Raw genomic sequence first — 57175 nt, 5'->3', positions numbered from 1 at the left:
GACCCGCAGGCGCAGACTGTTGTTCGAGCTCACCGCGTTCTCACCACGGGGGAAGGAGACGGTCCCGCTGAAGTACGCGGTCGCCCCCTCAGGGACGTCCACCGCGTAGTAGCGGGGCTTCTTCTGCCCGATGGTGTCGAGGTACTGCCCTGGCACTACCGCCGGTGCGTCCTGGTATCCGGCAGCGCCTTCGACGGGGGTGCCCGCCGCGGTGTAGTCGCGCAATGCCGCAGTGCTCACCCGGGGCAACACCCGCTCGAGCGCCTTGCCGTCGGCGGCGTCGGTATAGGTGCCGCCGGTGGTGTCGGCAATGCAGATGAGCTGGGCGCGCGAGGCATCATCGACCCCGAAACCGATGGTGTGCACGACGATCGAGGCGCCGTCGGCACTGAGTTCACGGGCTACTTCGCACGGGTCGGGCGGTGCACAGGTGTCGAGGCCGTCGGAGACCAGCACGATCGAGCGCGGGCCCTCGGTAGGCAGGGCGCCCGCGGCGGTGCGCAGTGCGGCGCCGATCGGGGTGAAACCGCTGGGGGTGATCCTGTCGACGGTTGATGTCAGCGCGGGTTTGTCGATGGTATCGGCCGGTACGAGCACCGAGACGTCACGGCATCCCGCGGGCTTTTCCGCGTCGGTGGATCCAGTGCCGGTGCCGTAAACCGACAGTCCGACTTTCGCCGTGGCGGGCGCGGTCGTCACGAAGCCGCGTACGGCTGTCCTCGCCGCGTCCATCTTGGTGCCGCCGCCCGGATCGGCCGCCAGCATCGAACCCGAGGCATCGAGCACCAGCATGGTCGGTGCGTACTGGGTCTGCGTCGGCGCGGCGAACGCGGGAACCGCGAGCGGGAGCAGGCCGATCGCTCCCGCCGTCGCCAGACCGATCACCTTCGCGAAACGCACGGCAGAGCTCCGTCCCGATCCGCCGGATCTCGACGCACCAGGGACCGACCATAGCCGGACAAACCGCGCATAAGGAACCTTACGGATGCGTGCTGGACGTCAGTCTGTCAGCGAAACCGCGTCGAATTTCTCCGGGTCGCCCTGCAAGACGACACGGAACGCGACCTCGCGGCGCGCCCAATACGCGGCGCAATCACGGATGGCGGAGTCGAACCAGGTGCGTTCGGTGGGTTCGGCGGCGAGCAGGTCGTCGGCGGTGCGGATCACCGCGACATAGCCCGGGGCGTCGCCCACGAAATCGTCGAGGTCGCGCAGGCATTCGTCGAAGGCGTCCTTGTTGGCGCCGAAGTAGTACGGGAACTGGAAGGCGGCGGCGAACTCGTCGAACAGCTCTGCCGTGGTGCGCATCTTGGTTCCCCGCAGTTCGCGCACGCGGTAGTCGGCGGGGGCGTCGTAGCGGACGCCGCTGAACTGGTTGGCGTCCACCGGCAGCGCACCGAGCACCGGGGGCGCGGTCGCAGCCGGTGCTTCGGGGGTGGGGCGAGCAAGGAACTGCGACAGCGTCATTCGCGGAGTCATCAGCGCATCCTCGTGAAGGTTTCGTAGTGGTCGCCGGTGTACCAGGCCGAACCGTCGCTGCCGGTGACGATGCGTTCGGCGTCGCGACCGCGATTGGGCTGCTTGGGATTCACATCCCACTCCTGGTATTTCACCGCTTTGCCCGCCGAATCCTTGGGCGGCAGTTTGGTTCCCCGGTTCATGAACTGCTCGCCGCCCTTGGTGCCCTGCGCGTTGGCCGAGCCGGGCCAACGCCCCGCGTCGATCTCGACGAGGGTGACATAGGCGCGGTCGGGCACACCCGCGGTCTTGGTGACCGGTGAGGCCGACGAATTCCCGGCGGGCGGGCCAGGTTTCGGCGCGGACGCGGTGGTGGTGATGCCGGCGACGGCACGCGTGGTCGACGTGACGGTGGTGTTGTCGCTACCGCGACCGCCGAACACGGTGAGGCCGATGGCCGCCAGGACGAGGACAAGTCCACCGAGCAGGCTGAGAGTCTTGCGTGAGAGTGTCATCGATACTGAACAGTAACGGGCGCGTGGTCGGACCAGCGCTGGTCGTAGGCGTCGGCCCGTTCGACGACGGCCTGCTTGGCGCGCCCGGTCAGCTCGCCGAGAGCCAGCTGGTAATCGATGCGCCAGCCGGAGTCGTTGTCGAAGGCGCGGCCGCGGTAGGACCACCAGCTGTAGGGGCCCGCGACGCCGGGATGCAGGGCGCGCACCACGTCGACGTAGCCCGCGGCGAGCAGGTCGGCGATCCAGGCGCGCTCCTCGGGCAGGAAGCCCGCCGACTTCTGGTTGCCCTTCCAGTTCTTCAGGTCGACCTCGGCGGGGGCGATGTTCCAGTCGCCGCTCACCACGAACTCGCCGGTGCGCGATTTCAGGTACGCGCCGAGCTCGGCCATGAACCGGTACTTCTCGTCTTGTTTGGGGGTGTTCTCCTCCCCCGAGTGCACGTAGACGCTCGCCACGGTGACGTCACCGAAGTCGGCTTCGATATAGCGGCCCGACGCCGCGAACTCGGTGCTGCCGAACCCGATGCGCACGGCATCGGGGGCGCGCCGCGACAGGATCCCCACGCCCGCGCGGCCCTTGGATTCGGGCTCGGCGTGGGAGAGGACCCAACCCGCGTCGAGCGCGGGGGCCAGCGCCGCCGCGGTCTGCGCATCGGTTGCCCTGGTCTCCTGCAGGCAGACGATGTCGGCTTCGGTCGCCGCCAACCAGGCTGTCATGCCCTTGGTCGAAGCGGCACGGACCCCGTTAACGTTCACAGTCGAGAGGATTATCGGCACCGTACGACCGTACAATGCAGGCAGGGATGCTCCCCCGGACACCGTCGTCCAGGAAGGGGTGATGACGATGACGTCACGCACCGCCAAGTCCACCGCCCGCCCCACGCCCGTCGCGGCGTTGCACATCGGGTCCGGCGACCCGGTCTTGTTGCTGCACGGATTCCTGCTGTCGCCACACTGCTGGGAGCAGGTCGCGCAGCGGATGTCGGCACATTGCGAGGTGTACGCGCCCGCGTTCGCCGGGCACTGGGGTGGCCCGAAGGTCGAAGGATGGGCGCTGGATGTGTACGCCCTGGCCGATCAGATCGAGGATCAGCTCGACGAGCTGGGCTGGCGCACCTGTCATATCGCGGGCAATTCGCTCGGCGGCTGGGTGGGACTCGAACTGGCCCGACGCGGCCGTGCTCGCACACTCACCACCATCGCCGCGGCGGGTGGCTGGGCATCGCCTTCGCTGAGCCAGGTCAGGATCGGCGTCAAGTTCGCGTCGATGATCCCCTTCATCGAGATCGGCAAACGCCTCGGCGGTGCGGCGATCAACAACGCGCTCGTGCAGCAGGTGGCCGCATTGCTGGTCGCCAAGCACACCGGCGCTGTCGCGCGCCGTGATCTCGCGACCCTGCTCACCGCCGTCCTGCATTGCGAGGCGATGATCCCGCTCATCCTCGGCAGCCTGCGCGCGCCGGGCATGGACGACCTGGGCGAGCTGAGCACCCCGGTGCGGATGCTGCTCGCCGAATACGACCGGATCATCCCCAACAGCGTGTACGCCACCCGCTACCTGCGCGAACTGCCCGAGTCGGCGGATCGGATCCTGATACACGGGGTGGGGCATGTGCCGATGCTGGAGGCGCCGGACCGGATCGCCACGCTGATCGCCGAGCACATCTACGCCAGCCGCGGGCACCTGCGCGCCGTGTGATGAGATCCCGGCCGCGACAACACTGTTCGCGGCCGGGGCCGGTTCACTTCCCGAGCAGTCCCTTGGCGATGTGGGTCACCTGGATCTCGTTGCTGCCCGCGTAGATCATCAGCGACTTCGCGTCACGGGCCAGCTGCTCGACCCGGTATTCGCTCATATAGCCGTTGCCGCCGAACAACTGCACCGCCTCCATCGCCACCTCGGTGGCGGCCTCGGAGCAGTACAACTTCATCGCCGAGGCCTCGGCCAGGCTCGGCGGCTTGCCCGCGCGAGCGCGCTCGAGCACGTTGAACACCATGTTCTGCACGTTGATTCGCGCCACTTCCATCTTGGCCAGCTTGAGCTGGATCAGCTGGAAGCGCCCGATCTCCTGCCCCCACAGCGTGCGGTTGCGCGCGTAATCGACACAGAGCCGGTGACATTCGTCGATCACGCCCAGCGCCATGAACCCGACGCCGATCCGCTCGGCGGTGAAACTGGCTCTGGCGCTTTCTCTTCCGTCGCCGCCCTGGTGTTCCTCGGTCTCGCCGAGCAACCGGTCCTTGCCGAGCCGGACATTGTCGAAGAACAACTCGCCGGTGGGTGAGGAGTGCAGGCCCATCTTCTTGAACGGCTTGCCCTGGGTGAGGCCTTCCATGCCCGTGTCGAGCACGAACGTGAGCACCTTGCGGTCGCGTTTGCCGGCGCCGTCACCCTCGTCGAGCTTGGCGTAGACGATCATCACGTCGGCGCACGGGCCGTTGGTGATGAAGGTCTTCTGGCCGTTGAGGATGTAGTCCTCGCCGTCGCGTTCCACGCGAGTCTTCATGCCGCCGAACGCATCCGAGCCGGAATCGGGTTCGGTGATCGCCCAGGACGCCACCTTGCGCAGGGTGACGATGTCGGCCAGCCAGCGCTGTTTCTGCGCGAGGGTGCCCCGCGACATGATGGTGGTGGCGCCCAGCCCGATGCTCACCCCGAGGGCGGACACCAGACCCATACAGACACCGGACAATTCGCTGATCAGCACCGCCATCATCGACTGCTGATCGACGAACGGGCTGCCCGCTTTCTTGCCACCTTCGCTCGGACCCGCCGCTTCCTTGGCGAGCATCTTCGCGACGGCGTCCTCACCCATAGCATCGATCCCGAACTGACTGAACAGCTTGCGCAGGAGGGGATACGGCAGCATCTCACCGCTGTCGAGGGCGTCGAGGTTCGGCCGGACCTCCTTGTCGATGAACGCCCGCACGGCGTCGCGGATCATCAGATCGGTCTCGGACCATTCGAACACTGTCGTCTCCTGACGCTCGCTCCGCCCAAAAACATACACGCGTGCTTGTTTTTGCGGAGCCGTTTCGGTGACCCCGGTCACCATCGGGCTGCGTAACAGCGGCGTAACGGATCGGAAAATTCGCGTCTACATCTATGCAGGACCGTCTGTGAGTCGCCGGTTACGTGCGGCAGCGGATGAAGGAGAGAGGGAAATGGCCGGAGCAGATACTGCCGCCAAAGAAACACTCGAGGACTACACGCTGCGTTTCGCCCCGCGGAGCTACCGCAAATGGAGCCCCGCCGTCGTCGGCATCTCCGCACTCGGCGGCATCGCCTACCTCGCCGATTTCGCGATCGGCGCGAATATCGGCATCGCCCACGGCACCGGAAACGCCCTGATCGGCATCGGTATCTTCGCCGTGGTCGTGATGCTCACCGGATTTCCGCTCGCCTATTACGCGGCGCGCTACAACATCGATCTCGACCTGATCACGCGCGGCAGCGGATTCGGCTACTACGGCTCCGTGATCACCAATATCGTGTTCGCGTCGTTCACTTTCATCTTCTTCGCGCTCGAAGGTTCGATCATGGCGCAGGGCCTGTTATTGGGCCTCGGAATTCCGTTGTGGCTCGGCTATCTCGCCTCCACGATCATCATCTTCCCGCTGGTCATCTACGGGATGAACACCCTGGCCAAACTCCAGGTGTGGACCACGCCCCTGTGGCTGCTGCTGATGGTGGCGCCGTTCGGCTTCCTGCTGGTGCGCCACCCCGATTCGGTGGGTTCGTTCTTCGCCTACGGCGGCGAGAACGGTGAGGGCGTGAGCGTTTCGGGCGCGCTGCTGGCCGCTGGTGTGTGCCTGTCGCTGATCGCCCAGATCGCCGAGCAGATCGACTACCTGCGCTTCATGCCGCCGCGCACGCCCGAGAACCGGGCCAAGTGGTGGGGCTGGATGCTGCTCGCCGGTCCCGGCTGGGTGCTGTTCGGTGCGGCCAAGCAGGTCGTCGGCCTGTTCCTCGCGGTGTACCTGATCGCGAACCTGCCCGCCGCGCAGGGCATCGCCAACCAGCCGGTGCACCAGTTCCTGGAGATCTACAAGGACATGGTGCCGGGGTGGCTGGCCATGACGCTGGCCGTGGTGCTGGTGGTCATCAGCCAGGTCAAGATCAACGTGACCAACGCCTACTCGGGCTCGCTGGCCTGGACCAACTCCTACACCCGCGTCACCAAGACCTACCCGGGCCGTCTGGTGTTCCTGGTGGTCAACCTCGGTGTGGCGCTGGTGCTGATGGAAGCGAACATGTTCGACTTCCTCAACAACATCCTCGGCTTCTACGCCAACTGCGGCATCGCCTGGATCGTCACCGTGGCCACCGATATCGCGGTGAACAAGTACCTGCTGAAGATCTCGCCGAAGGTGCCGGAGTTCCGGCGCGGCATGCTCTACGACTTCAACCCGGTGGGTCTGGTCGGCTTCGGGCTGTCGGCGGTGCTGTCGATCATGACCTTCTTCGGCCTGTTCGGTGAACTGCTGAAGCCGTATTCGCCGCTGGTCGCGGTGCTGGTCGCCTTCATCGCGACTCCGCTCACCGCGATCGCCACCAAGGGCAAGTACTACCTGCGACGCGCCGACGACGGCATCGAGGCGCCGATGTTCGACGAACACGGCAACCCGTCGGGCGACCTGCTCACCTGCCACGTCACCGGCATGGACTTCGAGCGCCCGGACATGATCGCCTCGGCGGTGCCGGGTCCCGAAGGCGAGATCCAGTACATCAGCTCGCTGGCGCTGTCCACGGACAAGGACGGCAAGCACCTGCTCCCCAGGCAGTAATTTTGGAGCGCTGGCGCGCTCGAGTTCGCGGCCCCTTGTGTCCCGGGTGCGGGGCTGGTTTCAGATCAATCTTCGGACAACCGGTAGCGGCAGGACGCGCAGCGCGAAGCCCAGTGGCACCCATGGCCAGCCGGGCACATAGGCGTTGGCCCGGCGCTTCTCGATCGCGGCGACCATGGCGTGCACGCCGGTTTCGGTGTCCACCATGAACTTCGGCTGATGCTTGACGCGATCGTTCATCTCCGAGCGGATGTAGCCGGGGTAGATCACCGAGACGTCCACGCCCGCAATCGCCTCCGCGCGAACCCCTTCGGCCAGCGCCGCGACGCCCGCTTTGGTCGCCGCGTAGGTGGTGAGCGTCTTGGGCATGCCGCGCAGGCCCGAGATCGAGGAGATCATCACCAGGTGGCCGCGGCCCTGCGCGCGGAAGATCTTCAGCGCCGCCTCGCTCTGGGCCAGGGCGGCAAGGAAATTCACCACCGCGGTCTCGCGATTGGCCTTGTGATGGCCGGTCCCCAACGGCGCGCCCTTACCCAGTCCCGCGTTGACGATCACACGGTCGACGGTGCCGAATTCCTCGGCGAACTCGTCGAAGGCGGTGAACACCGCCGCATCGTCGGTGACATCGAGTTGCTTCACCGAGACGACCCGTTCGGGATGGTCGGCGAGGATCTGCGTGCGCAGTTCGTCGAGACGCTCGGTCCGGCGAGCACACAGGCCGAGGTCGTACCCGAGCGCGGCGAACTGGCGCGCCATCTCGGCGCCGAGCCCGGAGCTGGCGCCGGTGATCAGGATGGTGCCCCGGCTCACGACAGCGCCGGGGTTCGTCGGGGGGTGATTCGCGATTCCATGTACCCACGCTAGCCACCACGCGGCACGGAGGTCGAGGATCGGCGACTACGTTCGCCTGGCCGATGCGCCACAGCACCGCGGTGACCCATTCCTTCGCGTGTGCGAGGGCTGCGATGCCGCGGTGCTGTCGGCGGAGTTCAGCGGGCTGCGACCAGTCTGGCGGCGTTGGCGGCGGCGTCGTCGCCCGCTTCGTTGGCGGCCAGCTCCGCGTGGACCCGGTCGTAGTAGCGGTTGATCTCGGCGTTGGTGGTCTCCTCGTTCCAGCCGAGCAGCGGTGCGATCAGGCGGGCGACTTCCGGCGCGGCGGCCAGGCCGCGATCGGGGACCTCGATCGAGATGCGGGTGCGGCGGGTCAGGATGTCGTCGAGGTGCAGGGCGCCCTCGTGGGTGACGGCGTAGACGATCTCGGCGGCGATGTAGTCCGAGGCGCCCGGAAGCGGGTGGCGCAGGGCGGGATCCGCGGCGATGAGGCCGAAGATGTCGGTGCTCAGAGAGCCGTAGCGGCCGAGCAGGTGTTGCACCACGTCGACGGGCAACCGCTGTGACACCGACAGGTCGGTCACCTCGGCGAGCATGTCGAAGTAGCCCGCCGCGCCGACGATGGGCAACTGCGCGGTCGCCGAGGCGGGGATCTCCCCGCCCAGGCGCGCGGCGGCGGCGTCGACGACATCGGCGGCCATCACCCGGTAGGTCGTGTACTTGCCGCCCGCGATCACGAACAGGCCCGGCGCGGGTTCGGCGACGGCGTGTTCGCGCGAGAGCTTGGCGGTCTCCTTCGTGGCGCCGGTCATCAGCGGGCGAAGGCCCGCGTAGGTGCCGACGATGTCGGCCCTGGTCAGCGGCTCCCGCAGCAGCGCGTTGACGTGGTCGAGGATGTACTGCACGTCGGCGGCGGTGGCCGTCGGGTGGTTCTTGTCCAGCGCCCATTCGGTGTCGGTGGTGCCGATGATCCAGTGTTCGGCCCACGGGATGACGAACAGGACCGACTTCTCGGTGCGCATGATCATGCCGGTGTGCAGGTTCAGCCGGTCGCGCGGCACGAGGATGTGCACGCCCTTCGACATCTGGACGTGGAACGGGAAGTCCACGCCGGTCATCTTGATCATGTCGTCGGTCCAGACGCCGGTCGCGCTGATCACGGTGCGGGCCCGAATGGTGTGTGTCAGACCGGTTTCCAGGTCTTCGACACGCGCGCCGACGATCTTCTCGCCGTCGCGTTCCAGCCCGATCACCTTGGTCCGGGTCAGCACCGTGGCGCCGTTCTCGGCGGCGGTCCTGGCGATCATCATCGTGTGGCGGGCGTCGTCGACCTGCGCGTCGTAGTAGCGGATGGCGCCGGTGAGCGCGTCGTCACGTAGCGCGGGCGCGAGTTCCAGTGCGCCGGAACGGGTCAGGTGCTTGTGCATCGGGACCGTGCGCGCGCCACCGAGGGTGTCGTAGAGGGCGATACCGGCGCCGATGTAGGCGCGCTCCCACACCCGGTGCTGGAGCGGGAACAGGAACGGCACCGGGTGCACCAGGTGCGGTGCGAGCGTATTCAGCAGTAGCCCACGTTCTTTGAGCGCCTCGCGCACCAACGCGAAATCCATCTGTTCCAGGTAGCGCAGGCCGCCGTGGATGAGCTTGGACGAACGACTCGAGGTGCCTGCGGCGAAATCGCGTGCCTCCACCAGGGTTACCGACAGGCCGCGCGAGGCGGCGTCGAGCGCGGCGCCGGCGCCGGTCACGCCACCGCCGATGACCAGGACATCGACCTCGGCGGTGTCGAGCGTGCCGACAGCCTGCTCACGGTAGGTGGGGTCCAGTTGCACAGACACGATGATCTCCTTCTCGAAAGTATCGGGGGTGACTCAGATTTCGGCCCAGTCGAGCGTGCGTTCGACCGCTTTGAGCCAGCGGCGGTAGCCGTGTTCGCGTTGCTCCGCGGACCAGGTGGGGTACCAGCGGACGTCTTCGGACCAGTTGTCGAGCAGTTCGCCGGTGCCGCTCCAGAAACCGACGGCCAGTCCGGCGGCGTAGGCGGCGCCGAGCGCGGTGGTCTCGGCGACGACCGGTCGCGAGACCGGGACGCCGAGCAGGTCGGCCTGGATCTGCATGGCCAGCTGGTTCACCGTGACGCCGCCGTCCACCCGCAGCGTCGCCAGTCGGACCCCGGCGTCGCGCTGCATGGCCTCGACCACGTCGCGGGTCTGGTAGGCGATGGATTCCAGGGTGGCCCTGGCCAAGTGGGCGTTGTTGCTGTAGCGCGACAGGCCGACGACCGCGCCGCGCGCATCGGGTCGCCAGTACGGCGCGAACAGACCGGAGAAGGCAGGCACGAAGTACACGCCGCCGGAATCGGCCACCTGCCCGGCGAGGTCTTCGATCTGCGCCGCGCCCGCGATGATTCCCATCTGGTCGCGCAACCACTGCACGGCCGACCCGGTGACCGCGATCGACCCCTCCAGCGCGTAGGCGGGCTTGTCGTCGACGAACTGATACGCGACCGTGGTGATCAAGCCGTGGTTCGAGCGCACGATCTCCGTGCCGGTGTTGAGCATCAGGAAATTGCCTGTGCCATAGGTGTTCTTGGCCTCGCCGGGCTGGAAACACACCTGCCCGACACCCGCGGCCTGCTGATCGCCGAGCACGCCCGCGATGGGCACCGAGCCTTTGAACGGGCCGTCGGGCTTCGTCGTCCCGAACAGTCGCGGATTCGCCGACGGCGCGATGGTGGGCAGCATGGCGCGCGGGATGCCGAAGATCGCGAGGAGGTCGTCGTCCCAGTCGAGGGTTTCGAGATCCATCAGCATGGTGCGCGAGGCATTGGTGGGGTCGGTGACGTGCACGCCGCCGGTGAGGTTCCAGATCAGCCAGCTGTCGAGGGTGCCGAACAGGGCGTCGCCACGCTCGGCATCGGCGCGCACGCCCGCGATGTTGTCCAGGATCCACTTCAGCTTGCCGCCGGAGAAGTACGGCGCGGGCGGCAGGCCGGTCTTCTCGCGGATCAGCGCGCTGTGCCCGGCGGCGTCGAGGTCGGCGATGATGCGGTCGGTGCGGGTGTCCTGCCAGACGATGGCGTTGCCGTAGGGGCGGCCGGTGTGGCGGTTCCAGACAACGGTGGTCTCACGCTGGTTGGTGACGCCGATGGCGGCGAGATCGTCGGCCGTGAGATCGGCGAGCGAGAGGGCGGTCTTGACGACGGTGCGGGTGCGTTCCCAGATCTCGTCCGGATTGTGTTCGACCCAGCCGGGGCGCGGCATGATCTGCGAGTGTTCGAGCTGGTGGCGGGCGACCACGGTGCCCCTGTGGTCGAAAACCATGAATCGCGTCGACGTCGTGCCCTGGTCGATCGCGCCCACGTACCGGTTCATTTTCTCGCCTTCCCGGACCTCGTCGTCGAGTCCGCCGTTCGGGCACCTGTGCCCGAAGCCCACGCTAGGAACGCGCGGACGCGGGCACCACCAGCAGCGTTCGACAATGCTGAACGGTGGTAGGTTCGGGCCCATGCCCGGCCCGATCCAGTCGATCGAACGCGCCGCCGCCGTGCTGCGGCTGCTGGCGCGCGGACCGGGGCCGCTGGGTGTCGGTGAGATCGCGTCCGCGCTCGACCTGGCCAAACCCACCGCGCACGGCATCCTGCGGACGCTGCTCGGGGTCGGATTCGTCGGCCAGGACGCGCTCACCGGCAAGTACCTGCTCGGCCCCGCGATCGGCGAACTCGGAACCGATCGGCTCGACGTGAACGAGTTGCGCTCGCGGGCGATCCATCGGGCCGACGCCCTCGCCTCGCGCTCCGGGGAATCGGTACGGATCGCGGTAGCGCGGGATACCGGGATCACGGTGATCCACCACGTCTTCCGGCCCGACAACAGCGAGCAGGCCCTGGCAGTCGGCGAGGTACTGCCCGCCCATGCGACCGCACTCGGCAAGGTCCTGCTCGCCTACGACGCCGCGGCGAAAGCCGGTGTGCTCCAAGCATTCACCCGGCGGACGATCACCGAACGCGACCGACTCGACCGCGCGATCACCGAGGTGCGACGGCGGGGCTGGGCAGACGAAGTCGAGGAGTACCGCTCGGGCGAAGCGGGGATCGCCGCGCCGATTCGAGCCAGAGGTGGCCTCGTCGTCGCTGCCATCGGCATCACCGGTCCGACGGATCGGCTGTGCGACAACCGTTTACAAACCCGACAGGCCGCGATCGAGCAGGTGCGCGCCGCCGCTCTCGCGGTGCACCGCGATCTGACGGCAGCGCAATGAACTGTGCCACCACGCTTTTCGCTGCGACAGCCCCCGTGAACAGGCGCGCCGCTACCGTGACACCCCGCACCGCCGACGAAAGCAGCTGCCGATGACGCAACGCTTCGTGCTCGCCATCGATCAGGGCACCACCTCGAGCCGGTGCATCGTCTTCGATCAGCACGCCCGGCTGGCCGGAATGGCGCAGCGGACCCACCGTCAGCATTATCCCAGGTCGGGCTGGGTGGAACAGGACGCGCTCGAGATCTGGCGCACGGTGGAGCGGATCGTGCCCGCGGCGCTGCGCGATGCCGGGATCACCGTCGAGCAGGTGGCCGCGATCGGGATCGCCAATCAGCGCGAGACCACCGTTGTCTGGGATCGGCACACCGGTCTGCCGGTTCGGCTGGCCATCGTCTGGCAGGACGTACGCACCGAAGAGCTGGTCGATCAGATGAGGGAATTGCCTGGAGCACACCGCATTACCGAGTTGAGCGGGCTTCCCCTTGCGACGTATTTCGCCGCACCTCGCCTGCGCTGGCTACTCGACAATGTCGACGGTCTGCGCGCCAGAGCCGAACGCGGCGACGTTCTCTTCGGGACCATGGAATCCTGGCTCATCTGGAATCTGACCGGCGGTGCCGAGCACGTCACCGACGTCACCAACGCCGGCCGCACCCTGTTGATGAATCTCGCCACCCGCCAGTGGGACGCGGAACTGCTGCGGTTCTTCGACATTCCGCCCGCCATGCTCCCCCGCATCGAACCGTCGACCGGCGATTTCGGCACCGCGAGTACCGTCGTCCCCGGCGTGCGGATCGGCGCCGCCCTCGGCGACCAGCACGCGGCCCTGTTCGGCCAGACCTGCTTCGCCCCGGGCGAAACCGAATGCACCTACGGCACCGGCGGCTTCCTCATGATGAACACCGGCACCGAACTGATCCGCTCCCGGCACGGCCTGCTCACCACCATCGGCTACCAGGTCGGCCCCGAACCGGTCTACGCCCTCGAAGGGCCGATCGCGGTCACCGGATCTCTCGTCCAGTGGCTGCGCGACATCGTCGGCCTGATCGCCACCGCACCCGAGATCGAAACTCTCGCAAGCACAGTCGACGACAACGGCGGCTGCTACCTGGTCCCCGCCTTCTCCGGCCTCTACGCCCCGCACTGGCGCAGCGACGCCCGAGGCCTGCTCATCGGCCTGACCTCCTACGTCACCAAGGGCCACCTGGCCCGCGCCGTCCTGGAGGCCACCGCCTGGCAGACCCGCGACGTGGTCGAAGCCATGAACGCCGACGCGGGTCTCCAGGCGAAGTCCCTGCGGGTAGCAGGCGGCATGGCCTCCAACAACCTGCTCATGCAGATCATCGCCGACGTCCTCGACACGCCGGTCATGCGCCCGCTGGTCACCGAAACCGTCTCCCTCGGCGCCGCCTACGCGGCGGGCCTGGCCGTCGGCTACTGGCCCGATCTCCAAGGCCTACGCCGCAATTGGAAGGTCGCCGCCCAATGGATACCCTCGCCGGACCGTCGAATACGCGAGGAAGAATACGAACGCTGGCAACGAGCCGTCCAACTCAGCGTCGGCTGGGCCCGGCCCGCCGACTGAACCGCCGAGGTAGAGACAACTCGCGCGTCAGCCGAAGAGTTCGTCGGTACGAGTGGCGGTGACCGCCTGCGTCAACCACGCGTCGAGCTGGTCGAGGTCGGTACACGCGGCGAGCTGCGCCCGCTGCGCGGCGGACAGCTCGAGCCCGCGGGCAGTCAGCACGGTGAGCACCGCGTGCGCAGCAGTCTCGGCGACCTTCGCGTCCACCTCCGCGAGCCCCTCCTCGCGCCCCTTCGCCATGTACTTGGTAGCGATGCGGCCGCGATATTGAGGCGTGCTCTCCATCAGTTCCTCCAAGCGTTGGCTCGGCATGTGGGGCACTGTATGCCGAGGTACGCAAGGGCCCCAATCAGTTACGGCGTGTTATGCGCCGACCGGCGTTGCAGGAAAACCGTGAGGGCGAACAGGAGGACACCGGCGACGGCCAGGAGCGCGCCGACCATGGCGGGGGCGGTGTAGCCGAGGCCCGCGGCGATGACGAGGCCGCCGAGCCAGGCGCCCGCGGCGTTGGCCATGTTCAAGGCGGCGTGATTGAGGGCGGCGGCGAGGGTTTGGGCGTCGGCGGCTACGTCCATGAGGCGGGTTTGGAGGCCGGGGGCCAGGGCCGCGCCCGAGGCGCCGACGAGGAAGGCGCCGATCGCGGCGGTGACGGGGTTGTGCGCCGCCAGGACGAACCCGGCCAGGATCACGACCATCGCGATCATGGCGACGAAGATCGAGCGGTCGACGCCGCGGTCGGCGAGGATGCCGCCGCCGATATTGCCCACGATCATGCCGAGACCGAACAGCGCCAGCACGATCGGCACCGCGCCGATGGGCATGCCCGCGACATCGGTCATGGTGGTGGCGATGTAGGTGTAGACCGCGAACATGCCGCCGAAGCCGATCGCGCCCACGGCCAGGGTGAGCAGCACCTGCGGGCGTCGCAGCGCCCCGAGTTCGGTTATCGGGTTGGTGATCTTCATGCTGGTCAGCGCGGGGACATAGCGCCACAGAGCGGCCACCGTGGCCACGCCGATCACGGCGACGACCACATAGGCGTCACGCCAGCCCAGGTGCTGACCGAGCCAGGTCGCGCCGGGCACCCCGATCACATTCGCCACGCTGAGCCCGAGCATCACCGCGGCCACGGCCTTGGCTCGCTGCCCCACGGGCGCGAGCGTGGCGGCGGCCAGCGAGGCGACGCCGAAGTACGCGCCGTGCGGCAGACCGGACACGAACCGCGCGAGCACGAGCGTGCCGAAGGTCGGCGCGAGCACGGTCCCGATATTGCCGAGCGTGAACGCGACCATCAACACGATCAGCAACTTCTTGCGCGCCACCCGCGCGCACAACGCGGCGATCAGCGGCGCACCCACCACGACCCCCAGCGCGTACGCCGACACCGCGTGCCCGGCCGACGGCTCGGAGATATCGAAGGCCCGCGCGATATCGGGCAGCAACCCCATGGTCACGAACTCGGTGGTCCCGATCCCGAATCCACCCAGCGCCAACGCGAGCATCGCCGGGACATGCCAGCTGGTGCGTGGCACGTCGAGACGATCGGGGGCTGCGATGGAAGAAGTCACGCTTCCATGCAACGGGCACGACTACCCATTAGCTACCCGAAACGAGCGTGAGTTACCCCACCGTGGGAACAACCGCCGGGTACGGACGCAAAAGCGCTCGCATCGGATTCGATGCGAGCGCTTTCTCACAGCCGTGCAGGTTCGCGGTTGCGAACCGGGGCTATCTCACTTCAGAGCGCGAGCCAGGTTGACGTCCAGCGCGCCGAGGAATTCCTCGGTGCTCAGGTAACCCTGGTCGCCGCCGACGAGCGCGGCGAGGTCCTTCGTCATCTGACCACCCTCGACGGTCTTGATGACCACGTCCTCGAGCGCCTGCGCGAAGCCGATCACCTCGGGGGTGTTGTCCAGCTTGCCGCGGTGTTCGAGGCCACGGGTCCAGGCGAAGATCGACGCGATCGGGTTGGTCGAGGTCGGCTTGCCCTGCTGGTGCTGACGGTAGTGCCGGGTGACCGTGCCGTGCGCGGCCTCGGCCTCACAGGTCTTGCCGTCCGGGGTGAGCAGCACCGAGGTCATCAGGCCGAGCGAGCCGAAGCCCTGGGCCACGGTGTCGGACTGCACGTCGCCGTCGTAGTTCTTGCAGGCCCAGACGTAGCCGCCCTCCCATTTCATGGAGGAGGCGACCATGTCGTCGATCAGGCGGTGCTCGTAGGTGAGGCCCGCCGCGTCGAACTCGGCCTTGAACTCGGCGTCGAAGACTTCCTGGAAGGTGTCTTTGAACATGCCGTCGTAAGCCTTGAGGATGGTGTTCTTCGTGGAGAGGTACACCGGGTAGTTCTGCTGCAGGCCGTAGTTGAACGAGGCCCGCGCGAAGTCCTCGATGGACTTCTTGAAGTTGTACATACCCATGACGACGCCGCCGTCCTCGGGCATCTTCACGACCTCGTGGATGATCGGCTCGCTGCCGTCTTCCGGGGTGAAGGTCAGCGTGACGGTGCCCGCCTCGTAGACCTTGAAGTCGGTGGCGCGGTACTGGTCGCCGAAGGCGTGACGGCCGATGATGATCGGCTTGGTCCAGCCGGGCACCAGCCGGGGCACGTTGGAGATGATGATCGGCGCGCGGAAGATGGTGCCACCCAGAATGTTACGGATGGTGCCGTTGGGCGAGCGCCACATCTTCTTGAGGCCGAACTCTTTCACCCGCGCTTCGTCGGGGGTGATGGTGGCGCATTTCACGCCGACGCCGTACTTCTTGATGGCATTGGCCGCGTCGACGGTGACCTGGTCGTCTGTCTTGTCGCGGTACTCGATGCCGAGGTCGTAGTACTCGAGATTCACGTCGAGATAGGGATGGATCAGCTTGTCCTTGATGAACTGCCAGATGATCCGGGTCATCTCGTCGCCGTCGAGTTCTACAACGGTGCCTTCAACCTTGATCTTGGACATGGATCTTCGTGTCCTCCTCGGTGGGTGCCCTTATTGCACGGCTAGGCGAACACGCTTGTGAGCGGACCCCAGCAGTTCCAACAGACAACGTATATGCCCCGCGTTGTCTGCGGGACGTGTGGTGCAAACAAGACGAGCGTACTGCTGTCCCCCACCTCACCGCGACGGGAGGCCCCACTGTGCGGGACAGCCCTCCCGGCCCGCCTGTCATCACCCGATCGGGCCTTGACCGGCTACTGAGTGGTAACAAGAGGCCCGCGCCGTAGCGCGGGCCTCGTCGAGAAGGTCAGACCGCGACGGGTATCGCGGCCGCGTGTTCGTCGCCTTCGATCAGGTTCTCCGGCTTGTCGCGGATCATCACCGCGATCACCACGGCGGCGGCGAGGAAGAAGCCGGCGCCGATATAGAACGCGACGTCGTAGCTGTAGATCGAGGCGCGTTCGATCAGGTGGTCGACGGTCGGGTTGTCGGTGACGTAGTTCTCGGCGGCCTGCACCGACAGGGTGGTCAGCAGGGCGGTGCCGACGGCGCCGCCGACCTGCTGGGCGGCGTTGAGCAGGGCGCTGGCGACACCGGAGTCCTCGGCGTCGACCTGATGCAGGGCCACGGCCTGCATCCCGACGAACAGCGGGCCCATCCCGAGCGCCATCAACAGCTGCGCGGGCAGCACGCTCAGCGCGTACCCGTCGCCGTAGCTCAGTTGTGCCAGCCACAGCAGTCCCACGACGCCGAGCAGCGCGCCGACCACCATGAGCGGACGCGGCCCGAACTTGGGCATCAGCGAACTGGTGATGCCCGCCGCGATCCCGATGCCCACGGGGAACGGCAGGAACGCGATCCCGGCCTTCAGCGGCGAATACCCCAGGGTGTTCTGGTAGTAGAAGCTCAGGAACAAGAACATGGCGAACATCGCGATCGGGATCAGCAGCGCGGCCAGCAAGGCGCCGCCGCGATTGATCTCACCCGGAATTCGCAGTGGCAGCAGCGGGTTCGCCGAGCGTGCCTCGATGAAGACGAACGCGATGAGCAAGGCGAAGCCGGCCCCGAGCAGGCCGAGGGTGCTGCCCGCCAGCCAACCGTGTTCGGCGGCGCGACTGAATCCGTAGACGATCGACACCAAGCCGAATGTCACGGTGACGGCGCCGGGCAGGTCGTAGCCGCCGGTTCTGGGCACCGGGATATCGCGCGCGATCACCGCCACCGCACCGGCTACCGCGATGAGCGCGATCGGCGTGTTCATCAGCAGCGTCCACCGCCACGACGCGAATTCGGTGAGCGCGCCGCCGACGATCAGCCCGAACGCGATGCCACCGGCGGTGATGCCGGCGAACACCGCGAACGCGCGGGCCCGTTCCTGCACGTCGGTGAAGATCACCGACAACAGCGACAAGGCCGCGGGGGCGAGCAGCGCGGCGAACGCACCCTGTAGACCTCGGCCGACGAACAACTGCGGACCGGTCTGCGCGAGCCCCGCCAGCGCCGACGCGGCGGCGAAGCCGACCAGGCCGACCAGGAAGATCCGGCGCCGGCCCAGGTAGTCGGCCATCCGTCCGCCGAGCAGTAGCAGCCCACCGAAGATGAGCGTGTACGCGGTGAGCGCCCACTGTTTGTCGCCGTCGCTGATCCCCAGGTCACGCTGGGCATAGGGCAGGGCGATCGTGATCACGGTGGCGTCGAGCACCACCATCAACTGGGCGGCGGAGAGCACGACCAGCGCCCACCACCGCATCGAACTCTGTTGGGAATCAACATGTTTCGTCTCTATCTCGGTGCTGGTCACCAGGACTCCTCGTCACTCGATCAGTGTGGACCAATCCTGGCACTGTGAGACAATTGGCGTCAAGAGAAAAATGTCTGACTGCGCCAATTGACTTAGTTGGACAGATAAAGCGGCCGACGCGGTAGGCTGGTCACATGCTGGACTCGACCACTCCGATCAGCGCCGACCGGACGACCGAACCGGCTGCCGGCGCGCCGCTGGGCCTGCGCGAGCGCAAGAAACTCCAGACCAAGGCCGCGATCGTGGCGGTCGGACTCGAGCTGTGCGACAGCCAGGGGTTCGACGCGACGACGGTCGAGCAGATCGCCGCGGGTGCCGATGTGTCCCCACGCACCGTCAACCGGTACTTCGCGCTCAAGGAAGACATCGTGCTTGCCCCGATCGACGACTTCGGGGTCTCCGTCGCCGTCGCGCTGCGCTCCCAGCCGAACACCGGCAACGAACTCCAGGCACTGTGCGGCGCCTACCTGGAGGTGGTCCAGGCCGAGGCGGATGCGGACGGTATCCGGTTCATCCGTCAGTTCCTGCAGATGCAGCGGATCATGCGCACCAGCCAGTCGGTCAACGCGCGCGCGCTGGAATACGCGGAGAAGAAGAACGTCGCGGTGTGCACCGAGCTCGCGCAGCGGATGGGCACGTCACCGGAGGACTTCACGGTGAAGCTGGTGGCCGGGATCTGGCAGATGCTGTGCCATCTCTCGGTCGCCGATACCGAACAGGCACTGCTGAGCGGGTCACCGACGGTAGCCGTTCGGGTCACGCGCGACGCCGTGCTGCGCGCCTACCACGGCTTGCGGCAGGTCTGTGGCGCACCGGTGGACGACACGCCAGGCTTCGGCACACCGTCCGGCGAGTGATCTTCGGCGGGAAATGCGGGGGAAGTTTCCGCCTGCGGGAGATCTCCGGTTAACATGACGGCAAGGTCATGAGTACCAGCGCCAAGCCCCGGCTCGCTGGTCGGCAACCCTCCAGCTGCGGTGGGGTGCTCCGGGTGATGACCGGGCTCTCGAAAGTCGAGAGCAAGCGCGCACTGCAGGAGGCCCCCATGTGTTGTTGCCAGTCGATCCGACCCAGTTGACGAGATCCCCCGGCTGACACCCATTTGGAGCACGACATGACTGACTCTTCCCTGCCCGAGAACTGGTCCTTCGAGACCAAGCAGGTCCACGCGGGCCAAGCTCCCGACGCGAGCACCAACGCGCGGGCGCTGCCGATCTACCAGACCACTTCCTACACCTTCCGCGACACCGATCACGCCGCCGCGCTGTTCGGTCTCGCCGAGCCGGGCAACATCTACACCCGGATCATGAACCCCACCCAGGACGCGGTGGAGCAGCGCGTGGCCGCCCTCGAAGGTGGCGTCGCGGCGCTGCTGCTGGCCTCGGGCCAGGCCGCGGAGACCTACGCGATCCTGAACCTGGCGAGCGCGGGCGACCACATCGTGTCCAGCCCGCACCTCTACGGCGGCACCTACAACCTCTTCCACTACTCGCTGCCCAAACTGGGAATCACGGTCTCGTTCGTCGAGGATCCCGATGACCTCGCGCAGTGGGAAGCCGCGATCCAGCCGAACACCAAGGCGTTCTACGGCGAGACCATCGCCAACCCGAGCAGCGCGGTGTTCGACATTCCCGGCATCGCCGGTGTCGCGCACGCGAACGGCCTTCCGCTGATCGTGGACAACACCGTCGCCACCCCCTACCTGATCCAGCCGCTGGCCCACGGCGCCGACATCGTCGTGCATTCGGCGACGAAGTACCTGGGTGGGCACGGTGCGGCCGTGGCGGGCGTGATCGTCGACGGCGGCACCTTCGACTGGACGGTGCGCGACGCCGACGGCAACGCGCGCTTCCCCGGCTTCACCGAGCCCGACCCCAGCTACCACGGTGCGGTGTTCGCCGATCTGGGCGCGCCCGCGTTCGCGCTGAAGGCTCGCGTGCAGTTGCTGCGCGATCTGGGTGCCGCGGTCTCGCCGTTCAACGCGTTCCTCATCGCCCAGGGCATCGAGACGCTGAGCCTGCGGGTCGAACGGCATGTCAGCAATGCCGAGGCGGTCGCGAAGTTCGTCGCCGAGCAGCCGGGCGTCGACGCGGTGTTCTACGCGGGCCTCGAGTCCTCGCCCTGGTACGCGCGAGCCAAGGAGCTGGCGCCCAAGGGTGCGGGCGCGATCGTGGCGTTCGAGCTGGCAGGCGGCGTCGACGCGGGCAAGAAGTTCGTGGACGCGCTCAGCCTGCACAGCCATGTAGCTAACATCGGTGATGTGCGTTCACTCGTGATTCACCCGGCGTCGACCACGCACTCGCAGTTGACGCCCGAAGAGCAGCTGGCGGCCGGCGTCACTCCCGGCCTGGTCAGGCTCGCGGTGGGCATCGAGGGAATCGACGACATTCTGGCCGATCTGCGGGCCGGGTTCGCGGCGGCGACGACGTGACTGTGAGCACCGAATCGCCGATCGCCCGACCAGGAACCGGGGTGGCCCTGCTGCCGCCGCCGGACGGGCGCGTCGGCCTGGTCGCCATCGGGGATGTGGCGCTGGAGAACGGCGCCGTCGTCCCCGATGTGCGGCTGGCGGTGCAACGCTGGGGCGAGCTCTCGCCCACCCTGGACAACGTGGTGCTCGTCGAACACGCGCTCACCGGCGACTCCCATGTCGTCGGTGGGCCCGACGGGGCGCCCGGCTGGTGGGAGGGCATGGTCGGGCCCGGCGCGCCGATCGACACCGACGAGTGGTGTGTGATCGCGACCAACGTGCTGGGCGGCTGCAAGGGCAGCACCGGCCCGTCCTCACTCGCCTCCGACGGAAAGCCATGGGGCGCGCGGTTTCCCGAGCTGAACATCCGTGACCAGGTGAAAGCCGAAGCGCAGTTGTTCGAGGTGCTCGGGATCGAGCGGCTCGGCGCTGTCGTCGGCGGCTCGATGGGCGGCATGCGGGTGCTCGAGTGGATCATCGGCCTGCCGGAGCGGGTTTCGGCCGCGCTCGTGCTGGCCGTGGGCGCCCGTGCCACCGCCGACCAGATCGGCACCCAGACCACCCAGATGGCCGTCATCACGGCCGATCCCGACTGGCAGGGCGGCGACTATCACGGCACCGGTCGCGCGCCGATGACCGGCATGGGGCTGGCCCGGCGGATCGCGCACCTGACCTACCGCACCGAGGGCGAACTCGACCACCGCTTCGCCAACAAGGCACAGGGCGACGAGGACCCGTGGACCGGTGGACGGTACGCGGTGCAGAGCTACCTCGAGCACCAGGCCGACAAGCTGTGTTCGCGCTTCGATCCGGCCACCTATGTACTGCTCAGCGAGGCCATGAATCGCCACGACGTGGGGCGCGGGCGCGGCGGCGTCGCCGCCGCGCTGGCCTCCACCGCGGTGCCGTGCGTGGTCGGCGGAGTCGACTCGGATCGCCTGTACCCCCTGCACACCCAGGCCGAGCTGGCCGAAGGACTGCCGGGCTGCGCGGGTCTCGAGATCGTGCACTCCCGCGACGGGCACGACGGGTTCCTCACCGAGGCGGCCGCCGTGTCGAAGCTGCTCACCGAGACGATGCGCTTGGCGCGGGAGAACCGCTGAGCCGTCAGGGCCCGGTCAGCAGAGTGACGATCGAGCGAACGTAGGCCTGAAGTCGTTCGCGCGGATACTCTTCCGGCTCGCTGACCCCCAGTCGACCGAGCATTTCGGCAATGGTGAGGGTCGAGTTCGCGAGTAGTCCGGCATCCATGCCCGACCATCGCGGCAGCACGGAGATACCCATGCGGACAAGCGATTCCGCGCGCTCCAAGATCTCGGCGCGCGAAGCACGAAGCGCCGCGCGATATTCGTCGGGCGCACTCGCCGGGGTGGCGAGGATCAGCCGCCAGCGGGTCGGATTCGCCAGTGCCACACCGACGAACGCTTCGACGGTCGCCGAGGCGGCGGCCAACGGATCGGCGCCGAGCAGGTCTTCGGGCAGCGTGTCGGCGATCTGATCCAGTCCGCGTTCCCGTTCGCGTTCCAGCAGCGCTTCGACGAGTTCGGCGCGGGTCTTGAACACCGTGTACAGCACAGGTTTTCCGACGCCCGCCTCCTGCGCGACGGCCTCCATGCTCAACTCGTGCAGTTCCATCCGGCCCAGGACCGTGAACGCGGCGTCGAGAAGTTGCGCGCGGCGCTGCTCCGGCGGCAGGCGCGGCGCATAGCGGCGTCGAGGTCGCTGCTCCTGCGTCGAGGTCACCGCCCACCTGCCTTTCGCTCGCCGACGATACCCGCCGACCCTGTCGGCACAAATCCTACGCAACCGTTGTATTCACGTCGAGCCATTGCTACGGTGGTGTTGTATTCAACTGTTTCTCGCACTGCAAAGGGGCATGTGCAATGGCTTTCGATGCGTCGACTCTGCGTCGCGACGACTACGGCTTCTTCGGGCCGGATTCCCCCACCTGGAAGGTGTGGGCGGCGCCGACCGCGCTGATCGGATTCCAGCGCGCGGTCACCCTCGAGCACTTCGATCCGTTCCTGACCGCCGCGGTCGCCGATTCACACGGGATCTACGACAATCCCGCCACCCGCCTCGACCACACGCTGTCCTACTTCCTGCTGGTCGCGCTCGGTGACGGCCGCACCGCCGTCCAGGCATCCGAACACCTGATGAAGGTGCACGCGCCGATGACGGGCATCGAACCGATCAGCGGCAAGCGCTACAGCGCCAACAACCCCGACTCCCAGCTGTGGATCCATGTCACCGGGTGGCATTCGGTCCTCAAGGCCTACGAGATGTTCGGACCCGGCCCGCTGAGTCCCGCCGAGGAGGACCGGTACTGGGCCGAATGCGTGATCGCCGCCGAACTGCAGACCTGCAAGCCCGCGGATGTACCGCGCAATCGGGCCGAGGTGCGCGCCTACTTCGAACGCGTCCGGCCGCAGTTGTGCGTCAGCGAGCGGGCCGTGGAGGCCATGCACTTTCTGCTGTGGCCGTCGGTGAGCAAAGGCATGACGTTCGCCGCCGGTGGTCGGGTGCTGTCGCTGGCGACGATCTCGACGCTGCCCGCCTGGATGCGCGAGCTCGGCCGATTCGACATGCCCCGCGTTGTCGATGCCTCCGTGCGTGTCCCGGGGAAGGCGATCGTCTGGGCGGCCGCACGTCGCGGCAATCGTGGGCTGATCATGGCTGCCCCGTACGTCGCGAAGCTGACCGGACAGATCCTGGCTGCCCACGAGCGCACCGCGCCACCGCGAACCCGGGCGACGATCAGCCCGGGCGATGCTCGCGCGCTCTACGGCAGCAACGGCACCCGCAGCCTGTGGGACAAGACCTCCGCCTGAACCCTGAGACAGAACCGGCCGCGTCGAACGACGCGGCCGGTTCTGTCTCAGCTGACGCCGAGGGTGTTGATCGTGGCGGCCAGGAAAACGATGGCGCTGCCGAGCGCGGTCAGCGCCGCCACGTCGAACGGGCGGCTGCGCACGGCGAGCAATCCCACCTGCACGGTCGGCAGGCACAGCCGGAACGCGGCGGCCACCAGGGCGGCGCTGCCGAAGATCAGCGCGCCGCGACGCCACCGATCCCACGCGACGAAGCCGACCGCGATCACGATCAGCGCGGTCACCACGGTCATCGGCAGATGACTGCGCAGGTACTGCTCCCCCGCGCTCAACCGCGCGACCCGGTGCTTGCCGGTCGTCTCCGCCTCGTTCACGAGCCCGATTGTTCCAGATACCGCCTGCGCGCGGACGGGGTGGCGCATGACAGAGTGGTCCGCTGTGCTGCACCTGATCTTTCACGAGCCCGTGATTCCGCCCAATACCGGCAATGCGATCCGGTTGGCCGCGGGGACCGGCTGCGCGCTACACCTGATCGAACCGCTCGGCTTCGACCTCTCGGAGTCCAAGCTGCGCCGGGCCGGACTGGACTACCACGACCTCGCGGTGGTGACCGTGCATCCCGACCTGGCGACGGCGTTCGCGGCGATCCGGCCCGGCCGCGTGTTCGCCTTCACCACCCAGGCCACCACACGTTTCACCGATATCGCCTATCGCGACAACGACGCGCTGCTGTTCGGCACCGAGCCCACCGGGCTGCCCGCGGAAGTATTGGCCGATCCGCAGATCACCGAGCAGGTGCGCATTCCGATGCTGCCGGGGCGGCGGTCGATGAATCTGTCGAACGCGGCGGCGGTGTCGGTGTACGAGGCCTGGCGGCAGCTGGGCTTTCCGGGCGCGGTCTGACTCAGTCGATGTCGAATCGCTTGAACCGTGAGGTGGCGCCGGCGGTCAGCCGAACGGCGGACTTGGCTACGCCGAAATGATCGGCGAGTAGTTCGATCGCGGCCTTGTTGGCCTTGCCCTCGACCGCCGGGGCGCGGACGTAGAGGGTGAGAGTGCCGTCTTCGGCGGTTTCTACGAGTGGGCCTTTACGGCTGTTCGGTTTGATCGTCGCCCGCACTGTGGGCACCGGGGGTCTCCTTCCCGGATGCTGCCGATTCGGGTGCGCCTGATGCGCCGACCTCGGATGCGGTGGCCCCGGATGCGGTAGGCGCGGGAGCGGTGGCTGCCGGTGCGGTAGGCGCGGGAGCGGTGGCTGCGGGTGCGGGTGCGGGTGCGGTGGACACGTGCGCTGCGGTGCGACGGCGCCTGCGCAGCAATCGCAGTGCGGCATACAGCAATCCGCCGATCACCGCGAGGAAGCCCAGCCACGGTACGGCCTTGCCGACGAAGACGATCGCGTCCTGCAACCAGTCGATCAGCGAGTGCCAGCCCGAGACGATGCCGTCCCAGAAGTTGTCCGGGTCGCCGGGTGCGTTCTTGTCGTCGGCGGTGAGGGTGATGGTGAGCGTCGACAGCGCGACCTGATCGTCGAGGCTGCGTTTCTGCGCGGTGAGGCTGTCGAGTTCGCCCTGCCTGCTCGACAGTGCCGCCTCCGCGGCGATCAGGTCGGCGGTGTTGGTGGCGCTCGTGATCAGCGCTTTGAGCCGGTCGACGGAGGCTTGCAGGGCGCGGATGCGGGCGTCGAGGTCCTGCCACTGCATGGTGACATCGTCGCGGTTGGTGCTCACCCCGGTCACCGAGCCCACCCCACCGAGCCCGGTGATGAAGGCGTCGGTCTTGTCGGCGGGCACCCGCACACTGAGCACGGCTCGAGCGGCACGCTTGTCGGTGCCGGGCTGTTCGGTGCGGCTGTCGATCCGGCCGTCGACGGCGCGGACCTGCTCGGTGACGGTCGCGGCGGCGGCGATCGGGTCCCCCGAGGTGACATCCACCGACCCGGTGATCACCTCTTTCCGGTTCGACTGATCCGTCGGCGCCGGGCTGTCCTGCTGCGGGGCGCCCTCCCGGAAACCGGGCGTCACCGCGGGAGCGGGCCCGCCCATGACAGTGGGCGAGGACGCCTTACCGGCACGGTCCTCGCTGTCGTCGTCGCCGCACCCCACCAGGAACACGAGTCCGAGCAACGCGATCATCACCACGGCAAGCTTGCGCATGTTCGCAGCGTAGTGCGTCAGCGGACCCCCGGCTGGCGTTCAACTAGGCGGACACATCACCCCATGCGTGCACACCCTGGGCCGGGTAACCCCTGTATGTCCCTACCAAAAGGGGCCCGCCCCGATCTGGACTGACCGGAGGGTGCGACGAAGGAGTACCCGGAGGGAGGGAAGATCGGGGCCTCAGGGGCCCCGCTCGAGCGCGCCAGCGCTCCAAAAACTCAGCGGAAGTCACGGGAGCGGGCCACGATGGTCAGGTCGAGGTGTTCGAGGTGGTCGGCGACGACACTGGCCGCGCCCTCGGCGTTTTGGATGCGGCCGCGGATGAGCAGGGCGGTGGCGTTCTGGGCGAGGCGGCGGTAGCGGGTCCACAGGCCGACCGAGCAGACGACGTTGACCATGCCGGTCTCGTCCTCGAGGTTGAGGAAGGTGACACCCGCGGCGGTGGCGGGGCGCTGACGGTGGGTGACGGCGCCCGCCACCAGGATGCGGGCACCGTCCTCGACTAGCAACAGATCGCACGCGGGCACCACCCCGAGTGAGTTCAAATGGGCGCGAAGGAATTCGGTGGGATAGGAGCCCGGCGAGATGCCGGTGGCCCAGACATCGGCGGCGGCGAGTTCGAGTGCGCTCATGCCGGGCAGCGCCGGGGCGACAGTGGCTGGACCGGTGCCGGGGAGGCGATCCGGACGTTCCACAGCCGCCGCGCCCGCCGCCCACAATGCCGCCCTGCGCACGCTGCTGCCACGCGAATCCTTTGGCACAGCTGAATCCGGCGGGCCGTAACCTTGTTCGAGCACTCGATGATCCGCGTCCAAAGCTCGCGCGGCAGGTGTTGCTGCCCAACTCCGGCTGTCGCCGGTGAACGGTTCGTGTGTCGCAGCGCCGGCAGCGCGCGGTTCGGTATCGACCAGAACGTCCAGCGCTCCCGCCGTTGCGAGCGATTCCGACTGGGCGACAGTGAGTTCCACGCGACCGGTGAGGTCGAGCATCGAGGTGAAGGGGCCGTGTTCGGCACGGGCGGCGACGATGCGCTCGGCGAGGTCGGTGCCGATGTGCCGCACACCCGACAGGCCGAGCCGGATCTCGGTGCCCGCGTTCTCGAGGGTGGGCTCGGCACAGCTGGCGTTGATGTCGGGGCCGTGCACGCGCACCCCGTGCCTGCGGGCGTCGGCGACCAGCGACTGCGGCGAGTAGAAACCCATCGGCTGCGCACGCAACAGCCCGGCACAGAACGCCGCCGGATGGTGCAGCTTGAACCACGACGAATAGAACACGATCGAGGCGAAACTCTGCGAATGACTCTCGGGGAAACCGAAATTGGCGAAGGCGTAGAGCTTCTCGTAGATGCGGTCGGCGAGAGCGCCGGTGATGCCGTGCAGGTCCCGCATGCCCTGGTAGAGGCGGTCCTTCAACTGTTCCATCTTCTCCGGCGAGCGTTTGGAACCCATGGCGCGGCGCAACTGGTCGGCTTCGGCGGGACTGAAACCGGCCACGTCGATGGCCATCTGCATCAGCTGTTCCTGGAACAACGGAATACCGAGGGTGCGGGCGAGTGAGTTCTCCAGCGCGGGATGATCGCAGACCGGCGCTTCCTTGCCGTTGCGCCTGCGGATGTAGGGGTGCACCGAACCGCCCTGGATGGGCCCCGGCCGGATCAGCGCCACCTCCACCACCAGGTCATAGAAGGTACGCGGCTTCAGCCGGGGCAATGTCGCCATCTGCGCGCGCGACTCCACCTGGAACACCCCGATCGAGTCGGCGCGCGAGAGCATCTCGTAGACACCGGCTTCGGTGAGATCGAGCGCGTGCAGTTCGACCTGCTCGCCTTTGTGCTCGCGCACCAGGTCGATCATGTAGTGCAGCGCCGAGAGCATGCCGAGGCCGAGCAGGTCGAATTTCACCAAACCGACCGCGGCGCAGTCGTCTTTGTCCCACTGCAACACACTGCGCCCGGCCATCCGCGCCCACTCCACCGGACATACGTCGGCGATCGGCCGATCGCAGATCACCATGCCGCCGGAGTGGATCCCCAGATGCCGTGGCAAACCGTCGAGTTCGCCCGCGAGCTCGAGCACGGCGTCCGGGATATCGGTGCCCGTCTCGGCGGCCACCCCGGACCAGCGGCTCACCTGTTTACTCCACGCGTCCTGCTGCCCCGGTGAAAAGCCCAGTGCGCGTGCGGCATCGCGCACCGAGGACTTGCCGCGATAGGTGATCACATTCGCCACCTGGGCGGCATAGTCGCGACCGTACTTGGCGTAGACGTGCTGGATGGCCTCCTCGCGGCGGTCGGATTCGATGTCGACATCGATATCGGGCGGTCCGTCGCGCTCGGGCGAGAGGAACCGCTCGAACAACAGCTGGTTGGCGACGGGGTCGACATTGGTGATGCCGATGGCGTAGCAGACCGCGGAGTTGGCGGCCGAGCCTCTGCCCTGACACAGGATGTCGCTGTTCTTGCAGAACTCGACGATGTCGTGCACCACCAGGAAATAGCCGGGGAACTCCATCTTCTCGATCACCGCGAGCTCGTGCTCGAGCTGCCGGTACGCCTGCGGGTTCCGCGCCGGCGGCCCGTAGCGCTCGGCGGCACCACGCAGGGCGAGCTCGCGCAGCCACGAGTTCTCGTCATGGTCGGCGGGCACGTCGAACGGGGGCAGCTTCGGGGCGATCAACCCCAGGTCGAACGCGCATTCGCGGGCCAGCACCGCCGCGTTCGCCACCGCGTGTGGATAGTCGGCGAACAGGTGCGCCATCTCCGCACTCGATCGCAGGTGCGCGCCGCCGGTGGGCGCGAGCCAGCCCGCCATCTCGTCGAGACTGCTCCTGGCGCGGATCGCGGCCAGCGCCATCGCCCGGCGACGCTGCGCCGGAGAGGCGAAATGCGCACCGGTGGTGGCGAGTACGGGAACATCGAGCCGATCGGCCAGCGCGATCAGCAGCGCGTTGCGCTCGTCATCGGTGGCGATGCCGTGATGGGTGAGCTCCACGCTCACCCGATCGGCGCCGAATCGTTCGAGCAGATCCCGCAGGGCCGCTTCGGCTTTCGGTAGCCGGATATCGCCACCGCGCAGATCGTGTTCGAGCGCGGTGCGCAGGTGGCCTTTCCGGCAGCCGGTGAGGATATGCCAGTGCCCGCCCGCCGCCGCGGTGAGGGCGTCCAGGTCGTATCGCAGAACACCCTTCTCCCCCGCGGCCATATGCGCCGCCGCCATCTCTCGCGACAGCCGCCGATAACCCTCCTGGCCCCTGGCGAGGACCAGCAGATGCGGACCGTCAGGGTCAGGAGATCCAGTGCGCGGCACTGAGTCCGGCGCGTTCGCGTGCCCGTTTCGCGGCTCGGCCGAACCGCCGGCATCGCGCAGACCGCCGTCAGCCGTGTCCCCGCTCGGCCCATCAGTATCTGCTTCGCGCGCCTGCGTTCGACCCGGCATGAAACGCACCCCGCCCCGAGGGACAGAACGGCGCCGGACCGCATCCCCTCGGCCCGGCGCCGCCTCCGCATCGGTTCCCAGTGACAGTTCGGCACCGAAAACCGTTGGCATTCCCCATTCCCTGGCCGCCTCGGCGAACCGGACGGTCCCGTAGAACCCGTTGTGGTCGGTGAGCGCGAGCGCTTCCAGACCGAGCCGCACCGCCTCCTCCACCAGCTCCTCCGGCTGACTCGCCCCGTCGAGGAAGCTGTAGGCGGAGTGGGTGTGCAGCTCCGCGTAGGGCACCGTCGGGCCGGTCGGCCGGTCGAGCTCGGCGGCGTGGTACTCGCCGCGTTTACGTGACCAGGCCGGACTGTCGCCGCCGTCGCCCGGGTGCAAGTCTTGCGTAGGCCTGCCGCTCGGCTTGCCCGAGAGCACCCGCTCCAGCTCCGACCAGGTCGGCGGACCGTTGCTCCAGCCCATGCACCCGCTCCTCTCACGACCCCCGCATCACCGCGCCCTTTCCCCTTGGCGGACTACTCAATTCGCGGGCAAGCGCTCCATCGACCGCGATTCCAGCGCCGCCTCCACATGGCTCAGACCGGTGCGGATCACCGCGCCGTAGGCATCGTTGGCGAGCACATCCAGGTGCCCGCGCGCGATGGCCAATTGCATCCGCGCCATCTCGAAGTCACCGACGCGGCGATGACTGTCGGCCAGGTTCAGATACAGCGAGGGCAGGAACCCGCGCAGCCCCTCGTCGAGCGGGATGCCCGGCCCGAACACCGCGGCCAGCGCCCGCTGGTCCCACAGCAAGGCACCTTCCGCCAACTCCTGCACATCCGCCAGGTGATGTGCCACCACGCAGCGATGCAATGGGTCGCCGCCTTCCCCTATCTCACTCCACAGCCTGGTCAGCGCCGCGCGCGCCGCATCAGGGTCGCCACCGCCGAGCCGCACCGCGGCATAGATGTCCGCCATCCGATCGTCCGCCATGTGCATCAGTATCGCACATACGTTCGAACATTAGCGAGAGCCACTCGAACATATTTTCGAGTTTTCCGGCGACCCTGGCCCTCGAACTTACTTTGGAGTAAGTTCGAGGCAACGAGCTGCAAAGGAGCAGTGATGTCTCAGGTTTCTCCAGGTGAACGGGGCCGCAAGCGGCGCGATCTCACCGGCAGGCATGTCGTGATCACCGGTGCGTCGTCCGGGATCGGACGGGCCGCCGCACTCTCGGTCGCCGACAAGGGCGGTGTGGTGTTCCTGCTCGCGCGCCGCGCCGACGAACTGGCCGCGGTGGTCGCCGAGATCGTCGACGCGGGCGGGCAGGCCTACGGCTACCCGTGCGATGTCACCGACTCCGAATCCGTGGACTCGGCCGTCAAAGCGATCCTCGACCAGCACGGCCACGTCGACATGCTGGTCAACAACGCGGGCCGGTCCATCCGCCGCGCCATCCACCGCTCCACCGATCGCCTGCACGACTTCGAACGCACCATGGCGGTCAACTACTTCGGCGCGCTGCGGATGACCCTCGCGCTGCTGCCACAGATGCGCGAACGCGGCTTCGGCCACATCGTCAACATCTCCAGCGCCGGCGTGCAGGTGGCCACCCCTCGCTTCGCCGCCTACCTCGCCAGCAAAGCGGCCCTGGACAAGTTCACCGAGGTCGCCTCGGTCGAAACCCTCGCCGACGGAGTCACTTTCACCACCATCCACATGCCGTTGGTGCGCACCCCGATGATCGCCCCCAGCGGCGACCAGGGGCCGTCCGAATCCCCCGAGTGGGCCGCGGGCACGATCGTGCGCGCCCTCACCGAACGTCCCAAACGCATCGATGTTCCCCTCGGCACCCTCGCCGAATACGGCGGCATCATCACCCCCAAACTTCGCGACCGTATCCTGCACCGCTACTACCGCGCGCTGCCGGATTCCCCTGCGGCCAAGGGCGAATCGGCCGAAGACACCCCGGCCCCCGCACCGGCACCCCGGGCAGATCCGAAAACCCCTTCCGCCGCCCGAAAAGCCACCGGCACCGCCCTGCGCCGCGCGGCCCGCTGGGTACCCGGCACACACTGGTGACCCCCGCGTAGTCACTCGGTTCGTCTCGCACCCACATGGATTCAGTGCCGCCGGGTCCGCCACGATTCACTGCAGGTCGAGGGTGAAGTGGTGGGCGGTGATGGTCAGATGACGGCGCATATAGAGACGATGGGCGGCGGCTCGGGTAGGACCGACGCCGGAGTCCAGGTGGACCCCCGTGCACCGCAGACGCCGAGCTTCGGCGGTGAGCCAGTCGATCAGGCTGTCGGCATGGCCTCGACCGCGCGCCACGGGAAGGGTGGAGACATCGTCGATGTAGAGGTGGTGGCCCCAGGCGGTGGAGTGGGATTCGCGGAACCCTGCCACCGATAGTGCCGCGGGGGAACCCGTTTCGAAGACCCCGATGAGACGGTAGCCCGCGGGGCGGAGTTCGTTATCGATGAACTCGATCAGGCGCGATGCCGTCTCCCACCGTGGGCGAAGCTCCAGTAGAGCCGGGCCCGCCAGCCCGGTTTCGTCCTCGCCGATTTCCCGGATGTCGATCATGGAGTCGACGTTAAGCCCGTCGGACGACGTGCGGGAGGGCCACCGCGCCGTAGTTCCAGTAGTCCACTGTGAAGCTTGCCCGGAAGCCGAGTCGTCCGCAGTCGATGAGTCAGCGATCCGTGGGACGTTCGGACTGCGCGCGAGACAGCGCGGGAAGTTGTTCTATCGCAGCGGGTTCCAAGTAGGTGGCCGGTTTGGGGGCGGCACCGCAGCTGGCTTGGCGCGGGGCGGCGGGGACGGTGCGGGCGGTGACGCGCCAGCGGCGGCCGTCGCGGTGAGTGACGATGGCGGCGCCCGCCACGGTCGGGTCGTGCGTGGGGGCCGGGTCGGGCTGGACGGTGAGAGCGGTGGCATCGGCCGGGACCTGCTCGCGCACGGCCACTTCGGCGAGCTGGGAGATCGGGGGGTAGCAGCTGCGGCCACGGAGACCGGTCAGGGAGACCTCCTCGACGTCGGCCGCCGCGAGCATCGCTTTGGCGGCAGTGGCGTCGACGCGGCCGTAGGTGAGGCCGGAGGGAAGCAGGACGACCGCGGGGGCGAAGCGGTGACCACCGGTGTGCGAGGCCTCCCAGACCCGGCCCGGGTAGTCGGCGGCGAGGGCGGCGGCGATCGGGCGGCCCAGCAGGGCGCAGCACTGGTCGCGTTTGCCGTGCGCGCAGACCAGGACCACCGGATCATCCACGCGCACACCGATTCCCGGCGCCGGACCGTCGACGAGATGCAGGTCGATGTCGAAGAGCTGGCGCAAGTCGGTGATCTCGAACCGCTCACACCAGGAGCCCTCCGGGCGCGAACTGACCAGCAACACAGTGCGGGTACCGGTGAACTCGTTGCGGCCGGGGCGGCGGATCAGCGTCGGCCGGACCTGCGCCGCCGACGTACGCGCCGCGAGCTCGGCGGTGATCTCCGGACCGAGCACTTCATCACCGATCACATCACCGCCCCACGCACCGGGATGCTCGATACACAGCCATCCGGTGAAATGTCCCGCGGTACCGAGCAGCGGAAGATCGGCAGCGGCCGCCGTACACAGCATGCCCTCGAACGGGTTCACAGCGCTCCTCCCACGACCGAGCCTTCCGGGACTGTCCCGGACAAGCGTCGTTTCACTCTAGAACCGGGGCGGTGGGCTACTCGTAGACGCCCTCGGCGTGCCAGTGCATCGCGTCGTAGACGAGCAGTACGGCGCGGATCTCGGTGGGGTCGGCATCGAGCTGGACTTGGACGCGTACGGCCAGGGAGGTGGGCTCGGCCGTGGACCACCAGCGTTCGGTGATCGGCCAGGGGCCCGCCCAGCCCAGCAGCGCCCACTGCTTGCTGCCCCAGCGCAGACGGGTGGGGACGGCGGTGAACAGGCCGCGATCGGTGACCAGGACGGGGGCGCCGTCGGCGGCGGTCAGGTGCACGACCGGGCGGTGCAGCAGGAGCAGCGTGGGAGCGGGTTCGGGGAGACGACCCGGCCAGGGCTGGGTGGGGTCGGCGGCGGGGGTCAGCTCGTCACCGAGGGCGATCATGGTGATGCGTTCGGCGGGCCCGCGCCCGCCGCTGAGCACGCCGATGCGGACCGCTTCGCCACCGAGCAGCCCCTGCACGCGGACCAGGGCGCGGCGGGCGCGCTCGGTCTCCTCGCCCTCACCACCCCACAGACCGAGTTGCAGCGCACCGGCGGCGACCACCTCGACCGGTTCCAGGGTGAGCGCGACGATCGGGCCGGTGGGGCGGGCGCGGTGGGTGAGCCAGCCGTCGAGTTGCCAGCGGACGCGGTCGGCGGTGTCGGCGGGGGTGAGTGGGCGAGCACAGCGCCAGATCCTGGTGAGCTCCTCACCCGTCTCGGTGCGCGCGGTCACGGCGAGCCGGGTGCACGCCACCCCCGCCGCCGACAGCACCGCGTGCAGCCGGGTGGACAGCTGCCTGCCCGCGAAGGCGGCCGCGTCGACCCGGTCGATGGGCGGGTCGCAGGCCAGCTCGACGGTCAGTTCCGGAGCGGGGCGGCGCGCCGACGGTGGACGTTCCGGCAGGGCGCGGGCGGTGCGATGGGCAAGCACGGCGTCGGCGCCGAACCGGGAGGCCACTTCGGCGGGAGACAGGCGCGCGAAGTCGCCGATGCGGCGCAAACCCAAGCGGCGCAACAGGTCGACCAGCTCCGCGCGCTGCGGTGCGGCCAGGCTCGGCTCCACCGCCAGCTCCGCGACCGGGAGCCCAGCGAGGTACTCCGCGCCCTCCCCCGGCGCCACGATCGCCCCGCGCCGTGCCGCGATCACCGCTGTCGACATGGCATCGGCGATCCCGATCTGCGCCTCGGCTCCCGCCACGGCGACCGCGTCGATCAACCGCACCACCGCGGCCTCCTCGGAGCCGAAATACCGTGCGGCACCGCGTGCCCCGAGCACGATGAGCCCGGGCCGCAACACCTCGACGCCGGGCACCGTCTCGTCGACAGCGCCGACCACCGGCTCGAACAACCGCGCATCGCGATCCGGATCATCCTGCACGACAACAAGTTCCGGGCAACATCCCTGCGCATCCCGCCGTCGCATCCCCCGCCGCACACCCTCGGCCCGCGCGATCGCCGAACACGCCACCACCGAACTTCCCCGCAACACCGCGATCGGTCGCTCCGCCGACACCCCCTCCACCGCGGCCGCCGCCACCGCGGGCCAGTCCAGGCACCACACCGCGAGCACCCGCTCAACGCGCGTCACGACGACGCCACCGATCCACACGCCACGCCACGTCCGAACGAGCCACCCACCACGAATGCGGTAGGCGATCGGTAACCGCAACGGTGTGCCGAGAGCGACTCGGGAACGAACGGGAGACCCGCGGCGATCGTCCGGGCGGCCGCCGGACAGTCGGTGGATCCCCTCACGCCCATCGGCCGGAACCTGACAACGGCCCGGCGGTCATGAGACGGCCTCGTGTAGCGCGGTGACTTCCGGTGCACCGCTGACGGTTTCGCGGGGCAGCCATTCGGTGCGGCCGACCTGGGCGCACAGGTCCATGCGGCCGTGGCGGGTCTGGCCGGCCTTGGCGCTCACGCGCACGTCGAGGCAGACCGAGCGCAAGCGGCCGCGACCGGGGCCGAGGCCGCGGTATCCGGTGACGCGGGAGTCCAGGCGCAGAGTCGGGTTGGCCCATTCGCCCGCGACCACCAGGGTGGCACCGCGATTGCGGGCGCGGGCGGCGAGGACGCGGCAGCGCGACGGAGGAACAGCGAGGCCGCCGAGGCCGAGGACTACCAGGTCGAGGCCGTCGAGCAGGACCGCGGCCACTTCGGCGGGGTCGGGGCCGGGGTCGGTGATCACCGCCAACCGGGACAGCTCGGCACCCATCTCGGCAGCGGCCAGCAAACCGAGCCGGGGCAGGCCGACGACCGCGGCGTGGCCGCCGCTCCCGGTAACGGCGGCGAGCATTCCCGTCAGCAGGGAGTGTGCGCCGGTGTAGGCGACGACCGCGCCTTTCGGCAGCCCACCATCGGGCAACAGATCGGCGAGTGGGGGCGGAACAGGCAGCAGATCTCGGCGTAGTGGCTGCTCACGTGGCATATGCCCGGTCGCGGACTCACCACGGCCCGGGACCGCGGCCATCCGCCTGCGCAGCTCGTCGATCATGCCCGCATCGGGCGACAACGCTTCCGAACCCATCAACACCACCTACTTCCACGATGGACCCGCGAGCGGAAAACCGCCCTGCGCCGAAACGGCAGCACCGTTTCAGCTATCGATCGTATTCGAATATACGTTCGATAGCGACCAGCGTGACACCCACCCCCACCCCGTGTCCACCGCGCAGCACCCCGGAGATCCCGGCCAGTCAGCGCCATATTCGGCTACCCTCGCACCCGTGACCGAACGTGCTCGTCCCCATATCGGCCCCGACTACCTGGTCGCGGGTCGCTACCGCCTGCAGTCCAAGCTGGGCGGGGGTGGCATGGGTGCGGTCTGGCTCGCGACCGATCGGTTGCTGAACCGGGAAGTCGCGATCAAGCAGGTGCTGTCCACCGCGGGACTGAGCGCGGCCGAGGCCGAGCGAATCCGCAGCAGCATCGTGCACGAGGGCCGAGTGGCCGCCAAGCTGTCGCACATCCACGCCGTGGCCGTGCACGACGTGGTGATCGAAGCGGGCGAGCCGTGGCTCGTCATGGAGTACTTACCCTCGCGCAGCGTGGCCAAGGCGCTCGCGCTGGTCGACACGCTGCCCGCGGTCGAGGTCGCCCAGATCGGCGCGCAGGTCGCCGACGCGCTGGCCGCCGCGCACGCCGCGGGCATCGTGCACCGCGATATCAAGCCGGGCAACATCCTCGTCGCCGACCGCGGCAACAGTGTGGGCCTGGCCAAACTCAGCGACTTCGGCATCTCGCGCGGCGCCGGCGACACCCAGGGTGACGAACCCGACGGTGTGATCACCGGCACCCCCGCCTACCTGCCGCCCGAGGTCGCGCGCGGCGCCCGGCCCACCGAGGCCAGCGACGTGTTCTCCCTCGGCGCCACCCTCTACACCGCACTCGAAGGCCAGCCGCCGTTCGGTTTCGACTCCGACGAGCACGACGTCGTCGCCGCGGCCGCGATGGGCCGGATCATCCCGCCCACCCGCAGCGGCATCCTCACCCAGCCGCTGCTGCACATGCTCGAGCCCGCGCCGCAGCGCCGCCCCACCATGGCCGAGGCCCGCGACGAAATCCTCACCGCCGCCTTCGGCCCCGGCACCGGCGCCTACATCCTCGGTGTGCCGCTGCGCACCGAGGACGGCACCATCCCGGCCTGGTCCACCCGTAACTCCGCCAGCGGCCTGCGTAGCCACAATTCCTCCCCCCTCCCGCGCCCGCACCGCGCGCCGGTGGGCGCCACCGCCGCCGCACCCCAGCAGCGCACCGGCAGCTTCGTCGACAACCTCCCCAACGGCGCCCCCCTCGCCATCGGCGCGGGCGTGCTGATCGGCCTGATCATCCTGATCGCGATCATCATCGCCGTGATGTAGAGCCGAGCTTCACTCGATGCGGCGTCGATGCGCCCATCGAGTCAGCGCGTTCCGGTTCGACTGTTGCGTCTTACGAAGCACATTCGACGCGTGCGTCTCCACGGTCTTCACCGAGATGAACAAGGATTCGGCGATCTCCCGATAGGTGTATCCACGCGCCAGCAAGCGCAGCACCTCCAGCTCGCGCGGGGTGAGTGAATCCAATTCGGGATCGAGCGGCGGCTCGGGGACCGGCGAGCGCCCGGTGAACGAATCGAGCACGAACCCGGCCAGCCGCGGACTGAACACCGCGTCCCCACCCGCGACCCGGCGGATACCGTCGGCCAGCTCGGCACCGGAAATCGTCTTGGTGACGTACCCGCGCGCCCCCGCCCGGATCACCGCGATCACATCCTCGGCCGCGTCGGACACACTCAACGCCAAACACACCGGCCCCGTGGCGATCCCGCTCAGCACCGCCACTCCACCACCGTCGGGCATGTGGACGTCGAGCAGCACCACGTCCGGCTTCGTGGCATCGATCCCGGCGATCGCCTCGGCCACTGCCCCGGCCTCACCGACGACCTCCATGTCGGTCTCCCGGCTCAGCTCGGCCCGCACCCCCGACCGGAAAACCGCGTGATCGTCGACCAGGAACACCCGCACACTCACTACCAGACTCCTCATTCGAACCGCTCGATCGACCTGCTGTCATCGGTACCACACCGCGGCGTCCGGGCGCCGAGATCGCCCCGGGTCGGTGCGATCGCGCTCAGTGATCGGCCGGATGATCCCGCGTCGGCGCGTGGTCATCCGGGCCTGCGGTGGTCGGCGCGTCGTCGCTCGCGACCTCGTCCGGCTCGGAGGTCCCGGAGTCGGTGCGCGGCATGACGATCCGCACCTCCGTGCCACGCCCGAGGGTCGAGTCGATCACGGCGGTACCGCCGCGGCGCTCGATTCTGGCACAGATCGACTTGGCCACCCCGCGCCGATCGGCAGGCACCGCCGACACGTCGAAACCGGCGCCACGGTCGCGCACGAAGATGCTCACCTGGTGGGGTTCGGTCTCGGCGAACAGGTCGATCTCGGGGACCTCGGCGTGCTTGGCGGCGTTGACCAGCGCCTCACGGGTGGCGCCGAGCAGGGCGGTGAAATGCTCCTTGGGCAGGCCCGCGCCGGTGTCGCCGGGGTCCATCGCCACATCGCCGACGGTGACCGGGGTGACCTTCACACCGTGCTGGTCCTCCACCTCGCCCGCGATGGTGCGCAGCGCGGTGGCCAGGCTCGACTGGGCGGGTGCGGTGTCGTCGAAGAGCCACTTGCGCAGTTCACGCTCCTGACTGCGGGCCAGGCGAAGCACCTCCTGCGGATCCTCGGCCTGGCGCTGGATCAGCGCGAGCGTCTGCAATACCGAATCGTGCAGGTGCGAGGCGATCTCCTCGCGTTCCTCGTTGCGGATGCGGGCGCCGCGCTCGGCATTGAGCGCGCGGACCATGCGCAGCCACAGCGGCACCGTCAGCAGACCCGCGCCGACCAGGGTGACCGCCACCGCGATCAGCGCCGACCCGAGCGAACTGAGATCGATCCTGGCCAGCACCACCACACCGAGCCCGACCACGATCAGCGTCGCCCCGGCCACGATGCGCGACCAGGTGACCACCGAGGGTCGCGCGGGCAGCCCGAACAGGGCCCGCGGCCCCGGCGCGGCGACATCGTATTCGCGCCACACCAGCGCGGCGCCGACCGCCACCACCACGATCGGCGCGATCACCTTCGCCGCGGTCCCCTGGAACAACCACCCCACCGTCACCGCGAGTCCGAGCCCGAGCAGGGCGAGCCCGATCGCCTGCCTGCGCTCGTCACCGGTCGGTTTCGCCGCGTCCGCGCCACCGGGAGTGAAGATCCACAGCAGCCCGTACGCCACCAGTCCCGCGCCGACCAGCGCGGACAGCAAGACGAACGCCAGCCGCACCTTGATCACGTCGACACCGAGATGGTCGGCCAGACCACCCGCGACTCCACCCACCACCCGCCCACCACTGCGGCGGACCAGGCGCGGGGTCTCCGGCATCGGCGCACCCACCGGCTCGGGGCCGGGGACGGGCAGCATGGGCCGATAGCCGCGCGGCACGCCATAACCCTGCGGATACTGGGCGTAACCCGGCGCGCTCCGATACTGCGGCGGCGGCGCGTAGTGCTGCGGCGGCCCATAGACCACCGGCTCACCCCCGAACGAGCGCTCTACGAAACCACGCGGCCGGTGCCAACCGAACCGCGGATTCGCCGCTGCGCCCGGGCCGTCGGAAGGCCCGTGGGTGGCGTTGTTCCCGGCGGCGGCGCCGGGCCCGGACGGGGTCGCGGACCCCTGGGCGGCAGTGCGGGCGGAAACAGACGGATCCATGCTCTCGATACTGGCACGCGCGACGGGGTGTCGACATCAGGAAAGTCCCTGATCTCGTCCCCGATGTCGGCGATCCGCCGCTGACCTGCGCGGCGAGCTGTCCGGTCCGGACAGAAATTACGCTCTACCTGGGTATATGTCCGATCCGGTGCCGGACCGCGACGCCGGTGCCGGACCGCCGGACCGGAAACCTGAACCCAGGGTCCTCAGCAGGTCTTTTAAGCCGATGCGCGGTCGCGCCGAAAGCCCGGCCGCACAGGCTCTTCCTACGTTGATGGCAGGCCGGAACTGCGGCCGCCGCTTCAGGGGAGGAACAAGTGAACATCATCACCACCGTGCTGGGTGCCGCCGCTATCGGACTGAGCACCCTCGGGATGACACCGATCGCATCGGCTACACCGATGGCACCGCACGAGACGACCTATCACGGGCCCGCCGGCTTCGAACTCACCCTCGGCCATACCGAGGAGTCCTACCGGCTGGTCCCGCCGCTCAACGCGATGCCGACCAATCGCGAGGTGTTCCTCGACAACACCGCCTACGTCACCGCACCGCTCGGCGCGACCGGTGAGGTCACCTCCGGCTATCTCGTCGCCTGCGCGGTGGATCTGACGCTGTCGGTCGGGCTCGACGGTGGCGTCTCGGTCGGCGCGGGGGCCGGCATCGGGTTCGGCTCGTCCGGTCCGGATGTGTCCGCCGATATCGGCCCGTCGATCTCGGCCGGTATCGATCTGAGCCTGTCGCTCGCGCCGGGCGAGATCAAGAAGATCGATGTGGGATCGATGTCGCTCGGTTCGGGCACCACCTATCTGGTGAACCGTGACTTCCATCTGATGGTGGGCAACTGCGGTGGACCGCTCAACGTCTACTCGTGGGCGACGGTCACCGCCGGCACCGGACAGGTGAAGGCGACGAACTCGATCTTCGGCGACACCATGTTCCTGTGATCCGCACGGGGCCCGGCGAGTCGCCGGGTCCCGGTCGATCCGAATAGCATGGCCCTCGGTCGTTTTCATCGAACGGGGGGTTCATTGACCATCAATGACGCGCAGAGTTCCTCGCCACGTGCGATTTTCGCGCAGCGGTTCGCCGAACTCTATGCCGTGGCAGGCAATCCGACCTTGCGCCGGGTCGCCTCGGCCACCGAGCGTCGCATGCGCGGCACCCAGGCCGGCACGCCGTCGCCGCAGCGGATCAGCGACTGGAAGGCCGGGCGCAATGTGCCCGCTCGCTTCGAATCGCTGCTGCCGGTGGTCCTCACGCTCGTCGAGCTGACCGAGAAGTCTCAACGCGACCTACCGCGCGGCCTGGCCGACCCGCACGAATGGCGACGCCTGTGGCAGGAGTCGGTCACCTGGACAGCGGCCGCCACCGACGGCGACGCCTGCCCCTACCCCGGCCTGCGCGCCTATCTCCCCGAGGAGCACACCTTGTTCTTCGGACGTGAGCAGGCCACCACCGAATTCGTCGACCTGGTGCGCGCCACCACCGGCGTCGTCGTCCTGATCGGCGCGTCGGGGGCGGGCAAGTCCTCGCTGCTGGCGGCGGGTCTGCGACCCACGATCGACCTACCCGCCGCGACCATGACACCGGGATCGACGCCGACCGCCGGACTCGCGGCGACACTGACCGACGGCCTACGGGTCCTGATCGTCGACCAGTTCGAGGAACTGTTCACCCTGTGCCAGGACGAAGCCGAACGTTCGGCATTCCTGTCCGCGCTCGCCGACCTACCCGATTCGGTGACGATCGTTCTGGCGCTGCGTGCCGACTTCTACGAACAATGCCTGCACTATCCGATAGTGCGGAACAGTCTGCAGCGCAACAGCTACCTGCTCGGCGCGATGTCCATGGACGAGGTCTCGCACGCGATCACCGGACCGGCGGCCGCCGCCGGGCTCACCCTGGAGCCAGGTCTGGAAGAACTGGTGCTCACCGAACTGCGCGGGCTCGGCGGGCACCTCAGCGCCGACGGCTACGACCCAGGGGCGCTGCCACTGCTCTCACACGTGATGGCCGCGACCTGGCAGCAGCGCGAGGGTCGCAAACTCACCGTCGCCGGCTACCGCAAAGCGGGCGGTGTCGCCGGCTCGGTCGCCGAGACCGCCGAACTCGCCTGGAGCGAGCTCACTCCGGGGCAGCAGAGCGCCGCTCAGGAGTTGCTCGGCTCGCTCGTCACCGTCGGACAGGACGGGCGTGACACCCGGCGAACGGTAGACCGTGCCGAATTGCTCGGCCGCAGCGGCGATCCCGATGCCTCAGCGGAAGCGCTCGAAGTCCTCGCGACCAGCAGACTGATCGCCCTCGACGCGGGCTCGGTGCAGTTCTCCCATGAGATCGTGCTGACCGCGTGGCCCCGGCTACGCGGCTGGATCGATACGGACCGGGTCGGGCACCTGGTCCGACAGCGGCTCGAACACGATGCGACCGAGTGGGAGTCGGCGAGACACGATTCGGCGCTGCTGTATCGCGGTACCCGACTCGACAACGCGAACGAGCACACCGGCGGCGCCCCCCTCAGTCCGCGTGTACGCGCCTTCCTCCAAGCTTCGCGGCGAGCGGCACGCAACGGCGGACGCTGGCGGATCGTGGCGGTCGCCGTCGTGATCGCCCTGCTCGCCACCGGTGTCATCGCCGTCGACCGCAGCAGGCTCGCCGATCAGCGGGCACTGGACCGCGACTACGCCGAACTGGTGGCCGCGGCCCACCGGACCAGGAGCAGCGACCCGTCGATCTCGGCGCAATTCCTGTTGGCCGCGTATCGAATCCGGCCTGACATCGCGACGCGCACCCAGCTGTTGAACAGCCAGGATTCACCCCTGGCCGTCAGCGTGCCCGCCCACGAGCGCGGCGTCTCCACGCTGGCTCATCGCGCGGCCGACGCACTACTGGTGTCGATCGACTACGCCGGCGACACCGCCTTCTGGGATCTGCGCGATCCCGCACGGCCACGCCGGCTCACCACCTCACTCGGAACGCGGACCGACCACCTCGAATTCATCCCGGGTAGCACCGACGCGGTCACCCTCGGCAATTCCGGTACCCAGCTGTGGGACCTCGCTCGCCCCGAGTCTCCCCGCCTGATCCACACCTTCGACACCCTGCGAAGCGACACACTCACCGTCGATCCGAGCGGAACGCGACTCGCCGAAATCGACGCCTCGACGCTTACCCTCTGGGACATCCGCGATCGGTCACGACCTGTGCGCACCTTCACCCGTCCGCTCTCCGGTGACAACCATTCCGTCGAATTCGGCCCCGGCGGCACGCTGCTAGCCGTCGGGTCCGCCACCTTCGACACCGGCGTCCCCGATTTCGTGCAGTTGTGGGATACCGCCGCTGCGCGTCCCATCGGGCCGCCGATCGCCACATCCGGCACCGACGTCCTCCAAGCGGTCGCCCTCAGCCCGGACGGCACCCGCCTGGCTATCGGCACGCACGGCGTGAAGCACACCAGCAGCGCACCGTCGAGTCAGTTCGAACTCTGGGACATCACTGATCCGCACCACCCGCACACGTTCGGCGCCTCGACTCGTGTCGACAACGACGTGCTGGCCTCGATCGCTTTCCACCAGGACGGGCACCTCCTCGCCACCGGCTCCGACGAGGCCGCGCGGCTGTGGAACATCACCGACCCGGCCCAACCCGTGCAAGCGGGCCCGGCCCTGTCGGTGAGCCCGGCCGCCTGCCCACAGGCCAGGGTCTCCCTGTGCAGCGGCGGACCGACGTCGATGTTCTTCCTCCCGGGCGAACCGATACTCATCGGAGCGGGGCACGACGGCCTGCTGCGCACCTGGACACTGCCCCGATCGACGATCGACGTGTTTCCCCGGCTGCCCTCGGGTCCGGTGTTCGATCGAGCAGGAGATCGGATGGCCATGGTGACCCGGACCGGCGACGTGACGATCTGGGACACCACCGACCCGCGCCGCCCGACCCGGCTGACCACGGTCCCGAACGTACTGGCGCTGTCGAACCCGGTGCTGAGTCCGGACGGACGCACGCTGAGCCTGCACGACCAGGTCGGCAAGCGCCGGATCGTCTTCGACCTCGACGATCCGCGTCATCCACGACAACTGCCCAGCTGGCCGACCGGCGAGGCCGAGAGCTCGACTGTCAACGGCAACCGGATGCTGCTGACCTTCACCGACTCGGTCCACATGTGGGACGTCACCGACCGCAGCGCGCCGAAGCCTCTCGGGTCGCCGATCACCGCGAGTTTCGGAAAGCTCGTCGGTGACGCCTTCAGCCTCGACGGCAGCCTGGTCGAAGTGATGCTCGTCGACCACCGCAGCGACTGGCAGCACTACACCCGCCAGATCTGGAATCTGGACGACCCGGTGCATCCTCGTCTGATCGCCGAGACCGACGTGGAACTCAGCACCGTCGTACAACCGTCCCAGTTCCTGCCCGACAACCGGACTCTCGCCGTCACCAAAGACGATCGCTTCGGCCTGTGGGACACCGACACACCCGAGGTCTTCACCCCGCTCGTCGACGCGGTCCGCACCGAAGTCGGGCCGCTCAGCTGGATATCCACATCGGCGGACGGCACCGAGCTGGCGGTGTCGAGCGACGACGGCACGACCGGCCTGTGGAATCTCGACGACCCCCACACGCCGCGCAAATACATCGGCCCGCTCGGCCCCGCCGACGGCCGCGACCGGCAGGTGGTCCTGCACCCGCGCGGTGAACAGCTCGTGATCGTCACCGACAACGGCCAGCTCGGCGTGTGGGACCTCGACACCGAGACCGTGGCCGCCCGGATCTGCGCGTCCACCGGCCGACTCACCGAAGCCGTCTGGCGCGGGCAGGTCGCGAACGTCGCCTACCGCTCCCCCTGTCCCTGAACCCGGGCAATTATCAGGGTTACCCCCGATGTGCGGAGGGGGCGGCTCGGCACACCATGGATGGCATGAGCAGAACGAGCTTCGCCGACCAGGTTCACCAGATGTGGCAGACGCGGCCCGTCCGGCTGCCTCGGCAAGGGCCGATCGCCGGCGTGGCGGCGGGGTTCGGGTTGCGGTACGGGGTGGATCCGGTGCTCGTGCGGGTGGCCTTCGTGGTGTCGACGATCTTCGGCGGGGCCGGGATCGTGCTGTACCTGCTGGCCTGGCTGGTGCTGGGGTCGGCGGGCAACGAGATGTCGGCGGCGCAGGCCCTGTCGGCCCACGATCGAGGTTCGCATTCGCAGACCAAGACGATCGTGTTGATCGTCGCGCTGGCTATCGCCGTGTCGACCATGGGGCCGATCGGGCTGGGAATGGGCGGGTCCGGGGTGGTCAGCATGGGGCTGATGCTCGCAGGCTGGTGGATGCTGTATCTGCGTCATCCGGAGCTGCCCGCGGGATTCGACGCCTACCGCGCTCCGCTCGGCACGACGGGCTACCCGGGCGCGGGCTACCCGACCGGGGTCCCGGTGCGCGGCTACCCGTACAACCCGGAGGTACCACCGACGGGGATGTACACGCCCTACACCAAACTCCCCGACGCCTACGTTCCCGATCCGGCGCTCGCCCGCGAGGAAACCCGCACGGCCACCGCCGAATCCGCGCCGCTGCTGCGAGTCGACGCGACCGATACGGTCGTCCTGCACAAGGACATCGACGAATCGGGCAGCGCTGCTGTGGATTCCGTCGAGACCACCCGGATCACCGTGACACCGGCCTCCAGCGAACCCGGACAAGAGGATCCGGACAACCGCGAGGTCGCCTCGGACGCGTCGACTCCGCACGCCGTGTCGGATACGAGCGAGCAGGCGGCCGATTCGGTTCCACCCGTCGATCTCGACAAGCGGGCGGACAGCCCGACAACCGAGGTCGTCGAGCCGGCCGACACCGACGAGAGCATGCGGCCCGCCGAACAACCACAGGCGAACGAAACCGGCGCCACCGCCGTCCTGCGCAAGGACGTCCCCGGAACCATCTCTCCCGCACCCGAGCCCCCGCGGATCAACGCGCAGGTGCCCAACGGCTGGGACCCGCTCGCTGTCGCCCCCCTCGCCTGGGAACTCCCGGAAGCGGCACCCCGCTACGCACCGGTCGCGCCACCGGCACCGAAACGTCCACGCTCCCGGCTGACCCCGGTCACCATCGGCCTGGCGATCCTGGCCGCGGCGCTGGCGGGTGCGGCAGCCGCATCGGGCGTCGAATGGATGACCCCCGCGCGGATCGCGGCCTTCGCCTTGGCCGTAGTCGGACTCGGCCTCGTCGTCGGCGCGTTCCTGCGGCGCGGGTACGGGCTGCTGATCCTCACCGCCCCGCTGGCCGGGTTCGTGGTGCTGGCCTCCCTGATCGGGCCGATCGACTTCAGCGAAACCGCCGTCGGCGACCGTGTCTGGGCGCCGACCTCGGTCGCCGAGTTGCAGCCCCGCTACGCCCTCGACATCGGTTCGGGCACGCTGGACCTGCGCGGACTGAACCTCACCGAGTCACGCAGCGTCGAAGTCGCGGTGAACATCGGTGACGCGAAAGTGCAACTGCCCGAAGGGATGACGGTGAACACGACGTGTGACATCCGAGTGGCCGATTCCAACTCGACCTGCAAAGACGGACTGAGCGGGCCGAACACCCCCGGCGCACCGGTCCTCGACCTGCACGTCAAGATGCACCTGGGTGACGCGGTGGTGACCCGTGGCTGATCCGACCGGCACCGAGCCCGCCCGCCGACCCGCCTTCACCCTGCTGACCATCGGCCTGATCGCACTGGCCGTGAGCGTCTGGGCACTGCTGGGCGCACCCACCCCCGACGACGGCGGGATCCTGCCCATCGGCTGGGGCGTGGTGATCGCGGCCATCGTCATCGGCCTGCTGCTCACGCTGACCCCCAGCCGTAAACACCACTGACCGAAGACAACTCAGGCAACAGCAATGGCCCGTCATCACGACGGGCCATTGCTGTTGACGGGACCAGTTGAAAGACAAGGGCAATGGACGAATCCGCGAAGAGACCGCAAACCCCACTGGCGAAGGTCCTGCCGCCGGTCACCCACCGGCCGTACGCCGGCGGCTTCCTCCTGGGCAGGCTTCTGCTCACCCAGGCGGCGCCGCCGCGGCCGGCCTAGTTCACTCCCACTCGATGGTGCCCGGCGGCTTGCTCGTCACGTCGAGGACCACGCGGTTGACCTCGGCCACCTCGTTGGTGATGCGCGTCGAGATCCGTTCCAGCACGTCGTAGGGCAGCCGGGTCCAGTCCGCGGTCATCGCGTCCTCGCTCGACACCGGACGCAGCACGATCGGGTGACCGTAGGTGCGGCCGTCGCCCTGCACACCGACCGAACGCACGTCGGCCAGCAGCACGACCGGGCACTGCCAGATCTGCTTGTCCAGGCCGGCCGCGGTGAGCTCCTCGCGGGCGATGGCGTCGGCCTGGCGGAGCAGATCGAGCCGGTCGGCGGTCACCTCGCCGACGATGCGGATCGCGAGGCCGGGGCCCGGGAACGGCTGGCGCGCAACGATTTCCTCGGGCAGCCCGAGTTCACGGCCGACCGCGCGGACCTCGTCCTTGAACAGCAGGCGCAGCGGCTCGACCAGATCGAACTCGAGGTCGTCGGGCAGGCCACCGACATTGTGGTGGCTCTTGATGTTCGCGGTGCCGGTGCCGCCGCCGGATTCGACGACGTCCGGGTACAGGGTGCCCTGGACCAGGAATTCGACCTTCGGTGCGGCACCCGCGGCAGCGCCCTCCTCGAGCACGATGCCCGCGACCGCGTCCTCGAAGGAGCGGATGAACTCGCGGCCGATGATCTTGCGCTTCTCCTCGGGATCGGAGACGCCCTTCAGCTCGCCGAGGAACTTGTCCACCGCGTCGACGGTCACCAGCTTGGCGCCGGTCGCGGCGACGAAGTCCTGCTGGACCTGCTCGCGCTCGCCGGCCCGCAGCAGACCGTGGTCGACGAACACACAGGTGAGCCGGTCGCCGATCGCGCGCTGCACCAGCGCGGCCGCCACGGCGGAGTCGACTCCGCCGGACAGGCCACAGATGGCGTGCCCGTCACCGATCTGCTCGCGCACGCTCTCGATCAGCGACTCGGCGATATTGGCCGGGGTCCACTGCGCGGGGATGCCCGCGAGCTCGTGCAGGAAGCGGCTGAGCACCTGCTGGCCGTGCGGGGAGTGCAGCACCTCGGGGTGATATTGCACGCCGGCCAGGCGCCGCGCACGGTCCTCGAACGCGGCCACGGGGGCGCCCGCGGTGGTACCGGTGACCTCGAAGCCCTCGGGGGCATCGGTCACCGCGTCACCGTGCGACATCCACACCGGCTGGATGGTCGGCAGGCCGCCGTGCAGCACACCGCCGTCGATGTTCAGCTCGGTGCGGCCGTATTCGCGGGTGCCGGTTTCCGACACGGTGCCGCCGAGCGCCTGTGCCATGGCCTGGAAGCCGTAGCAGATGCCGAACACGGGCACGCCGAGATCGAACAGCCGCGCGTCGAGTTGCGGTGCGCCCTCGGCATACACACTCGACGGACCACCGGACAGGATCACGGCCAGCGGCTGCTTGTCGGCGATCTCTTCCACGGTCATCGTGTGCGGAATCACCTCGGAGAACACCCGTGACTCACGCACCCGTCGGGCGATCAGCTGGGCGTACTGCGCGCCGAAGTCGACGACGAGGACCGGTCTCTGAGTATCTGCCACCGCCACAGTTTAGTGACGGGGTGCGACGAGCAAGCAGCGGGCATCGCCGGAGGCCGGACTCGCCGTAGTGACTGTGCACGACGCGCCCCCATTCTTGGGCGTGGCGCGGCGGCTCTGGCTATCCTCGTGCTCGTGCCATTCGCCCGCGCGATCGATGCCGACATCTACTACGAGGACAGCGGTGGCACCGGTCCGGTGGTGTTGCTCGCCCACGAATTCTTCATGGATCGCACGATGTTCGCCTCGCAGCAGGCCGCGCTCGCACCCGAATTCCGGATCGTCGCCTGGGACGCGCGCGGTCACGGCCGCACCAGAGACCAGCGGTTGCCCTTCACCTACTGGACCGCGGCCAGGGACGCGCTGACGGTGCTCGACTCGATCGGCGTCGAACGCGCGATCGTCGGCGGGACGGCGCAAGGGGGCTTCACAGCATTGCGGACCGCGTTGGTCGCACCCGAACGGGTCGCCGCGCTGATCTTGATCAGCACCGAGGCGCACGGACCGACCCTCGACCAGTCGACCGCCACCCAGCGATTCCTCGACGAGTGGCACGACCGCAGCTCCCGCGAGGAAGCCGCGGGCCGACTGGCCGACTGGCTCATCGGCGACGACACCTGGTATCGCGACATCTGGACCCGCCGCTGGGTCGGCGACGCCCACAGCGGGCTCGACGCCGCCGTCGGCTGCCTACTCGGACGCGACTCGGTACTCGACCGACTACGCGAGATCACCTGCCCGGCACTGATCATCCACGCCACACAGAGCGGCATCGCGAGCGACCGGGCCCGCACGCTGGCGGACGGGCTCACCGCCTCCACCTTCGTGGAGATCGATGGCGCCCGTCTCGCCGTCACGATGACGCACCCGGAACCGGTCAATACCGCGATCTCCCGGTTCCTGCGGGATCGGGTCTCACTGACCCACGTTCGTCAGCGCGGGCGGCCTGTCAGCGGACGCTGAGCCCGACCTTCTGGAATTCCTTGAGGTCGGAGTAGCCGGCCTTGGCCATCGAACGGCGAAGGCCACCGACCAGGTTCAGCGAGCCGAACGGGTCGTCGGAGGGGCCGTAGAGCACGCGCTCGAGGCTCGGACGGGCCGCCGCGCCGTCGGGGCCGTCCAGCCAGGCCTCGTCGACCGGCAGGAACGAACCGCGCGGCACCGAGGGGTGCGCGGTCGCCGAGGGCCAGTACCACCCGCGACCGGGCGCCTCCGCCGACGCCGACAGCGGCACACCGAGCATCACAGCGTCGGCGCCACAGGCGATGGCCTTGGCCAGCTGACCCGAGGTGGCCACGTCACCGTCGGCGATGACGTGCACGTACCGGCCGCCGGTCTCGTCGAGGTAATCGCGACGGGCCGCGGCCGCGTCGGCGATCGCGGTGGCCATCGGCACGCCGATGCCGAGCACCTCACCGGTGGTGGTGGCGCCGGGGAACGAGCCGTAGCCGACGATGACGCCCGCCGCGCCGGTGCGCATCAGGTGCAGCGCGGTGCGGTGATCGCTCACGCCACCGGCCACGACCGGCACATCCAGCTCAGCGATGAAGGTCTTGAGGTTGAGCGGCTCCTCGCCACCCACGTGCTCGGCGGAGATGATGGTGCCCTGCACGACCAGCAGGTCGATACCGGCCTGGAGCAGCGCCGGGGTCAGCGCGCGGGCGTTCTGCGGGCTCACGCGCACCGAGGTGGTCACCCCGGCCGCCCGGACCTGCGCGACAGCGGCGGCCAGCAGGTCGGGCTGCATCGGCGCGGCGTGCAGTTCCTGCAGCAGCGAGATGGCCTTTTCGTAACCCCCCTTGTCGACCAGATCGAGCAGCTGGTCGATCTTGGCCTGCACGTCGGCGTGGCGGGCCCAGAGGCCTTCACCGTTGATCACGCCGAGGCCACCCTGGCGACCCAGCTCGATCGCGAACTCGGGCGAGACCAGCGCGTCGGTGGGGTGCGCGAGCACCGGGATCTCGAAACGGTAGGCATCGAGCTGCCACGCCAGCGAGACCAGCTTCGACGAGCGCGTCCGCCGCGAGGGCACGATATCGACGTCGTCGAGCTCATAGGTCCGACGAGCGACCCGTCCCATACCGATTTCGACCATGTCACGCACAGTTGCTCCTGTGTTTTTGGAGCGCTGGCGCGCTCGAGTTCGCGGCCACCACGGGCCGCCGGTCAGGCACCGCCGCTTGCTCCTTCGTCGCCTACGCGGCGGCGCCTGGCCGGCGACCCGGCCGCGAACCGCCGCTGCGCGGCGGACCCTCCTCGAGGTCGGGTCGTGCGGGGCCGGGAGTGCCGGTAGACGGCGGACTCGGAGCCTGCCTGCATTGCCTTTGTGCGCCGGGAGCGTACCTCCCGGCGCACAAACGCATCTATTGTACTCAGCCGCGCCCGGTGTAGTTCGGGGCCTCGACGGTCATCGTGATGTCGTGCGGGTGGCTCTCCTTGAGGCCCGCCGCGGTGATCTGCACGAACTGCGCGCCCTGGAGGTGCTCGATGTTCTGCGAACCGGTGTAGCCCATCGCGGCACGCAGGCCGCCGACGAGCTGGTGGATCACCTGGTTGACCGGGCCGCGGAACGGAACGCGGCCTTCGATGCCCTCGGGGACGAGCTTGTCCTCGGCGAGCACGTCGTCCTGGAAGTAGCGGTCCTTGGAGTACGACTTGGCCTGGCCGCGGCCCTGCATCGCACCGAGCGAGCCCATGCCACGGTAGGCCTTGAACTGCTTGCCGTTCACCAGCACCAGGTCGCCGGGCGACTCGGCGGTGCCCGCGAGCAGCGAGCCGAGCATCACCGTGGACGCACCCGCGGCGATCGCCTTGGCGACGTCGCCGGAGTACTGCACGCCACCGTCGGCGATCACCGGCACGCCGGCGGCCTTGCACGCGGCGACGGCTTCGAGGATCGCGGTGATCTGCGGCGCGCCGACACCGGCGACCACACGAGTGGTGCAGATGGAGCCGGGGCCCACACCCACCTTCACCGCGTCGACGCCCGCCTCGACGAGCGCGGCGGCACCGGCACGCGTGGCGACATTGCCGCCGACGATCTGGATCCGGTCACCGACCTCGGCCTTGACCTTGGCGACCATCTGCAGCACCTGCGACTGGTGGCCGTGCGCGGTGTCGACGATCAGCACGTCGACCCCGGCGTCGGCCAGCGTCATGGCCCGCGACCAGGAATCCTCACCGACACCGATCGCGGCGCCCACCAGCAGGCGGCCGTCGCGGTCCTTGGTGGCGTTGGGGTACTGATCGGTCTTGACGAAGTCCTTGACCGTGATCAGCCCGCGCAGCCTGCCGTTGCCGTCGACGATCGGCAGCTTCTCGATCTTGTGGCGACGCAGCAGCCCCAGCGCGGCCTCGGCGGTGACACCCTCACGGGCGGTGATCAGCGGCGCCTTGGTCATCACCTCGTCCACGCGGCGGTCCTGATCGACCTCGAAGCGCATGTCGCGGTTGGTGATGATGCCCACCAGCGCGCCGGTCTCGTCGACCACCGGCAGACCCGAGATGCGGAAGCGGGCGCACATGGCGTCGACCTCGGCGAGGGTATCGGTGGGACGACAGGTGACCGGGTCGGTCACCATGCCCGCCTCGGAGCGCTTCACCGTCTCCACCTGGGCGGCCTGATCGGCGGCCGAGAGGTTGCGGTGCAGCACACCCATACCGCCCGCACGCGCCATGGCGATGGCCATGCGCGCCTCGGTGACGGTGTCCATGGCCGAGCTCACCAGCGGCGTGCGCAGGGTGATGTCCCTGGTCAGCTTGCTGGAAGTCTCGACCGAGCTGGGGATGAGATCCGAGGCGGCAGGCAGCAACAGCACGTCGTCGAACGTGAGGCCGAGCATGGCGATCTTGGTCGGATCGTCGCCCCCCGTAGGAGGGCGCACCGCGATTCGTTCGCCCGACACGGGATTACTCATTCGGATCGACCCCTCCTGGTCGTCATAGCTACCGACGCGGTAGACACAGTGCGTCGGTGCTCGAGCGGAAAAAGCTTTCGGATGGTCGGCTGGAACAAAGTCGCCGACGCCTGTATTCCATGGTATCCGGCGCCCGGAGACGCCTGTGAAGTGAGCCCTTCCGCAAAACTTGCCCGGTGCATCGCTGGCGCGATGCACCAAGTACTGCGTACCGTGGGGATGTGCGTGACCATCTACCACCTGGCCTGCCGCCGGATCCCTTCGCCGGAGACCCCTCCGACCCGTCCGCCGCGCTCGATGCGATCGAGCCCGGTGAGCCGTTGGATCCTCATGAGCGCCTCGCGGTCGAGGAAGATCTCGCAGACCTCGCCGTATACGAAGCCCTGCTGGCCCACCGCGGTATCCGCGGTCTGGTCGTCAGCTGTGAGGATTGTCGGCAAGATCACTACCACGACTGGGACATGCTGCGGGCGAACCTCCTACAGCTACTGGTCGACGGCACTGTCCGTCCACACGAACCCGCCTACGACCCCACCCCCGAGGCTTACGTCACGTGGGACTACTGCCGCGGCTACGCGGACGCGTCGATGAACGAGGCGTTCCACGGCGACGGGTTCGACGGGTTCGACAACTGAGCTCCCCGCCGACTCGGCACAGCTGAGTCCGTCGCGGCGCCTGCCCTCCTCCACTCTCGGTCACGCGTGCGTGGGGGGAATACGCGGGCCCACACCGGAAATGCCCCAGCACAAGACGAAGGCCCCGAACCTGTTCGGGGCCTTCGTCTTTAGTTCAATTCATCGTGCTGCTACGGCGAGGGCACCGCGGGCGGCGACTGCAGGATGGTCGCCGGCGGAGGCACCTGCTGCGTGGGCGGCAAGCTCGGCAGCGGTGCGGACGTCGGGACCACCGTCGTCGGCACAGTGACGACCGGCGGTGATTCGACGATGGTGGTCGGTGGTGTGGTCGGGTCGACAGTCACCGGCGGGGTCACCGGCGGTTGTGTCGGCTCGACCGGCGGCTGCGACGGCTCGACCGGAACCAGCGGCTTGGTTTCCGGGCCAGGGCCCGGGCCCGGGGTCTGCATGATGACCGGCGGCGGTGTCGACGGATCGGTGGTACCCGCTCCTGGAGCGGTAGGCGCCACCGGCGCGGTGGTACCCGGATTCGTCGTCGGCGGGACCTGAACGGGCGAGCTGGGCTTGGTCGGCGCGGTGGTGGTCGGCGGCAGTTGCGCGCCGATCTCCGGGGCGACCTTGATCAGCTGATCTCGCAGCAGGTTCCAGCGCGCGATCAGATCGTCACGCTTGGCCGGATCGTCGACCTGGCCCGCGTTGGCCGAAGCCTGTTCCAGCCTGGCCTTCGCCTGTTCCGGATTGCCCGAGGTGAGCAGGTTCTGTGCGGCCAGCAGATCTTCGTCGGCGTACTGTACGACGGTGGACTGTGCCTGCTCGCTGAACACGACCTCCTTGACCCGCCACAGCGGATCGCCGGGAGCCGCGCTGTAAGCGAAGGCCGTGATACCGCCGAACACCAGCGCCAGTGCCGCCGCTGCCCCGAAAATCGGGCGGACCAGTCGTAGACGTCCGCGCGAGGAAGCTCCGACTCGAACCTGCCGCGCGCCGATCTCCTGATTGACGGCCGCGAACACGGTGTCGAGATCAGGGCCCGCGGGCATCGGCTCGGCCAGTAGGTCGGCCCGCCAATCCGCGAGTAACGACGCCAGCTGGAACTCTTCGGGACTGTCGGTGCGGACCGGACCATCGCTCGCGATCGCGTCGATCAGCGCATCATCGCTGCGCACCGCCGCAATGTCGACCGGTCCGGAGTCACCGGCATCCTCGGCGGCGTAGGGACCGCTGTCGTGCGATCCGCGCTGCCAAACTTTCCGGTCGCCTAGACCGCGCTCGCCATCCCTAGCCATACATTTCACCTGCCCTCGCCACTTGTGACTTCAGTTTCGCGAGTGCCCTGTGCTGGGCAACCCGTATCGCCCCCGCCGTGCTGCCCACGGCGACTGCGGTTTCCTCTGCTGACAGACCCATGACCAAACGCAGGATCAGGATTTCTCGATGCTTCTCGGGGAGCGTGGCCAGCAGAGTGTTCATCTGCCTGCTCGTCTCCGAGTCGAGAGCCCGCTGTTCCGGCCCGTGGTCGGTGGATATGACATCTGGTACTTCGGCCATCGCCTCCGCCTTGTTACGGGCGGCGTTGCGATGGGCGTCGGCGACCTTGTGCGAAGCGATTCCGTACACGAAGGCCATGAAGGGCCGACCCTGATCCTGATAGCGGGGCAGGGCGGTCATCACAGCCAAACAGACCTCTTGCGCAACATCGTCCGCGGAGAGCTGTCCGCGCTCCGCGGCTCCGATCCTGGCCCTGCAGTAGCGAACCACCAAGGGACGGACCAGTTCCAATACCCGAGCTAAAGCGGTCCTGTCGCCCTGCGCAGCCGCAGCGACGGCGAGGTCCAACTCTTCGCCCATATGCGTCATCGTCAGAGATTTTCCTGGCGTTACGAGTGGCGCGGTCGAATGTGACCGAGCTTCCACCGAAATGGCGGAACGGCACTAACAATAGCGACCCCCGGATCGGCCGCCAGCGGGCGTGGCCGCTTCTAACCGTGCTCTCAGAAAGATCATCCGGAGCGAATCAGGCACCCAGCGGGGCGATGTCCCCACCCCAGGCCCGTAGACGGGCGCCATGATCTGCGGCTTCGCCCGCCGCGGCGCGCGCCGGAGCCGGTTCGGCGACTCCCGAGCGCAGCATCGCGGTGGCCCAGCGCAGTGGGAGAAGGCCGTTTTCGCGGCAGTCCGCGTCGACTCGCACGGCCAGTTCGGCGGACCCGGAGAGGTCGCCTGTGGCGGCTGTCGCGGCCGCCACGAGCAGCGCCGATTTCACCTGGTGACGCACAGAGGGAAGCGCCCCGGCGAGTTCGACCGCCGCGACCGCGTCGCGGAGCGCTGCGTCCGCTTCACCGCCGGCGAGCGCGGTCTCGGCGCACACCCAGTGCCAGCGCACCTCGGCTCGCGGAGGTGCCGCGGCGAGCAGTGGCCGCACCCGGCCGAGCAGTGTGCGGGCCAGCGCGAGTCGACCGGTGCCGAGGGCATCGGCGGCCAGGCCCGTATACGCGTCGGCGAGCGCCTCGGCGCGCGACGCTCCGGTAGCGCCGAGTGCGATCGCCGCGGCGCGACCGTCGAACGCTGCCGCACCCGCGTGATCGCCGAGCTGGCGCAGCAGCGATCCACGGGTGCTCTCGACGAGGGATCTCAGGCCGGGATCGGTCGCGGTTCTGGCCGATATCAGCAGGTCGGCACGGGCGGCGGCATAGCGGCCCTGGCCGCCGAGCGCGACCGCGCGGTACCACCGCGACAACGGGTCCGCCGGCTCCGGCAACTCCGTAGCGGCCAGGCCGGGAGTGGGCCCGAAAGCAGTCGAAACGAGTATTTCGGAACCGATATCCGCGGGTGAGGCCATTGTCTGCACGACGAGACTCTAGCCGCCACCCGCCCCGGGCAGCGCCCATGTTATGGATCGACGAGGGGCAATCAGCAAACAATCAGCATTTCGCTCGAGTGTCGATGTTGCCATCAGGTAAATCTCCGCTCCCCGATGCCACTACCGGAAAGTCTCGAATTCACATGCGTTTCGCGCAATTAACCTTCACGCCCCGTTTTCGCCATCTGCACGCAGTCCGGGTGCGGAGGCCGTTGTGATCCAGCACACCCAGCCACCCTGGCCGTCACCGGCACGAACCAGGCCCCGACCGGCGCGACCTGGGAAAATATGGGATGTCTCGGAAACGCGAAGACACCCGATCCATAGCCAACCAAACAGTATGGAGGGATCGGGTGTGAAATGTAAATAGTGAGTAGGTTAAATTTCAGCGTTGCAGATTTACTGAACTCATGCGCCGAACTATTGACGGAAATTCCCGCCTGCACCTAACGTAGCTCATCGCCACGGTTGGCGCCGCGCGAAATCGCAGCGACCTCCGAGCGGCACCGTCAGGCACCGTCGAGCCGGCCACCCCCACCGGGTGGCGCGAAGACCTGCCGCACCACTCGCTCGACAACGCTGACGAGCTCGCGCCTCAAGGAGTTCACATGCCCATGCCCACCCACCTTCCCGGACCGAACGCCGATGTCTGGGACTGGCAGATGCGCGGCTCGTGCCGCGGTCAGGACTCCGCGGTCTTCTTCCACCCCGACGGCGAACGCGGCCGCGCCCGCACAGCGCGCGAGATGCGCGCCAAGGAGATCTGCCGGGCCTGCCCCGTGCTGATGCAATGCCGCACCCATGCCCTCAAGGTCAGCGAGCCCTATGGCATCTGGGGCGGCATGTCCGAGACCGAACGCGAGATGCACGCCCGCCGCAACCGGCGACGGATGGCCGTCTGAGGTCAACCGAGCCGTCTGGCCGGGTTGGCAAATCTGTTCCAATCCGCTGGCCGTGGCGCGCCGAATCTCTAGCAAACAGCTGGCACCCGAATAAAGGGCACCCCCGGTCGCGAGGAGGTCATAGCCTCGGGCTACATTCGTGACCGATGACACAGAATGGGTTCCGAAGCGAAGCCTTTCCACCGAGCGTGGATTCTGCGGTTACCGCACGCGCGGCCGAAGGAGTCGAGCTAGCTGCACTGCTGGAACGATGCGGCCTGTCCGACCAGCAGGCCTTTGCCGAGCTGTACGACCGAACGTCCGCGCGCGTTTTCGGCCTGGTCCTGCGGGTGCTCCACGACCCCGGGTACGCGGAGGAGACCACCCAGGAGGTCTATCTCCAGATCTGGCGTACCGCTACGAGTTTCGACCCCGCCAAGGGGTCGGCGGTGACCTGGCTGATGACGTTGGCACACCGGCGCGCGGTCGACCGGGTTCGCGCCGAGCAAGCCCACACCCAGCGCGAGGTCGCGTACGGGATCCGGGTGCTCGGACACGAATTCGACGAGGTCACCGAGGAGGTGGAACGCAGACTAGAACAACAGGCCGTCCAGCGCGGACTCTCGACCCTCACCGAGACCCAGCGCGAGGCGATCTCGCTCGCCTACTACGGCGGGCGGACCTACGCGGAGGTAGCGACATACCTCGGCATCGGGTTACCGACCGTTAAGTCCCGAATTCGGGACGGATTGACACGACTGAAGAAAAGTTTGGGGGTGACGTGAGATGAACGAAGCCCAGATCGATCTCGCGCACACCGTCGCGCTCGGATTGATCGACGACGAAGACCATCACGCGATCCAGACCATCATCGATACCGAAGACTCCACCCTGTGTACGCAGTTCCTGCGAGAGGTTCGCGATACCCGCGAAGCTCTCGCCCAGCTCGCGTCCACAACCCCCACCCCACCGCCACCGTCCCTGCGCGCCCGTTTACTGGCCGCACTGAACGCCGAAGATCCCCCGGTAGCCAGCTAACCCACACCGCCCAAACCCCAGACCCGCCATGACCGCACTCCCACACACCACCTGCGACCCCTAGGGAGCAGCGGCCACGCAGTGGCCGGTCGCGGCCGGGCCGCCGGTTAGCCGCCGGGGCGTAGGCGACGAAGGAGCAAGCCCCGGTGGCTACTCCAGCGTGTACCGCCACTTCGACAGCAAGGCCGACCTGCTCGCGGCCGCCTTTCATCGCAC

The 57175-nt window shown here is 68.4% G+C and carries 49 protein-coding genes, 1 pseudogene and 1 riboswitch (1 of these 51 cut by a window edge); of the genes and pseudogenes, 20 read left to right on the top strand and 30 right to left on the bottom strand.

Going from position 1 to position 57175, the window contains the following annotated elements; translation table 11 throughout:
- From ACWDXS_RS34040 to ACWDXS_RS34025, 4 genes are all read right to left on the bottom strand, one after another.
- Positions 1-900, bottom strand: the 5' portion of a protein-coding gene (locus tag ACWDXS_RS34040; protein ID WP_449972182.1) for a vWA domain-containing protein. 963 nt of this gene lie to the left of the window's left edge; 900 of the gene's 1863 nt are visible here — the first part of the coding sequence; its start codon is at positions 898-900; the stop codon falls past the left edge of the window.
- 99 nt (positions 901-999) lie between these two features.
- Positions 1000-1479, bottom strand: a complete 480-nt coding sequence (locus tag ACWDXS_RS34035; RefSeq protein WP_387448763.1) for a barstar family protein — start codon at positions 1477-1479, stop codon at positions 1000-1002.
- Positions 1479-1973 carry a ribonuclease domain-containing protein gene (locus tag ACWDXS_RS34030; protein ID WP_378996774.1) on the bottom strand — a complete coding sequence of 165 codons (495 nt, stop codon included), beginning with the start codon at positions 1971-1973 and terminating at the stop codon, positions 1479-1481. Before ACWDXS_RS34030 ends, ACWDXS_RS34035 begins: the two co-directional genes overlap by 1 nt.
- Entirely contained in the window at positions 1970-2749 is a 780-nt protein-coding gene (locus tag ACWDXS_RS34025; RefSeq protein ID WP_449972178.1) for an exodeoxyribonuclease III, read from the bottom strand. Before ACWDXS_RS34025 ends, ACWDXS_RS34030 begins: the two co-directional genes overlap by 4 nt.
- A 67-nt stretch (positions 2750-2816) precedes the next feature.
- Between ACWDXS_RS34025 and ACWDXS_RS34020 the strand changes: the two genes are divergently transcribed.
- Entirely contained in the window at positions 2817-3671 is an 855-nt protein-coding gene (locus tag ACWDXS_RS34020) for an alpha/beta fold hydrolase (protein WP_387448772.1), read from the top strand.
- 43 nt (positions 3672-3714) lie between these two features.
- On the opposite strand, the gene ACWDXS_RS34015 is transcribed toward ACWDXS_RS34020, so the two are convergent.
- A complete protein-coding gene (locus ACWDXS_RS34015; protein WP_449972174.1) occupies positions 3715-4944 on the bottom strand; it encodes an acyl-CoA dehydrogenase family protein in 1230 nt (409 codons plus the stop codon).
- A 193-nt stretch (positions 4945-5137) separates the two neighbouring features.
- Between ACWDXS_RS34015 and ACWDXS_RS34010 the strand changes: the two genes are divergently transcribed.
- Positions 5138-6760, top strand: a complete 1623-nt coding sequence (locus ACWDXS_RS34010) for a purine-cytosine permease family protein (protein ID WP_378996784.1) — start codon at positions 5138-5140, stop codon at positions 6758-6760.
- A gap of 60 nt (positions 6761-6820) precedes the next feature.
- On the opposite strand, the gene ACWDXS_RS34005 is transcribed toward ACWDXS_RS34010, so the two are convergent.
- From ACWDXS_RS34005 to glpK (ACWDXS_RS33995), 3 genes are all read right to left on the bottom strand, one after another.
- A complete protein-coding gene (locus ACWDXS_RS34005) occupies positions 6821-7570 on the bottom strand; it encodes an SDR family oxidoreductase (protein WP_378996958.1) in 750 nt (249 codons plus the stop codon).
- Positions 7571-7749: 179 nt separating this feature from the next.
- Positions 7750-9429 (bottom strand): glycerol-3-phosphate dehydrogenase, encoded by a 1680-nt coding sequence (gene glpD / locus ACWDXS_RS34000; RefSeq protein ID WP_449972170.1) that lies wholly within the window; start codon positions 9427-9429, stop codon positions 7750-7752.
- Positions 9430-9462: 33 nt separating this feature from the next.
- Positions 9463-10965 carry a glycerol kinase GlpK gene (glpK, locus tag ACWDXS_RS33995; protein ID WP_449972167.1) on the bottom strand — a complete coding sequence of 501 codons (1503 nt, stop codon included), beginning with the start codon at positions 10963-10965 and terminating at the stop codon, positions 9463-9465.
- 133 nt (positions 10966-11098) lie between these two features.
- Here glpK (ACWDXS_RS33995) and ACWDXS_RS33990 point away from each other — a divergent pair, with 133 nt between their 5' ends.
- Entirely contained in the window at positions 11099-11851 is a 753-nt protein-coding gene (locus tag ACWDXS_RS33990) for an IclR family transcriptional regulator (RefSeq protein ID WP_449972164.1), read from the top strand.
- A gap of 91 nt (positions 11852-11942) precedes the next feature.
- Positions 11943-13439 carry a glycerol kinase GlpK gene (gene glpK, locus ACWDXS_RS33985; RefSeq protein ID WP_378996968.1) on the top strand — a complete coding sequence of 499 codons (1497 nt, stop codon included), beginning with the start codon at positions 11943-11945 and terminating at the stop codon, positions 13437-13439.
- Positions 13440-13466: 27 nt separating this feature from the next.
- Here the strand turns inward: glpK (ACWDXS_RS33985) and ACWDXS_RS33980 are convergent, their stop codons facing one another.
- The 4 genes from ACWDXS_RS33980 to ACWDXS_RS33965 form a co-directional block, all read right to left on the bottom strand.
- Positions 13467-13751, bottom strand: a complete 285-nt coding sequence (locus ACWDXS_RS33980; RefSeq protein WP_449972161.1) for a hypothetical protein — start codon at positions 13749-13751, stop codon at positions 13467-13469.
- 41 nt (positions 13752-13792) lie between these two features.
- Positions 13793-14941: an MFS transporter gene (locus ACWDXS_RS33975; protein WP_449972220.1), complete on the bottom strand. Its 1149-nt coding sequence runs from the start codon at positions 14939-14941 to the stop codon at positions 13793-13795.
- A gap of 231 nt (positions 14942-15172) precedes the next feature.
- Entirely contained in the window at positions 15173-16390 is a 1218-nt protein-coding gene (locus ACWDXS_RS33970) for an NADP-dependent isocitrate dehydrogenase (RefSeq protein ID WP_067447965.1), read from the bottom strand.
- 286 nt (positions 16391-16676) lie between these two features.
- The gene (locus ACWDXS_RS33965; protein WP_378996972.1) at positions 16677-18170 is read right to left on the bottom strand and encodes an MFS transporter; all 1494 of its coding nucleotides are present in this window, start codon (positions 18168-18170) and stop codon (positions 16677-16679) included.
- A gap of 134 nt (positions 18171-18304) precedes the next feature.
- Between ACWDXS_RS33965 and ACWDXS_RS33960 the strand changes: the two genes are divergently transcribed.
- The 3 genes from ACWDXS_RS33960 to metX all read left to right on the top strand — a co-directional run bounded on the left by ACWDXS_RS33960 (position 18305) and on the right by metX (position 21743).
- The gene (locus ACWDXS_RS33960) at positions 18305-19027 is read left to right on the top strand and encodes a TetR family transcriptional regulator (protein ID WP_378996974.1); all 723 of its coding nucleotides are present in this window, start codon (positions 18305-18307) and stop codon (positions 19025-19027) included.
- A 64-nt stretch (positions 19028-19091) separates the two neighbouring features.
- Positions 19092-19202: riboswitch (SAM riboswitch) on the top strand.
- An 82-nt stretch (positions 19203-19284) separates the two neighbouring features.
- The gene (locus ACWDXS_RS33955; protein WP_449972156.1) at positions 19285-20601 is read left to right on the top strand and encodes a bifunctional o-acetylhomoserine/o-acetylserine sulfhydrylase; all 1317 of its coding nucleotides are present in this window, start codon (positions 19285-19287) and stop codon (positions 20599-20601) included.
- Positions 20598-21743, top strand: coding sequence for a homoserine O-acetyltransferase MetX (gene metX / locus ACWDXS_RS33950; RefSeq protein ID WP_378996978.1), 1146 nt, complete (start codon positions 20598-20600; stop codon positions 21741-21743). Before ACWDXS_RS33955 ends, metX begins: the two co-directional genes overlap by 4 nt.
- A gap of 4 nt (positions 21744-21747) precedes the next feature.
- On the opposite strand, the gene ACWDXS_RS33945 is transcribed toward metX, so the two are convergent.
- Positions 21748-22383 (bottom strand): TetR/AcrR family transcriptional regulator, encoded by a 636-nt coding sequence (locus ACWDXS_RS33945; protein ID WP_378996980.1) that lies wholly within the window; start codon positions 22381-22383, stop codon positions 21748-21750.
- 140 nt (positions 22384-22523) lie between these two features.
- Between ACWDXS_RS33945 and ACWDXS_RS33940 the strand changes: the two genes are divergently transcribed.
- Positions 22524-23471, top strand: coding sequence for an oxygenase MpaB family protein (locus ACWDXS_RS33940; protein WP_449972151.1), 948 nt, complete (start codon positions 22524-22526; stop codon positions 23469-23471).
- A gap of 47 nt (positions 23472-23518) precedes the next feature.
- Here ACWDXS_RS33940 and ACWDXS_RS33935 read toward each other — a convergent pair whose 3' ends face one another.
- Complete coding sequence (locus tag ACWDXS_RS33935) at positions 23519-23845, bottom strand: DUF3017 domain-containing protein (protein ID WP_235569656.1); 327 nt, start codon at positions 23843-23845, stop codon at positions 23519-23521.
- Between the two features lie 46 nt (positions 23846-23891).
- Between ACWDXS_RS33935 and ACWDXS_RS33930 the strand changes: the two genes are divergently transcribed.
- Positions 23892-24374 carry a tRNA (cytidine(34)-2'-O)-methyltransferase gene (locus ACWDXS_RS33930; protein ID WP_379301651.1) on the top strand — a complete coding sequence of 161 codons (483 nt, stop codon included), beginning with the start codon at positions 23892-23894 and terminating at the stop codon, positions 24372-24374.
- A 1-nt stretch (position 24375) separates the two neighbouring features.
- Here ACWDXS_RS33930 and ACWDXS_RS33925 read toward each other — a convergent pair whose 3' ends face one another.
- The 4 genes from ACWDXS_RS33925 to ACWDXS_RS33910 form a co-directional block, all read right to left on the bottom strand.
- A complete protein-coding gene (locus tag ACWDXS_RS33925; protein WP_378635378.1) occupies positions 24376-24600 on the bottom strand; it encodes a DUF167 domain-containing protein in 225 nt (74 codons plus the stop codon).
- Positions 24560-25627 (bottom strand): DUF4349 domain-containing protein, encoded by a 1068-nt coding sequence (locus tag ACWDXS_RS33920; RefSeq protein WP_449972146.1) that lies wholly within the window; start codon positions 25625-25627, stop codon positions 24560-24562. The genes ACWDXS_RS33925 and ACWDXS_RS33920 overlap by 41 nt, the downstream gene beginning before the upstream one ends.
- Positions 25628-25848: 221 nt before the next feature.
- Positions 25849-29526, bottom strand: a complete 3678-nt coding sequence (locus tag ACWDXS_RS33915; RefSeq protein ID WP_449972143.1) for an error-prone DNA polymerase — start codon at positions 29524-29526, stop codon at positions 25849-25851.
- Positions 29527-29583: 57 nt separating this feature from the next.
- Positions 29584-30039 (bottom strand): hypothetical protein, encoded by a 456-nt coding sequence (locus tag ACWDXS_RS33910; RefSeq protein WP_379301659.1) that lies wholly within the window; start codon positions 30037-30039, stop codon positions 29584-29586.
- A 177-nt stretch (positions 30040-30216) separates the two neighbouring features.
- Between ACWDXS_RS33910 and ACWDXS_RS33905 the strand changes: the two are divergent.
- Positions 30217-31128: pseudogene (locus tag ACWDXS_RS33905) on the top strand (SDR family NAD(P)-dependent oxidoreductase); the annotation flags it as partial.
- 66 nt (positions 31129-31194) lie between these two features.
- Here ACWDXS_RS33905 and ACWDXS_RS33900 read toward each other — a convergent pair.
- The 4 genes from ACWDXS_RS33900 to ACWDXS_RS33885 form a co-directional block, all read right to left on the bottom strand.
- The gene (locus ACWDXS_RS33900) at positions 31195-31635 is read right to left on the bottom strand and encodes a GNAT family N-acetyltransferase (RefSeq protein ID WP_449972139.1); all 441 of its coding nucleotides are present in this window, start codon (positions 31633-31635) and stop codon (positions 31195-31197) included.
- Positions 31636-31744: 109 nt separating this feature from the next.
- Positions 31745-32671 carry a sucrase ferredoxin gene (locus tag ACWDXS_RS33895; protein ID WP_449972217.1) on the bottom strand — a complete coding sequence of 309 codons (927 nt, stop codon included), beginning with the start codon at positions 32669-32671 and terminating at the stop codon, positions 31745-31747.
- A 94-nt stretch (positions 32672-32765) separates the two neighbouring features.
- Positions 32766-34337: a DNA polymerase Y family protein gene (locus ACWDXS_RS33890; protein WP_449972137.1), complete on the bottom strand. Its 1572-nt coding sequence runs from the start codon at positions 34335-34337 to the stop codon at positions 32766-32768.
- Between the two features lie 201 nt (positions 34338-34538).
- A complete protein-coding gene (locus ACWDXS_RS33885) occupies positions 34539-35279 on the bottom strand; it encodes a hypothetical protein (protein WP_378996854.1) in 741 nt (246 codons plus the stop codon).
- 199 nt (positions 35280-35478) lie between these two features.
- Between ACWDXS_RS33885 and ACWDXS_RS33880 the strand changes: the two genes are divergently transcribed.
- A complete protein-coding gene (locus ACWDXS_RS33880; RefSeq protein ID WP_378996856.1) occupies positions 35479-36612 on the top strand; it encodes a serine/threonine-protein kinase in 1134 nt (377 codons plus the stop codon).
- A gap of 9 nt (positions 36613-36621) precedes the next feature.
- On the opposite strand, the gene ACWDXS_RS33875 is transcribed toward ACWDXS_RS33880, so the two are convergent.
- Complete coding sequence (locus ACWDXS_RS33875) at positions 36622-37278, bottom strand: response regulator (RefSeq protein WP_379312782.1); 657 nt, start codon at positions 37276-37278, stop codon at positions 36622-36624.
- Between the two features lie 85 nt (positions 37279-37363).
- Entirely contained in the window at positions 37364-38701 is a 1338-nt protein-coding gene (locus tag ACWDXS_RS33870) for an ATP-binding protein (protein WP_379312785.1), read from the bottom strand.
- A gap of 608 nt (positions 38702-39309) precedes the next feature.
- Between ACWDXS_RS33870 and ACWDXS_RS33865 the strand changes: the two genes are divergently transcribed.
- From ACWDXS_RS33865 to ACWDXS_RS33850, 4 genes are all read left to right on the top strand, one after another.
- Complete coding sequence (locus ACWDXS_RS33865) at positions 39310-39939, top strand: MspA family porin (RefSeq protein WP_449972132.1); 630 nt, start codon at positions 39310-39312, stop codon at positions 39937-39939.
- 84 nt (positions 39940-40023) lie between these two features.
- Complete coding sequence (locus ACWDXS_RS33860) at positions 40024-43842, top strand: nSTAND1 domain-containing NTPase (protein WP_449972129.1); 3819 nt, start codon at positions 40024-40026, stop codon at positions 43840-43842.
- A 65-nt stretch (positions 43843-43907) separates the two neighbouring features.
- Positions 43908-45632 (top strand): PspC domain-containing protein, encoded by a 1725-nt coding sequence (locus tag ACWDXS_RS33855; protein WP_449972126.1) that lies wholly within the window; start codon positions 43908-43910, stop codon positions 45630-45632.
- On the top strand, positions 45625-45837 hold the full coding sequence (locus ACWDXS_RS33850) for a hypothetical protein (RefSeq protein ID WP_378996864.1): 213 nt from the start codon (positions 45625-45627) through the stop codon (positions 45835-45837). The genes ACWDXS_RS33855 and ACWDXS_RS33850 overlap by 8 nt, the downstream gene beginning before the upstream one ends.
- 219 nt (positions 45838-46056) lie before the next feature.
- On the opposite strand, the gene guaA is transcribed toward ACWDXS_RS33850, so the two are convergent.
- Positions 46057-47631 (bottom strand): glutamine-hydrolyzing GMP synthase, encoded by a 1575-nt coding sequence (guaA, locus tag ACWDXS_RS33845; RefSeq protein ID WP_378996866.1) that lies wholly within the window; start codon positions 47629-47631, stop codon positions 46057-46059.
- A gap of 132 nt (positions 47632-47763) precedes the next feature.
- On the opposite strand from guaA, the gene ACWDXS_RS33840 reads away from it, so the two are divergent.
- The gene (locus ACWDXS_RS33840) at positions 47764-48591 is read left to right on the top strand and encodes an alpha/beta fold hydrolase (protein WP_449972122.1); all 828 of its coding nucleotides are present in this window, start codon (positions 47764-47766) and stop codon (positions 48589-48591) included.
- On the opposite strand, the gene ACWDXS_RS33835 is transcribed toward ACWDXS_RS33840, so the two are convergent.
- Both ACWDXS_RS33835 and guaB read right to left on the bottom strand, forming a co-directional pair.
- Entirely contained in the window at positions 48578-49732 is a 1155-nt protein-coding gene (locus tag ACWDXS_RS33835; protein WP_378996870.1) for a GuaB3 family IMP dehydrogenase-related protein, read from the bottom strand. The two genes, ACWDXS_RS33840 and ACWDXS_RS33835, sit on opposite strands and share 14 nt — an antisense overlap.
- A gap of 268 nt (positions 49733-50000) precedes the next feature.
- Positions 50001-51545: an IMP dehydrogenase gene (guaB, locus tag ACWDXS_RS33830; RefSeq protein WP_378635339.1), complete on the bottom strand. Its 1545-nt coding sequence runs from the start codon at positions 51543-51545 to the stop codon at positions 50001-50003.
- A 221-nt stretch (positions 51546-51766) separates the two neighbouring features.
- Between guaB and ACWDXS_RS33825 the strand changes: the two genes are divergently transcribed.
- Positions 51767-52180, top strand: a complete 414-nt coding sequence (locus ACWDXS_RS33825; RefSeq protein WP_022567296.1) for a DUF5319 domain-containing protein — start codon at positions 51767-51769, stop codon at positions 52178-52180.
- 170 nt (positions 52181-52350) lie between these two features.
- On the opposite strand, the gene ACWDXS_RS33820 is transcribed toward ACWDXS_RS33825, so the two are convergent.
- The 3 genes from ACWDXS_RS33820 to ACWDXS_RS33810 form a co-directional block, all read right to left on the bottom strand.
- Entirely contained in the window at positions 52351-53466 is a 1116-nt protein-coding gene (locus tag ACWDXS_RS33820; RefSeq protein WP_378996930.1) for an anti-sigma-D factor RsdA, read from the bottom strand.
- Positions 53459-54037 carry a sigma-70 family RNA polymerase sigma factor gene (locus tag ACWDXS_RS33815; protein ID WP_056818204.1) on the bottom strand — a complete coding sequence of 193 codons (579 nt, stop codon included), beginning with the start codon at positions 54035-54037 and terminating at the stop codon, positions 53459-53461. The genes ACWDXS_RS33820 and ACWDXS_RS33815 overlap by 8 nt, the downstream gene beginning before the upstream one ends.
- Positions 54038-54194: 157 nt before the next feature.
- Positions 54195-55019, bottom strand: coding sequence for a hypothetical protein (locus ACWDXS_RS33810; protein ID WP_449972213.1), 825 nt, complete (start codon positions 55017-55019; stop codon positions 54195-54197).
- A gap of 629 nt (positions 55020-55648) precedes the next feature.
- On the opposite strand from ACWDXS_RS33810, the gene ACWDXS_RS33805 reads away from it, so the two are divergent.
- The 3 genes from ACWDXS_RS33805 (at position 55649) to ACWDXS_RS33795 (ending at position 56959) form a co-directional block, all read left to right on the top strand.
- Complete coding sequence (locus tag ACWDXS_RS33805) at positions 55649-55942, top strand: WhiB family transcriptional regulator (protein WP_022567299.1); 294 nt, start codon at positions 55649-55651, stop codon at positions 55940-55942.
- A gap of 146 nt (positions 55943-56088) precedes the next feature.
- Complete coding sequence (locus ACWDXS_RS33800) at positions 56089-56706, top strand: sigma-70 family RNA polymerase sigma factor (RefSeq protein WP_378635331.1); 618 nt, start codon at positions 56089-56091, stop codon at positions 56704-56706.
- 1 nt (position 56707) lies between these two features.
- Positions 56708-56959: an RskA family anti-sigma factor gene (locus ACWDXS_RS33795; RefSeq protein ID WP_449972116.1), complete on the top strand. Its 252-nt coding sequence runs from the start codon at positions 56708-56710 to the stop codon at positions 56957-56959.
- The last annotated feature ends 216 nt before the right edge of the window (positions 56960-57175 follow it).

This window comes from Nocardia sp. NPDC003183, assembly GCF_053590715.1.
Note: the sequence above shows the minus strand (reverse complement) of the source record. Positions and strands in the feature narration are given on the sequence as shown.

Excerpts from the sequence above, each read along its gene's own strand:
- ACWDXS_RS34035 (WP_387448763.1), bottom strand. The coding sequence starts at position 1,479 with ATGACTCCGCGAATGACGCTGTCGCAGTTCCTTGCTCGCCCCACCCCC.
- ACWDXS_RS34030 (WP_378996774.1), bottom strand. The coding sequence starts at position 1,973 with ATGACACTCTCACGCAAGACTCTCAGCCTGCTCGGTGGACTTGTCCTC.
- ACWDXS_RS34020 (WP_387448772.1), top strand. The coding sequence starts at position 2,817 with ATGACGTCACGCACCGCCAAGTCCACCGCCCGCCCCACGCCCGTCGCG.
- ACWDXS_RS34010 (WP_378996784.1), top strand. The coding sequence starts at position 5,138 with ATGGCCGGAGCAGATACTGCCGCCAAAGAAACACTCGAGGACTACACG.
- glpK (WP_449972167.1), bottom strand. The coding sequence starts at position 10,965 with ATGAACCGGTACGTGGGCGCGATCGACCAGGGCACGACGTCGACGCGA.
- ACWDXS_RS33990 (WP_449972164.1), top strand. The coding sequence starts at position 11,099 with ATGCCCGGCCCGATCCAGTCGATCGAACGCGCCGCCGCCGTGCTGCGG.
- glpK (WP_378996968.1), top strand. The coding sequence starts at position 11,943 with ATGACGCAACGCTTCGTGCTCGCCATCGATCAGGGCACCACCTCGAGC.
- ACWDXS_RS33980 (WP_449972161.1), bottom strand. The coding sequence starts at position 13,751 with ATGCCGAGCCAACGCTTGGAGGAACTGATGGAGAGCACGCCTCAATAT.
- ACWDXS_RS33975 (WP_449972220.1), bottom strand. The coding sequence starts at position 14,941 with ATGCTCGCGTTGGCGCTGGGTGGATTCGGGATCGGGACCACCGAGTTC.
- ACWDXS_RS33970 (WP_067447965.1), bottom strand. The coding sequence starts at position 16,390 with ATGTCCAAGATCAAGGTTGAAGGCACCGTTGTAGAACTCGACGGCGAC.
- ACWDXS_RS33960 (WP_378996974.1), top strand. The coding sequence starts at position 18,305 with ATGCTGGACTCGACCACTCCGATCAGCGCCGACCGGACGACCGAACCG.
- ACWDXS_RS33955 (WP_449972156.1), top strand. The coding sequence starts at position 19,285 with ATGACTGACTCTTCCCTGCCCGAGAACTGGTCCTTCGAGACCAAGCAG.
- ACWDXS_RS33940 (WP_449972151.1), top strand. The coding sequence starts at position 22,524 with ATGGCTTTCGATGCGTCGACTCTGCGTCGCGACGACTACGGCTTCTTC.
- ACWDXS_RS33930 (WP_379301651.1), top strand. The coding sequence starts at position 23,892 with ATGACAGAGTGGTCCGCTGTGCTGCACCTGATCTTTCACGAGCCCGTG.
- ACWDXS_RS33920 (WP_449972146.1), bottom strand. The coding sequence starts at position 25,627 with ATGCGCAAGCTTGCCGTGGTGATGATCGCGTTGCTCGGACTCGTGTTC.
- ACWDXS_RS33915 (WP_449972143.1), bottom strand. The coding sequence starts at position 29,526 with ATGGGCTGGAGCAACGGTCCGCCGACCTGGTCGGAGCTGGAGCGGGTG.
- ACWDXS_RS33910 (WP_379301659.1), bottom strand. The coding sequence starts at position 30,039 with ATGGCGGACGATCGGATGGCGGACATCTATGCCGCGGTGCGGCTCGGC.
- ACWDXS_RS33900 (WP_449972139.1), bottom strand. The coding sequence starts at position 31,635 with ATGATCGACATCCGGGAAATCGGCGAGGACGAAACCGGGCTGGCGGGC.
- ACWDXS_RS33895 (WP_449972217.1), bottom strand. The coding sequence starts at position 32,671 with ATGCTGTGTACGGCGGCCGCTGCCGATCTTCCGCTGCTCGGTACCGCG.
- ACWDXS_RS33885 (WP_378996854.1), bottom strand. The coding sequence starts at position 35,279 with ATGGGTTCGGAAGCGTTGTCGCCCGATGCGGGCATGATCGACGAGCTG.
- ACWDXS_RS33875 (WP_379312782.1), bottom strand. The coding sequence starts at position 37,278 with ATGAGGAGTCTGGTAGTGAGTGTGCGGGTGTTCCTGGTCGACGATCAC.
- ACWDXS_RS33870 (WP_379312785.1), bottom strand. The coding sequence starts at position 38,701 with ATGCTGCCCGTCCCCGGCCCCGAGCCGGTGGGTGCGCCGATGCCGGAG.
- ACWDXS_RS33855 (WP_449972126.1), top strand. The coding sequence starts at position 43,908 with ATGAGCAGAACGAGCTTCGCCGACCAGGTTCACCAGATGTGGCAGACG.
- guaB (WP_378635339.1), bottom strand. The coding sequence starts at position 51,545 with ATGAGTAATCCCGTGTCGGGCGAACGAATCGCGGTGCGCCCTCCTACG.
- ACWDXS_RS33820 (WP_378996930.1), bottom strand. The coding sequence starts at position 53,466 with ATGGCTAGGGATGGCGAGCGCGGTCTAGGCGACCGGAAAGTTTGGCAG.
- ACWDXS_RS33815 (WP_056818204.1), bottom strand. The coding sequence starts at position 54,037 with ATGACGCATATGGGCGAAGAGTTGGACCTCGCCGTCGCTGCGGCTGCG.
- ACWDXS_RS33810 (WP_449972213.1), bottom strand. The coding sequence starts at position 55,019 with ATGGCCTCACCCGCGGATATCGGTTCCGAAATACTCGTTTCGACTGCT.
- ACWDXS_RS33805 (WP_022567299.1), top strand. The coding sequence starts at position 55,649 with ATGCCCATGCCCACCCACCTTCCCGGACCGAACGCCGATGTCTGGGAC.
- ACWDXS_RS33800 (WP_378635331.1), top strand. The coding sequence starts at position 56,089 with ATGACACAGAATGGGTTCCGAAGCGAAGCCTTTCCACCGAGCGTGGAT.
- ACWDXS_RS33795 (WP_449972116.1), top strand. The coding sequence starts at position 56,708 with ATGAACGAAGCCCAGATCGATCTCGCGCACACCGTCGCGCTCGGATTG.